Here is a 57,671-nt window from a genome sequence, read left to right as displayed (position 1 = left end):
TTGGTGCCCGCGGTCTTGTACGTTCTCCCGGGCAAGAAAGGGGTCGGGCCTTGAAACGCCGAAATGTGACGCTTGGAATCCTGGCTCTGCTGCCGGTGATACCGCTTCTCGCAGGCTGCTGGAGTCAGCGGGAGATTGACGACCTTAGTCTTGTGGCCGGAATCGCGTTGGATAAAGCTCAAGAAACGAAGGTGGAGACGGCTCTGAACAAAAATGGGGCTGCGCGCAAAAAAGACGATTTGATCTCGATTACGTATCAGGTTTTCACTTCCAGCTCCGGCGGTGGGCAAGGCCGCGGGGGCGGCGGTTCGTCCGAGCAAAAGAGATACCAGAACTTTACGGAAACCGGCGATTTGTTGTTGGAATCGACCCGGGAAATTTCGCTCCGGACGGAACGGCCGATTTTTGCCCAGCACTTCAAGACGCTGGTGGTCGGCGACGAACTGCTTCGTACGACACCGTTCCGGAATTTCATGGATTTGATGTACCGCGAGTCGGAATTCAGGCCGAGCGCATTGGTGTTCGTCGCCCGCGGATTGGCGAGGGAAACGTTCGAGCAGAAAGGAGCGAAGGAAATCCCGGCATTTCGCATATTGAAAATGGTTGACAATCAATACAAGTCGACCCGGATCCTTCCTTCGGTAACTTTGACCAAGCTGCTGACGTACCTGCAAAGCAAGTCGAGTTTTTTATTGCAGGCGATCGTCAAAGGAGGGGAGGAAATTAAATTTGCCGGGGCAGGAATCGTCCAGGGACAGAGCGGAAAGCTGGTCGGCTTTCTCGATGAAGACGAGCTGAGCAGCGTCACGCTGATTACGGGGAAAGTTCGGGGAGGCACCGTGAAATTTACCGACGAAGAAACCGGACAAAAAAACCTGTATGAAATCTTATCATATAAAAGCGACATTGTGCCGCGCGTAGAAGGGGACAACCTGTCGTTCGAGGTCCGGATCGAATCCCGGGGCCGGCTGAGCGAAAGCTGGGTGATGGGCGAGAAAAGCTTCAACGACCGTTTCCTGAAGCGTCAGGGAGAGTATGTAGCGAAGCAAATGGAACGGAGCATCCGTCAGACGCTCGAAAAAATTCAGAAGCAGTACAAAGCCGATGTGCTCGGCTTCGGCAAAGAACTTCGCATTCACGAGCCCAAAGTATGGGACAAAGTCAAGTCCCAGTGGGACCAAAGGTTCAGTCAAGCCGAGGTTCGCGTGCAGGCCAAAACGATCGTGGCCGAGTTCGGAGCGAGCGGTTCGAAAATCGTTGAGCATCAAAATCCGCCCGAGCCGTAAAAGGAAGCCAAAATTGGAAAAACATAAAAAAACATAAGCGGATCTAAAAAAAACAAAAGACTTTTATAAACGAATGTTATAGATTGTAAATAGATAAATAAAATTCCATTAGATGAAGGTTGTTCATTCCGTGGACCGGCGCAGAACCTGTAAGCTTGTTTCAGGTTCTTTTTGCTCATGCTTCTCCGCTGGAGCACGGGTGAACGATCATACTAAGCGGAAAGGAGGACATGCTTTACCGTAGAACATCGCATCCTACCCGAAAAAAGGAGGAAATGAGAATGTACGCAACCCAGGTTCGATCGATCCGAAATAAGGTGAAGGCGGCTTCTTTGGTTCTGCTTTCCGCTGCGCTGCTCCTGGCGCCCGGTTCGTTTCAGCCGAAGGCGCAAGCCGCCGGCGAAATGAAACCGTTTCCGCAGCAGTTGAGCTACCCCGGCATTCTCAAGCCGAATCACGTTTCGCAAGCCTCGATGAATGCGTCCGTCGCTGCTTACTACGACTACTGGAAGGGGGCGCATCTGAAGAACAACTTGACTTCCTTGCCCGGGGGCTATTACGTCAAAGGGAACGTTGCGGGCAACCAGGACGGCTTCAAGGCGCTGGGCTCTTCGGAGGGACAAGGCTACGGCATGGTGATTACGGCGCTGATGGCCGGTCATGACCCGGAGGCGAGAACGATTTTTGACGGGCTGTTCAAAACGGCAAGAGCTTATAAAAGCTCCGAAAATTCGAATCTGATGGGCTGGATCGTCGCGGACGACAAGAGAGCTCAAGGGCATTTCTCCTCGGCCACCGACGGAGACCTTGATATCGCCTATGCGCTCATTTTGGCCGATCGTCAATGGGGGTCCGGCGGTTCGATCAACTACTTGGCGGAAGCGAAAAAAATGATTACGAACGGCATCAAGGCCAGCAACGTGACGACCGGCAACCGGCTGAATCAGGGAGATTGGGATTCCAAAAGCACCTGGGAGACGCGTCCGTCGGATTGGATGCTCAGCCATTTGCGGGCATTCTACGAAGTGACGGGGGACCAAACCTGGCTTGACGTCATCAACAATCTGTACAACGTCTACGGCCAGTTCAGCAGCAAATACACGCCGGTTACCGGTCTGATCTCCGACTTCGTCATCGACAATCCGCCGAAGCCGGCTCCGCGCGATCACATGGAAGGGGAAGAATTCCCTGACGAATACAATTACAACGCCAGCCGCGTTCCGCTGCGCATTGTGATGGACTACGCGTTCTACGGGGATGCGAGAGGCAAAGCAATCGCCGACAAAATGGCGACATGGATCAAAGGAAAGACCGGCGGCAACCCGAACAATATCAAAGACGGCTACAAGCTTGACGGCAGCGTAAACGAAAACGCAAGCTATGCGACGGCCGTGTTCGTCTCGCCGTTCATCGCCGCGTCCACGACGAACAGCAGCCATCAGGCCTGGATCAATGCGGGCTGGGATTGGATGAAGAACAAGAAAGAAGGCTATTATAGCGATTCCTTTAATCTATTATCGATGCTTTTCATCTCCGGCAACTGGTGGATTCCGACGGCTGGCAGCGGCACGCCGGATACACAGGCGCCTTCGGCTCCGGCGAACTTGACCGCAACGGCCGTATCGAGCAGCCAAGTGAATTTGAACTGGACGGCTTCCACCGATAACGTCGGGGTCAAAGAGTACAAAATTTACCGCGGAGGCACGGAGGTCGGCACGGCGGCAGGCACTTCGTACAGCGATACGGGCTTGAATCCGTCGACGACGTACAGCTACACGGTCAAGGCTTATGACGCGGCAGGCAATGCGTCGGCGAACAGCAACACCGCCAGCGCCACGACGACCGACGGTCCTTCTACGGACACCAATATTGCGAAAGGGAAAGCGTCCAAGGCCAGCTCGCTGGAAGGAAGCGGCTATGAAGCGTCCAAAGCGTTCGACGGCAATGCCTCCACCCGCTGGGCGAGCAAGGAGGGAAGCGATCCGCAATGGATTTATGTCGATCTTGGGAAAACGTACAGCGTCCATAAAGTGAAGCTGAACTGGGAGGCCGCCTACGGCAAAAACTACAAAATTCAAGTGTCGAACGATAGCGGCTCGCCCGCGAATTGGACGGACGTGTATACGAAGACAAACGGGAAGGGCGGAGTCGAAGAGATCACGTTTGCCGCGCAGGATGCCCGGTATGTCCGGATGTACGGCACGGCAAGAGGCACGTCCTACGGATATTCGCTCTACGAATTCGAAGTGTACGGCTCAAGCAATTAGGAAGAACTACAGCGAAAAGCCTGACAGGGAGTCCTGTCGGGCTTTTCGGTTCTGTTGGGCTGATGCGGGGTTATCCGCCGATGCGCGCGTTTTTCGGTAACCTGTTGAAGAGCTTCGCGAGCATCCCTTATAATGAGCTTTAATGATAATAATAATCGTTATCAATAGCGAAATTGGAGCGAAAAAACGGATGCGCGATCTTTATCAAATGAAGAATATCGAGCGGCTGTCGGCGGGGAATGACGCGCACAGACGTTTGATCGATTCCTATACCTTTATTGCGGCTGCGGAGGGGAGAGGCGAGCTCAGCATCGACGGGGTGCGAATGCTGGTGGATTCCGGCACCGTACTGTTCTGCAACCCCGGGAGGATGATCGAATACCGCGCTGCACCCGGGAGCGGGCTGCTGCTGGACTTGATTTCGTTCCGCATGTTCGCTTCGCCCGGTCAAGAGGCGCAGCCCGCGGGACAAGCGGCGTATGAAGAAAGGCGGAGCCCGTGGCTTCCCGACGGCAAGTTATGCCCCGAGTCCCCTTACCGGAGCGGGATGCTCGTCAAGGAGCTGAGAGCGATCCGCAGCAGCGACGCCGGGGCTGAGCCGTTCCGGCAGGAGATGCTGCTGTACGAGCTGCTTCACCTGCTGGCGTCGGGCCGCCGTCCGGACTCGGAGACGGACATCCGTCCGTCGCGCAAAGGGATCGAGCTCGCCATCGACTATATGCATAAGCATTACCGCGAAGAAATCAGCCGGGACCTGCTGGCGCAGATGACCGGCTTTCATCCGCGCTTTTTTTCCATGCTGTTCAAGCGGGAGACCGGCTACAGCTTCTCCGACTATTTGGCCCGCATCCGGATCGACCGGGCGAAGGAGCAGCTGCTGCTGACAGGCGGAAGCCTGAACGACATTGCCCGCAATGTCGGCTATGCGGACGGATTTTATCTGAGCCGCAAATTCAAGCAGGTCGTGGGCGTGTCACCGACGGGCTATGTGCGCGAGCCGAAAAAAATCGTCGTCTACGACCTGGTCGGACACTTGCTCGCTCTGGGCATCAAGCCGCTCGGCGCTTCGTATAATCAAGGGCTGCGCAGCCTGGCGCTGCTGAGGGAGGAGCTGGCGGGTACGCCCGATGTCGGCTACACTTCCGTGGAGCCGATGCTTCAGCTCAAGCCGGAGCTGATCATCGCGACGGACTGGCTGGACCGCGGCATGATCGAGCAGCTGCACAAGATCGCGCCGACGCTTGTGTTTCATAGCGGTGACCCGTTCGAGAGATTCAAGTCGCTGGCGGACATCCTGAACCGGAGACGGGAAGCGGAAGCGTTCATTGCCCGGTACGAGGAGAAGGGGGAGCGGGCGCGGGCGGAGCTGAACGGCCTTATCGGGCCGGATGAGACGGCGGCCGTCTATGAGATTTGGGCCGATTGCCTCTGGGTTATGTGCGAATCGTACGGAAGGGGCGTCTACAATTTATACAAGACGCTCGGGTTCACCCCTCCGGCGAAGGTGAAGCGGGACGTGCTGGACATCGGCCGGCCGAAAAAAATTACGCTTGAGGAGCTGCCGGACTACGCGGCCGATCACATGTTCATCAGCGTATACCCGGCGAACGGCGGGGCCGAAAGCGCGGGAAAGGTGATGGAAAGCGCCATATGGAAGCAGCTCCCTGCCGTGCGGCGCAATCGGGTATATGCGATAGAGCTGGACATGATCCATTCCGTTGACGTGCTGTCGTTGGAAAAGCAGCTCGAAATTCAGACACAATTGTTGAAGTCCGCGCTTCGGTGACCTTTTGTCCATAAAAATGATGATCTTTGGATATGGTCATTCCGCCTTGGACTGATACAATACGAGATGGGATTTAAAATGATAATGATTATCATTGACATCGGAGGGGGACTATGCGTCGCATCAGTATCAGACAGATGGTAGGACTAGGGCTGCTTTTATTCGTGATGGCGGCCGTTATCGCCGCTTGCAGCGGCAAGGCGGAGGACCATTCGCGTGCGGAAGGAGAACGGGCGGTCTCCGGGGGCAAGCCGGGGACGAAAATATTCGAGGCGGAAAACGGGGAGATCGAGATTCCGACGAACCCTCAGCGGATCGTCGCCATTCAGTTTGCAGGGGACCTGCTGGCGCTTGGCGTCAAGCCGGTCGGCGTAGGGTCGCTCGTGTTGAAGAACTCCGAGCAGTTGAAGGACGAGCTGGCCGGCGTGGCGGACGTCGGAGACGTTTCCGTCGAGAAGGTGCTGGAGCTGGCGCCGGATTTAATTATTGTGCCGAGCTATTTGCCGGCCGAAGTGGTCGAGAAGCTTGGCAAAATCGCGCCTACGGTCGCTTTCCCGTGGGGAGGCTTCGCCGGATCGGACCCGCTCGAAGAGGTGCGCACGTTCGGCCGCATGCTCGGCAAGGAGAAGGAAGCGGAAGCCTGGATCGCGCGCTATAAGGAAAAGGCCGCGCAGGCGAAGCAGAAGCTGGCCGGGGTCATTGGTCCGGGGGAAACAGCGGCATCGTATGAAATCTGGGCCAAAAATTTATGGGTCTGGGACAAAAATCAGCGGGCCGGGTACAATCTGTTTGCCATGCTCGGGTTAACGCCGCCGGACAAAGTGAAGAAGGACGTGTTCGAGCCGGGCAAGAGCCGGGATATCTCGCAAGAGGTGCTTCCGGAATATGCCGCGGACCATATGTTTGTTACGGTGTATCAGGAGGACGGCGGAGGGGAACGGGCCAAGGAGTTAATGGACAACTCGCTGTGGAAAAACCTTCCTGCGGTTAAAGGCAATCGGGTGTATTTGCTTAATCTGAAGCAATTCTGGTTTTCGGACGGACTGTCGCTGGAGAAGCAGCTGGACATTTTGACGGAAACGATTTTGTCCGTGAACCAAAAGTAAGTGTTGGTTCGTTTACAATTTATTTAATTGCGCTTGATGCTCCGATAACAAACCGCAGTACAATTAAGAAGTGTAAAGACAGCCGAATAAGCAGGGTACGAGACGAGGAGAAAACCCTTTTATGCAGCAAACGGAGGCGCCGGTTCGGCGCGCCCCCTCTGTTTGATGGATAGAAGGGTTTTTTGTCATTTTCCCAAGAAGGGGGTTGTGCATACCGAACCGGATGTTGCCTGGAGTCGGTCCGAAGCAGAAGCGGGACCGTAATAACCTACCAAGACGATAGGAAAGGACAGAATCCACAATGATACGTCATGCCAAATCGTTCTACGTATTTCTTATTATCGCATTGCTTAGCGGGACGATTCCGGTCGGTCTTGTTCCGGGGCAAGCCGAAGCCGCCGACGCGGGACGGAAATCCATGATCGCCAAAAAGACCAAGAATGCTCCCGTCATTGACGGGCAGCTCGACGATTCCGTCTGGAGCATCGACCAGCCATTGAGCGTCCGCACAGGGGACGGCGTCTTTAAGGAGTCCACATTCGGTCTCCTATGGGATAATCAATATCTCTATATCGGCGTGAAGGCTGACGACGATACGCTGGTCTCTAATGGAGCGGGCTATTGGTTCGAGCAGGATAACATCAATTTGTTTTTCGATCCGACGAATCACCGCTCGGCTCCGTTCGCAAGCGAGGATATGCAGGTCGGATTTGTCTACCAGCCGGGCTCGACGACCCCGGAATTTCATTTCGGCGCGGCGCTGAATAATCATAGCGGCAAGGACGAGAAAAAAATACTGCGCGCCATCCGCACGACCGGCAGCGGCTGGACGCTTGAAGCGGCCGTGCCGTGGGATATGCTCCAGCTTGACCCGAGGCGGAACAAGCAGTTCGGCTTAGAGGTCGGAACGACCGACCGGTACGATGCCGCCGACCCTGCAAAGCAAAGGTCGAGCTATTGGAGCGCTTATAACACCACATCGTTCTGGAACGACACGTCCGGGTACGGCACCGTAACGCTGGACGACGGCCATCCGGTGACCGGAGCGGTGAATCCGGTGCTTTTGCACGAGACGTTTGACGGAGATCCGTCAGGCCAGCTCCCAGTCGGCTGGATCTCCGACGTGAATGCGGGAAGCCCTCCGTTTACGGTCGAGCAGGATACCTATGGCAACGGAAGGATGGTATTCGACGGAAGCGCGTCAGGCAAGCAAGGCCGGGCAATCGCGCCGGTGCAGTGGGACAACTACGTCATTGAAGCGGACGTCCGGTTCGAGAAGGTGCTGGATGCGGGACGCTGGGCATCCCTCATGTTCCGTGGAGCGGCCAGCGGCAAAGCTCCTTACAACCAGATGGCGATCAGGCAAAACGGCACCTACGAAATCGCCTACCGGAAGCCGGATAACGGTTGGTTCAATCCAACGCCGGCCAGCGGGATGTGGAAGCCGCTCGCCTTGAATAACGATTACACGATGAAGGTCCGGGTTTTTGACAACAATGTCAAGGAATATATCAAGGCGAAGAGCGATTCGGACTTTACGCTGCTGACCGACAAGACCCTGAGTCCGAATGTGCTGCTGGAACGCGGCAAAATCGGCCTGCAGGCCGACCAGAGCAAAGTGTCGTTCGATAACGTGAAGGTCACTCGGATCACGGCCGACCGGCTCGATCTGGCGATCCCGCCGACGATGGAAGCGCTGACCGGACCGCTGAGCGTGACCGGCAGCGTCTACTTCTCGGACGGCGTCACGGAAGCGGTCTATAGCGATCGGCTCAAGCTGTATTCGTCGGACGAGAGCACGATTAGAATCTTGGATGGCAAGCTGTACCCGGTCAAAGCGGGTAAAGCGACGATTCATTCGATTTACGCCAATGCCGAAGCTGCGCAGGAGGTTACGGTTACACCGTCGGCCGTGGGGGCAAAGGTGGTTTCGCTCAAGCATAGCGAAGGCTATGTGCTGGGAACGACAGGCGAAACGATCGGTTTAGAATCCATCGTATTTCAATCGGAGCTTAGCGATTTTACCTCCGGCACGCTAACCGGCGACCGTTTGACTTGGAGCTCCGGCAGCGGCGGGATTGAGGTAGAGAACGGCAAGATCCATGTCAAGCAAAAAGGCGTCCACAAGCTGACCGCTTCCATCGACAGCGCTACGGTTTCGTTCCTCGTTGTAGCCAAAGAAGCGGGCGATGCAGAGTACGTGCTGTACGAGGAAAACTTCGACGCTTTGCCGGACGGTGCGCTGCCGCCAGGCTGGACGAGAATCGAAGGCACGACGCCCGGTGCGGCCGTCGTGAAAGCCGGCGCCTTCGAGTTGAATGCGGGCGCCGCCCCGGACAACCCGTCGCGCGTGCTGCTTCCGGACCATCTGAAGCTGTTCGGCAACTACAAAATCGAAGCGGATGTCACCCATCTGTCGGCCAACGATGCGGCGAGATGGCATTCGATCATGTTCCGTATCCAAAATGACGATTACCCTTATTACCAAATGGCGGTCCGCAAAGACGCGACGGCTTCCAACGGCGTCGAATTCGCCGAGCGTACCCCGGCGAACGCCTGGAACGTCACGGATCGCGGCTCGAACAGCGAGGCGATCGATCCGGCCAAAATGTACCGTTACACGGTCAAAGCCTACGGCAACCGGGTGCAGGAGCTGATCGACAAGCGCGTGATCGTCGATACCGACGCGGCTTCCGCTTATGCCAAGGGCGGAATCGGGTTGCAGGCGAACGGCAGCAGGATGAAAGTGGACAACCTCCGGATTACGCTGCAGCAGGAGACGCTGCCGCCGATGCCGACGGACCGCTTCGTGAACGTAACCGAGCCGGAGACGAAAATTTCGCTTGCGCCGTCCGTTGTCAAGGAGGTCCGCAGCGCAGCGGATTTGGCAAGCTTGAACGGGCCCACCCTGCCTGCGACGGTGATTCTGCATGTGAATCGAGAGTTGAAGGTGACCGACCCGGCGGGCGCGAGCGAGCTCGGCAGCTTGGATGAGGCGATGGCTTCGCTCGGCAACCGGATGATTCCGGCGTTTTATGTGAAGGACGAGCAAGCCGCCGATAAGCTGACCGACTATGTGCAGCGGACCGAGCTGGAGGACGCTTTCGTCGTCTCGGACCGCGGCGAGCTGGTCAAACGGGTAAGAACGGCGTACCCGATGATCCGGGGCATCGTGGATTACAGCGGAATAGATAACCTGACACCGGAAAGCCTGCTCGATATTCGCAGAAACACAACGGTCCATCAGGCGAAAATCGCGATCCTGCCCCAGCGCGCGGCTTCGATCGGCAATGTCGCTTATTTGCAGCAGCGGCTGATCGGGGTGTGGGCTAAGGAAACGGCAGGCGCAGCGGACAAAAACGTGTCCATCCACCGGCTGATCACGGCCGGAACGAACGGCATCGTGACCGATTCCCCGGCGGCGGCCTTCGATGCGCTGAAAGTGTATTCGAACCAGACGACGCTGGTCCGCAAGCCGTATGTGATCGGCCACCGCGGCATTCCGTCGGAGGCTCCCGAGAATACGCTCGAGAGCAACGAGCTTGCCGTCGATTACGGGTCCGACTTTATCGAGAACGACATGTACGTGACGACGGACGATCATCTGGTCATTATTCACGACGCCGTTCTTCAGAATACGACGAGCGGGTTCGGCAAGGTTGAGGAGCATACGCTGGAGCAGATCAAGGCGCTTAACGCGAGCAAGCCGAAGCCGGGCTATCGGGAAACGAAAGTGCCGACACTGGACGAGCAGATCGAGCTGGCCAAAAGACGCGGCATTATGATTTACGCTGAAATTAAAACTAGCAATCCCCGCGCCGTCGACGTACTAGTAAAGCTGATCAAGGAGAAGAACGCGGAGCACCTGCTCAACGTGATGTCATTCGATCCGAATCAGTTGAAGCGGTTCGCCGAGCAAATGCCGGGAATGCCGCTAGGGCTGCTGCACAGCGGCTTCGATACCTCGAATGTCAACAAGTCGCTGCGCGAAACGTTGAAGATCGTTCAGAAGCAGAACGTCACGTATAACGTAGGGTATACCGGACTGAAGAAGGACTATATGGAAGCGGCCAAGCACCGGGGCATTTTTATCTCCCCGTGGACGATCAATAGCGAGAAAGACTACAAGAGCATGTTTGCGATGGGCGCTTACGGCTTGACCACCGACTATGCAAGCTACTCGAAAAACTGGGCAGCCTCGCTTCTTCCGGAGAAGGAAAACTATGTCCTGGCTCAAAATGAAAGTGCAGCCGTCACGGCGCAAGTATATTCCTACGCCCGCGAGAAAACGGACGTCACTCCTGAGATTATCCTGCTGGACGGACAAGATGTCGTGGACGTGAACGGAGGCAAGGTAACGGCCAAAAAAACAGGAACGGCGCACGCTTTGTTAAGATATACGGCGTCGATGGATGCAAGCAGCAAGTACGATCTGTATACGCAGCCCGTTACGTTTGAAGTGAAGGGCGGCGGGAACAACGGCGGTGGGAACGGCGGCGGTGGCAACAACGGCGGCGGGAACAACGGCGGAGGGAACAACGGCGGAGGGAACAACGGCGGAGGCGACAACGGCGGCGGGAACAACGGCGGAGGGAACAACGGCGGCGGGAACGACGGCGGAGGTGACAACGGCGGAGGCGACAACGGCGGAGGCAGCGACAGCGATGACGATAGCAGCAGCACCGACAGCACCGGCGGGAAGCCGGCGGAAGGTTCAGGCAAGCACGATGTTTCTGCGGCCAAGCCGGGTTCGGTCGTTGAAGCAAGCGGCGGTAAAGTAGCCGCTGACGCGCTGAAGGAAGCGTTCCGTAACAACGCCGGCGTTGAAGTGAAATTTACCGGCGATCAGTTGGAGCTGCCAGCGGCAGGCCTGTCCGATGCGATCCGCAAAAACGGCGCGACGCTCGCAGTCATTGGAGACAGCGGCCGGTATACGCTTCCTTTGGATGCACTGAAGCTGGAAGCTTTGGCTCAGCAGCTTGGCTCGGCGGTAAGCGACCTCTCCATCCGTTTTACAATCAAAAAATTAAGCGCCGGCGAACGCGATGAAGTCAAGCTGGCCGCGAACGGCGCAACTGTTGCGGACGGCATCCATCTCTCGGTTGAGGCGGTAAACAAAGGAGGCCGTACTGTGCCGGTATCGTTCGGGCCCGCACCGGCAGCTTATCAGCTGCTCCTTGGCAAAGCCGTGGACCGGTCCAAAGCGACCGGAGTGCTCTATGACCCGGTCACGAAACGGGTCCGGTTCGTCCCGACTCTGTTCGAAACGAGAAACGGACAAACAGCAGCGACCTTGAAGCGGAGCGGGAACGGTACGTACGCCATTATCGAAATGAACAAAAGCTTTGCGGATATGGCTAATCACTGGGCGCAAGCGGACGTTGAACTGCTCGCCAATAAGCTTGTAGTTGAAGGGATTAGCGACAACCGTTTCGAAGGCGATCGCCCGATTACCCGGTCGGAATTCGCAGCGCTGCTTGTCCGCGCATTGGGCCTCGGTCCAGTGACGGCGCAAGGCGGGTTCAGCGATGTGGCTGCCGGGGCCTGGTATGCGGAGGATGTAGCGGCCGCAGCGGCGGCGGGCCTCATCAGCGGATATGAGGACGGTTCGTTCCGTCCGGACCGACAAATTAAGCGTGAAGAGCAAGCGGCTATGCTGATCCGCGCCATGTCTTATGCAGGATTGGAGATACAGGTATCGCAGGAGAAGCAGAGCGAGGTGTTGGCTCCGTTTAAGGACGCCGGCAGCTTGGGCTGGGCGAAGGCCGAAGTAGCGGCTGCGATTCATGCCGGTCTGATGAACGGAATGACGGTGGAGACGCTCGAAGCGGACGGACTCGCAACGCGGGCTCAATCTGCGGTGATGCTGAAGCGTTTCTTAATCAAAGCAAGCTTTATCAATTAGCACAAGATCACAAGACCGTGTTCACAAAGAGTATGCCCGGGCCACCAAGCCCGGGCATATTTTTTCCATTGGCTTGATAGCCTTGATGCTTTGCCGAACGGCTCAATATCTGGGCGCCCGATCTTTCCTCGCTACTTCATTCGGATAACAGAAATTATCTTTGCAGATCCTATCCGTTCGGATCGAAACATGCTATGATGGGTCACGTAAATTGATAACCATTATCAATTGAATCGCAATTTTCCGGTATTCGATGCGTTCGGTCGGGAATGCAGAAGAGTGGAATAGAGGAACGATACTATGGAAACAAGCGAAACAGCCGTTTCAACGATTCCAAACCGTCGCCGGGAGACTGCGAATTTCGGTATCCTGTGGGGCGGGCATTTTTTATCCGTATTCAGTTCAATGGTCATTGCGCCGCTGCTGCCGTTTTACATGGAGCGGTTAGGGGCGGAGGACGAAGCCTCGGTGTTGCTGTGGAGCGGGCTCAGCTTGGCTGCGTCCCCCATTTCCGCAGCGTTGACGGCGCCGCTTTGGGGCCGTCTGGGCGATCTCACCAGCCGCAAAATCATGGTCGTTCGGGCGTTGCTGGGTTCTGCCGTTGTATTAACGACGATGGGCTTCGCCGATACCCCGTTTCAGCTGTTCGTGCTTCGCTTGTTTCAAGGCGCACTGGGAGGCGTCGTGGACGCCGTGTCCGCCTACGCGGCTTCGGAGGCGAAGCCGCAGGAGCAAGGCCGTGTGCGAGGCAAGCTGGAAGGTGCGATCGCGGCCGGCTCGATGCTCGGACCGTTGGTCGGCGGATTGCTGCTGAGCGTCATCGGATATCAGCCTTTGTTTACGCTGCTTGGCGTTTCGTTGGGACTGTGGACGGCGGTTAGCTTCTTCGGGCTGAGAGAAACGCGGCGGGAACGGGCGTCTGGGTCTGCCGTGTCCTCCTTTGGCATGGGCAGGCAGTGGATTCTGCTGCTCGGCGACCGCAAGGTACGTTTATTTTTGCTCGCCGGAATTATGGCGAACTTCGGAATTTATGGCTTGCTGACGGTGCTGCCTGTGTATGTGAAGCAGCTTGTCGAAGAGCCTTCCCACACGGCTGTATGGGTTGGGGTGCTGCAGGCGGTGAACTGGGCATCCGTATGGATCGCATCGTCCTGGTGGGGTAAGCGTAACGATAGGCATCCGATCCGTCTCAATTATGCGGCGGCATCCATCCTGTGCGGGCTGGCGATCCTGATGCAGACGATGGCTCCAAGCATCGCCTGGCTGATCCCGCTTCGCATCCTGCAGGGCCTCGCCTCCAGCGCGCTGCTGCAATCCGTGTTCCTGACCGTAACACGCTCTTCTTCCGTTGATCAGCTGGGCTTTCGGATGGGGTTATCCCGCAGTATCTTATTTACCGGCCAAATTATGGGGCCGATGGCAAGCGGCACGCTCAGCAGTCTCGTAGGAGCTTCCAAGCTGTTTGCACTGCACGGATTGGCGATTATCTTGAGCGGTGTATTGGTCTGGGTGTTCGGCAAACCGAAAGAAGCGCCGAAGTGGCTCCGGCAGGAATCTGGTCTTTGAACGCCCCATCACCATCCTAAGCAAGGCCCCGGCCGCTATCCCATGTCAACAGATCAACGATCTCGTCGATGATCCGGTTTCTTCCCGGAGGTGTCCAGCTCATGACGAGCCAGTTCGGGATGAAATGTGTCCTCAACCCTTTACGGATCGGGTCCCGCCGATGCCATTGCTGCAAATGCCCCAATAACGCTTCGACTTCCGGCTGGCTGCCGTTTTTGATAACAAGCAGATGCCCGGAATCCAGCTTCGGAAGCTCCTCCGGCAGCCATTCGTCTCTCATTTTGTTCCTCGGCACCGCATTTCCCGGCTTGAGCCCAAGCTCCTCGTACAACAGCTCGTTCAACGGATGGTTAACGGTTCCCTGCAGGCGTACCCGTTTAGCCAGCACCTGCATGACGGTCACGCTTGCTCGCTCCATTGTCCGCCTCAAACGGCCTCGGGCGTCCGCGGTTCGTTCCTCCAATTGTTTAAATGTTTGAACGGCTTCTTGCTCCCGTCCGACCAGCTTGGCGATCTCCAGATGAGTTGCGCGCCAGTCCAGATGATGCTTAACGACGAGAGTTGGAGCGATCTGTTTCAACGATTCATACACGGATTGGTGATAAAAATCCGCAATAATCAGGTCAGGCTTAACGAGCCGTAATTGTTCGAGCTGGGATAACAGCCGCTGACCGTACTCCGTATCGTCCATCCCCGGCAGTCGGTAGCAGTCGATCGCGGCTGCCGCCTCCAAGCCGATCGACGACAGGTTGTCCTGAAATCCTAGACGCGAGGCCGTTGCCACGTTCAATCGCTCTCTTTTGATGAAGAGAGTAGGGGAGAGGCCGACGGTCTCCTTGAATATGCGGCTAAAATAATATTCGCTGCCGTAGCCGACGCTTACCGCTACCTCCTTCACTGAAACGCCCGGCGACAGCCGTTCTTTCGCGCGTTCGATCCGAATCCGGTTCAAGTATTCAGTCTGAGACATGCCCGTTGCCCGTTTGAAGCTCCGGCAGAAGGCGTTCGGCGTAAGCTTGGCGATATCCGCTAACGCTTCGCGAGTGATTTTCTCATGAAAGTGCTCGCGCATGTAGGCGATGCACAGGTCGATACCGCCGCTTGCAGCCGTTTCGGCTTGGGATTGCGGCAGCCCCTGAAGTATCCGGTCAAGGAACGACTGCAATAGCAAATCCGGGTCCGGACAACGCATGCCGGCTTCGTTTTTGGATGCGGCATAAAGCTCTTCGATTCGGCGAAGCACCTGCCCGGCATTCCCGATATGAACGTGGCCCGGAGCCAGCGGCAGAACCGATGCGGACGGAGCGTCCACAAACGTCCAGCAGCCTCCGCGTCTTGCGGCGGTTACGGTACGCACGAGGATCACGAAATAAACCAGTTCGCTCGATTGGGCCGCAGCTTCGATAGTCGTCCCGGGCGCAAGGTACAGCAACTGATGCGCTTCCGCGTGATGGACGATATCGTTCAGGCGCAGAAGCGCCTTGCCTTTAGCTACAAAGCAGAGCACCGGTACGGATACCTTCCTCGGGCCGGTCAAGAATGAATTAGGGCGGTTGAATTTGCGTACGGACGAGAGCAGATACAAGGTCCGGTTCGTCCGCGCGAACGGGGGGAAATCCATCGTGCCGGCTCCTTTCCATCGGATAGTATGGGATAACAAAACGGATATTTCAGAGCATGGACGTTTATCAGGGCATACGATACACTCTTAAATGATAACAAGAATCATTATCAATGAACAAGAGGAGAGAAAAGGTTCATGATCAGGCAGAAAAACATGGCTCCTGTGCTGTCGTTGCTAATCTTGCTGATGCTGGGATTAACGGCTTGCGGTATGGCACCTGCTGCAACGCCAGCAGCTTCCGGGACGCCGAAGCAGGCAGAAGCTGCGGAGGGAGGGACAAGCAAGCCCCCGGAAGCAAGCGCGGACTACGCGGTTAAGCACGCCATGGGCGAAACTACGGTGAAGGGGACGCCGAAAAGAGTCGTCGTCCTCGTCAATGATGCCGTCGAAGCGGCGCTGTCGCTCGGGGTCAAGCCCGTCGGGATGGTTAGAGCGTGGGGCGTTGATCCTTATTACGAGCACTTGAAAGGGCAGCTGGAGGGCGTTGCGATTGTAGGCGACGAGAATCAGCCGAACCTGGAAGCCATTGTGGCGCTGAAGCCGGACTTGATTATCGGAAGCAAGCTTCGTCAAGAGAAGATCTATTCCCAGCTGTCCAGCATTGCGCCTACGGTATTTTCCGAGCGGACCAACTCCGATGTGCTGATCAATTATAAAGTATACGCGGAAGCGCTGGGCAAGAAGGAAGAGGGTGAGAAAAAGCTCGCCGAGTTCGAGAAGCGGGTGCAGGACCTCAAAGAACAGCTGGGCGATAAAATCAATACAAAGGTGTCGTTGGTCCGGTTTTACCTTGGAGACAAGGTCCGCCTCTATTATAACGATACGTTTGCCGGCGGCATTCTTAAAAAAGTCGGGCTGAAACGTCCGGCTGTCCAAGATAAAGACGCCTTCGCCGACATTATCGGCAAAGAACGAATTCCGGACGCGGACGGCGATGTTTTATTCTATTTTACGCTTTTGGACGACAAAGGCGAAACGACGAAGACCGAAAAAGCTTGGCAAGAGGACCCGCTATGGAAAAACCTCGACGTCGTTAAAAAAGGGAAAGTCTACAAGGTGAACGACGGCATCTGGAATTCATCGGGCGGGCTCATCTCGGCCAATTTGCTGCTTGACGATCTGGCGAGGTTTTTGCTCAACCCATAAATAAGACCGTTTGTTTAGCGTCCCCGCATCTTTGAATAATCTGCAAATTCCGCGCGGGAAGCGGGAAAATAACGGTCGTGATCGGAAGCGACGGCCGCGGGAAATCGGCGCTGTTAAGCTCGTTTGCCCCGCTGCTGAAGCAAGGATACGTATGAGGTAAGAGAGGAAAAAATTTACAAATAGGAGGTGTCCGGCATGAAACCGGCACAGCGTCAAATGCATTTGAATCTGTTTGTTCTGAACACGGGACATCACGAAGCATCATGGCGTCATCCGGAGACGCACCCGGAATCGATTACCGACATTCGTTACTATACGAAGCTGGCCCAAACCGCTGAGAGCGCGAAGCTGGATTCGCTGTTTATCGCCGACGCTCTCGTCTTGACCCCGGCGGTCAAGTATAAGATTCTCGGCGGCTTAGAGCCGCTCACACTCTTGTCGGCGCTGGCCATGGGCACCGAACGAATCGGACTCATCGCCACTGTATCCACGACCTACAGCGAGCCGTTTAATGTAGCGCGAATGTTCTCCTCTCTCGATCATATCAGCGGGGGGCGCGCCGGATGGAACAGCGTGACATCGGTCGGGGATGCGACCGCCCTGAACTTCGGCCTGGAACGGCATCCCGAGCACGGCGACCGTTATGAGCGGGCCAAGGAATTCCTGGTTGTCCTGAAAGGACTGTGGGACTGCTGGCAGGACGACGCGATCGTCGCAAACAAACAAACGGGTATTTATTCCGATTACGAACACAAAATACGTGCGCTCGACCATAAAGGCAAGCATTACTCTGTTCGCGGTCCGTTGAACATTGGAAGATCGCCTCAAGGATATCCGGTGCTTGTCCAAGCCGGTTCCTCGGATGCCGGGAAGGAGCTGGCCGCCGAAACGGCGGAGGTCGTCTTTACCGCGCAAGACACGCTGGAGCATGGCAGAAGCTTTTATGCCGATGTGAAGCAGCGCATGTCCAAGTACGGGAGGAGCCCAGACGAGTTGAAAATATTGCCCGGCTTCTGCCCGATTGTCGGCATTACTGAAACGGAAGCGCGGGAGAAGGAAGCGCTGCTGAATGAATTAACGCTGCCCGCCTTCGGCCTCATCCGCTTGTCGAATGCGCTGGAGATGGATCTGTCCCAATATCCGCTTGACGGTCCGTTCCCGCTGGAAGACTTGCCCTCCGTCGACCAGGTGAAGGGGCAGAAGGCGCGGTTTCAAATGTACGTCGAGATGGTGCGCAAAGAGAACTTGACCATCCGGCAGCTGATGCTTCGGACGGCCAGCGCCCGCGGGCATTATACGCTAGCCGGGACTCCCAAGCAAATCGCCGATGAGATGGAAGCGTGGTTCACCCAAGAAGCGGCGGACGGCTTCAATGTGATGCCTCCGTATTTTCCAGGCGGGTTCGAGGACTTCGTCAACCTCGTCGTACCTGAGCTTCAGCGACGCGGACTTTTCCGGACCGAATATACCGGGCGGACGCTTCGCGAGCATTTGGGCTTAAAACGGCCCGCCGCTAAAAATCCTCAACCGATCCGATAGGAAATCTCTGCATTCAACCAATTACTGTTCACCGAGCCGACGGAAGGGCATTGCTTTGAACAAAAGTTTCGCTGCCGCCTCAGCGGAAGTGCCCGCTTTTTGAGTCGACTCGCGGAGCAAGTAAGCCGTGTACTGCGACAGCTCGCTCGGGTGACCGGGTTCGGCAAAGGAGCGCTGCGGGACACTTTGTCGTACGGTTTGGCATACGAAGGAGAAGGAGGTGTCAACGGCTACAAAATAGAGAAAGCGCCGCAGGGCGAATCAAGCTGCTCGAGACAGCGAATCCAGGGGAGGATGAATGATGTCCGTTACAAAATTGAAGCTTACCGTTGATTCTCATGTCCAAAGCGAAGGGGAGCTGGAGAAGCTGGCTCACCTGCACAGCCTGATCGTAAGAGAGGTGTCGGTGATGGACATTACCGAGCGGGTGAAAGTGACGCTGGAGTGCGACCGCTCGGGCGCGCGTCCGTGGGACGACTCGGAGAGCCGTTTATCGGGCTCTGTGCCGTCGCCGGAAGGCGCACAGGGACCTGCAAACGGCGCGTTTCTGAAGTTAAGCGAACGTCAGCGGCAGATTGCCGTCATGCTATGCAATTATTATTCGATCAAGAGAATTGCGAACGTCATCTTTGTCTCCGAGAATACCGTGAAGAAGCATGTGCAAAACATTAAGAAGGCGCTTGACATCGAATGCTCCGGCGCGGATTTTATTTACACCCTCAAGCAGCTGCTTACCGCCAATCCATTTGACGAAACGATTCCCCACTAGATCCGGTGTTTGCGCGTACCATACTCCGATTGAATAACTAGGATCGTCCAATTGAAGCATTTACGCTGTCTTCCGGCGTGTGTTACGATTTTTCTTGCAGGTAATTGATAATGATTATCATTATCTGTAAGAATCGAAGCACAGGGAGGAACGATCATGTCCTATCTTCTGCAAGCGGACCCGTCCATCGCGTCCGTGAAACGCTCCGTTGCCGAGTGCGTCGGACAAACCCCGCTCGTATACCTGAGCAGGCTGTTCCCGCAAAAGCATGTGGAGGTCATTGCCAAGCTGGAATTTATGAATCCGGGCGGCAGCATGAAGGATCGTCCGGCCCGGTACATTATCGAGGAGGGATTTCGCAGCGGCGCGCTCGATTCCCGCTCCCACATCATCGAAAGCACGTCCGGCAATCTGGGCGTCGCGCTGGCGATGATGTCGCGGATCTACGGATTGGCCGTCACCTGCGTGGTCGATCCGAAGATCGCTAAAACCAACTTGAATATTTTACGGCAGATGGGCGCGCATATCGAAATGGTCGAAGAGCGCGACGATCAGGGAGGCTATCTGAAAACCCGCATCCGTAAAGTGAACGAACTGCTGAAGACCGTACCTCACGGATTCTGGATTAACCAATACGCCAATGTCAACAACTGGAAGGCGCACTACGAAGGAACAGGCGCTGAAATCGCGGAAGCGCTCGACCATGCGGACGTGCTCGTTGCCGGCGTCAGCACGTCGGGCAGCATCATGGGGACGAGCCGGAAAATGCGCGAGAAATTCCCGGACCTGCGGGTTGTGGCCGTGGATGCGGTCGGCTCGATTCTGTTCGGCGGCCAGCCCGGCAAACGGGAGCTGCCCGGCATTGGAGCAAGCCGGATTCCGGAAATTTTGAACCGGGATGAAATCGACAGCGTCATCCACGTGAGCGATAAGGAATCGGCCGAAGGCTGCCGGGACCTGCTGCTGCAGGAAGGCATTTTCGCCGGCGGCTCGTCGGGTTCGATCGTCGCGGCGCTCCGGAAGCTCCTTCCCACGCTTGATGCGGCGGATCGTCCGCTTCGAGTGGTCACGCTGCTTCCCGACCGCGGGGACCGTTATTTGGACCTGGTGTATGACGACCAATGGGTTGCCCAATTACCCTAATTCAGGAAGGAGATTCGCATGACGATCAAGCAAGCTATGCCGCAGGAGCAAACCAGAGCTTCTGCAGAACCCAAAACATCCTTAAGCTCCCGCGGGCCCGAACTGCTGTATTTGAATCGGGAGGCGATCGCATCTCTTGGCGGAGGCTCCTCCAAGCTGTATGCGGAAGCGTTGGAAGAAGCGCTGACGCTTCACGCCCGGGGCGATTATGTACAGCCGCTTAAGCCATATTTGCGGACGTCCGGCAAGGAAGGCCATATCGCGGACCGGATCATCGCTATGCCTGCGCATGTCGGAGGCGAGCTGCCGTTGTCCGGTATCAAATGGATCGGCAGCAAGTACGACAATCCGCAAAGCCGGGGGTTGGAGCGGGCCAGCGGGGTCATCGTGCTGAACGATGCGGAGAGTCACTATCCCGTGGCTGTTTTGGAAGCCGGATTGATCAGCAGTATGCGAACCGCGGCGGTCACGGTCGTTGCGGCCCGTTACTTGGCTCGCGAGAAGTTCCAAACCATCGCCTGCGTTGGTTGCGGGCTGATTGCCAAGGCTCAGCTCACTTCGCTGTTGGAGCATTATGCGCAGGTCGGGCATATCCACTTGTTCGATCAGTCGCAGGCGGCCGCGGAAAAGCTCTCGGAGATCGTGCGCATTCACTTCCCGCATGTGCGGGTGACCGTGGCTGACAGCGCCGAGCAGGCGGTGCGCGAAGGCGAGGTCGTGGTGACCTGCACGGTGGCTGATACGCCTTATATTCCGTTCGAATGGTTACGCAAAGGCGCTTTTGTAAGCAATATTTCGATCATGGATGTGCACAAGGAGGCATATCTTCGGGCGGACAAAGTCGTCGTGGATGATTGGGAGCAGTCGAACCGGGAGAAGAAAGTGCTGAACCAGCTTGTGCTGGAAGGCCGTTTTTCGAAAGAACGGCTCCACGCCGAACTGGGTGAGATCGTGATCGGTGCGAAGCCCGGCCGGGAAAGCGAAGAAGAAATCATCATCTTAAACCCGATGGGCATGGCGATCGAGGATATTTCTTGCGCGCGCCGCATCTATACCCAGGCGCTCAGGGAAGGCGCAGGCGTGCGGCTGCCGTTATATTAAAGCGTGCGCGTCTCTAGCGAACAACGAAAGGGGAGCGGAAATGCTGTATAAACAGGAGCTGGCCGCAGAGGCGGCGGGGGATTGCCGGAGGCTGGCCGAGCATGCCGCGCTTCGCGCCTTGCTGAACAGCTACTTGCGGGAAACGGGAATATTCGACCCCAGGCTTTCGGCGGGGAAAATCGGGCAGGGAACGACGGCCGGGACCAAGGGACCGGGCGGTGCAGGGCTGCATAAGATTTTGGGGGACGATCAGACAGGCGGGGAAGCTTTTATCGTCCTGCTGCCTGCCACCGGAACCCGGATTGCCGGATTAATCGAATATTATTCGAGGTCAGGTCAGCATAATTACGGAACCCGCTTTTATCTTGCTTCGGGGGATGATTTTGCGGAGGACTCCTTTGCCCCGGCTGAGACCGGCCGGCTTATTGCAGCGCTGCTCGCCGAGTTAAGCTTCCGGGAACCGGGTACGGGAAGCGGGAGCCGCTGCCGCGAAATGCATGAACAGGTCGAGAACAGCATCCGGCGGTCGACGCTGTATCTGGAACGGGCGTTAGCCAGGGAAGCGGCAGCGGGACCGCAGCCGCTGAATTATATCCGGTCCGAGCAGTCGCTGCTCTTCGGGCACCCGTTTCACCCGACCCCCAAAAGCTCGCACGGCTTCGAGGATCGGGAGCTGGAACGGTATGCCCCGGAATTGGGAGCATCCTTCTCCCTGCATTACATGGCCGTAGCGGATGAGCTTCTTCGCGAGGAATGGATCGGGGAGAAGTGCAATGCGGGTGCCGACGTTCTGAAGACGGCAAGCCGAATATTGGGAAACAAGCTGAGCGGCTACAAGCTGCTTCCGCTTCATCCGTGGCAGAAGGGCTACCTGGCCGGACAGTCCGTTGTTCGCCGGCTCCTCCGGCAGGGCCAACTCGTCGACTTGGGAGCGATCGGGCCGGTTGTGTATCCGACCTCTTCCGTCAGGACCGTGTGGGACCCGAAGGCGGGCATGTTTTACAAGCTGCCGCTTCACGTCCGCATTACGAATTTCATCCGCGAAAATACGGCTGAACAGCTTCGACGCACGATGGATGCGGCTTTGCTGCTTCGCCGGGCGATGGAGGAGCGGCCGGGCGGGACGGACGCCGGAGACGGAATGCGTATCCTGGCGGAAACCGGGTATCGGACGGTGGATGTTGGCGTCACGGATGCGGCGCAGCGTGAGCGTCTGGCCGCCAGCTTTGCCGTCGTATACCGGCAGGCGGATGCGTTGACGGGAGCGGAGCAGGCGGGCTGCTTTGTCGTCGCGGGACTGCTGGAGACGCCTCCGGGCCATGAAGAGCCGCTATTGTTCGCAGCGGTTCGGCAAACCGGCGGCGGACGTTTACCGGATTGGAACGAATGGCTCGCGAGGTATTTGGCCTTGTCCTTGCTGCCGCTGCTGCGGTTGTATGCGGAGACGGGAATCAGCCTGGAAGCGCACGTGCAAAATTCGCTGTTGTCGCTGGAGCAGGGATGGCCGGCCCGTTATTACGTACGCGACTTGGAAGGCGTCAGCGTGAACCGGGACAAGGCGGCCGCCCGCGGCTGGACGCCCCGGATCGTCCCTGTGGACAGCCCGGTGCTTTATGAAGACGCGGAAGCGTGGCTGCGGCTCCAATACTATTTTGTCGTGAATCATTTGGGAGCCTTGATTCATGCGATCGGCCGTTTTACTGAAACGGATGAAGCGGTATATTGGTCTGCGGCCCGAAAGGTGCTGCAGGAAGAAAGGGCGCGCTGCGATAACGACGGCCGGCCTGCGGATGGGCTGCGCCGTTATGTGGACGATCTGCTGACCGGCCCGGAGCTTCCGGCCAAGGCCAATTTCATCAGCCGTTTTCATCAGCGGGGCGAATCGCCGGATTATGTCCGGATACCGAATCCGATATACGAATGCGGGGGAAGCCGATGAACGGACAGCAAAAGAAAGAAAGTCCAAGCGACGCTCGGATGCAAGAGCGGTGCGGATGGAAAAGCGCCGGACGGGCACAAGGAGGACGGGGCAGCGATTGGGCAACTGCACTGCAGTCTCCCGAATATCAACGTGTGGAACGGCGAATCCTCCGGCAGTTGATCGAATCGCTGCTCTACGAGCGCATCGTGAATTTCCAAAGCGAACCGGCTGCGGTGTCAGCTCCGGTCTTGTTCAAAGAGGAGCGCGTCGTACTGACGGGCGTCTCGCCTGACGGCCGCCCGGTTTCTTATCTATGCGAAGCGAAGAAAAAGCGGAGTTTCGGGCGAATCCGGGCAAGCCGCACGGCGATCATTCGGCGCATCGGGCCGGACGGGGAGACGACGGAAGCGCGTCTCGGCGATTTCGTCCAGGAAGTACTCGGACCGCTAGTCCGGCCGGACCGTCTGGACATCTTTATGGAAGAGCTCCGGCAAACGCTGCTGAAAGACACTCAGGCACAACATGCGAATCCGTTCCGCCAACTGGCCGGGACGGAGCGCAGCTACGACGAGCTGGAAAGCAATATTATGGACGGGCATCCTTATCATCCCTGCTACAAGTCGAGGATCGGGTTCAACCTGGAGGATAACGCCGCCTTCGGCCCGGAGTTCAAGCCGGGGCTGTATCCGCTATGGCTGGCCGTGCCCGTAGAAGAGAGCGTATACGCGCACTCAAAATCGCTGGAATATCGCGAGTTTTTGGCTGTGGAGCTTGGAGCCGAGGTATGGGAGCGGTTCGTCTCACAATTGGAAGCGGCCGGGAAGAACCCTGAAGGCTACCGGTTCGTTCCCGTACACCCGTGGCAGTGGAGGGAAACGGCGGTTCGGCTGCTGCACCGTCAGCTTGCGGAGGGCGCGGTTCTCGTTCTGGGCGAAGGAGTGGACGAATACCGGCCGCAGCAATCGATTCGCACGCTGGCTAACGTATCGCATAAAGAGAAGGCGTACCTGAAGCTGCCGATGAATCTGACGAATACGTCAACGGGCCGGATGCTCGCGAAGCATACGGTGCTCAATGCCCCGCTTATCTCAGATTGGCTAAGCGAACTGGTAGCTTGGGATGACGAGGCCCGGCGTCTTGACTTTGTGCTGCTTCGGGAAGTGGCCGGGGTCGCTTACGATCACGAGACCGCCTCGCTTCCGGCATTCGTCAGACCCCAAATTTACGGCGCGTTGGGGGCAATTTGGCGGGAAAGTCTCCACCTTTACTTGAGGGAAGGGGAAGAGGCGGCTCCGTTCAATGCGCTGAGTCATATCGAACGCTTCGGTCGCCCGTTCATCGATCCATGGGTCCGGGCCCAAGGGGTAGAGGCATGGACGCGGCAGCTGCTGAAAGTATCGGTGGTGCCTTTGATTCACATGCTGTTCGCTCACGGCGTTGCGCTGGAGTCGCACGCGCAGAACATGGTGCTTATTCACCGTGACGGCGTTCCGGTGCGCGTAGCCTTCAAAGATTTTCATGACGGCATCCGGTTTTCCCGGCTTCATCTGGCAAATCCGGCAGCGTGTCCATCGCTCCATGCTTTATCCGATCATCACGCGCGGATTAATCCGAATTCGTTTATTGAGACAGACCGGGCGGACGTTGTCCGGGATTTTGTCCACGATGCTTTTTTCTTTATCAATCTGACGGAGCTGTGCTTCCTTCTGGAAGAGCGATACGGCTTGCCGGAGGCAAGCTTCTGGAGCATGGTTGCGCAGATCGTCCACGATTATCAGCGTGAGCATCCGCAGCATGAAGAGCGATTCCGGTCGTTCGATCTATTCGCCGAGACAATCCAAGTGGAACAACTGACCGCCAGACGGCTATTCGGGGATGCGGAGGTTCGTCTGCAGGATGCGCCGAACCCGCTTTACCCGTTCCGGTGACCGGTATGCTGGGAGCGAATCGGTTGAAGCGCAAATTAGGCGGAGGAGAGCCGGTATTCGGTTTGCTGGCGTCGATCCCTTCGCCGGTCGTCGTGGAAATGGTCGGCTGCGCCGACTATGACTTTATCATTATCGACACGGAGCACGTGCTGATCAATCCGGAAACGCTGGAGAACATGATCCGCGCAGCGGAGGCGGTCGGGCTGACGGCGCTTGTGCGCGTGTCCGAGCCTCACCCGAAGGAAATATTGCGGGCGCTCGATGCGGGCGCGCTCGGGATTGTCGTCCCTCATGTGGAATCGCGCGAACAGGCGGAGCAGATCGTGCGGGCGTGCAAATACGGTCCGGAAGGGAGCCGCAGCTTGAACAGCGGCAGAGCGGGAACGTTCGGGAAGCACGATCTGGCAGCGTACATCCGCCGGGCCAACGAAGAGATCATGGTGGTCCCGATGATCGAGAGCAGAGCGGGAGTGGAGCAGGCTTCGGCGATCTTGTCGGTTCCCGGCATCGATATGGTGCTGGAAGGGGCGGCGGATTTGTCGCAATCTTATGGGATGCCGTGGCAAACGCGCGCTCCCGCAATAAAAGCGGGGCTGAGGCAAATTTTTGAAGCTTCTAAACGAGAGGGCGTGCCCTATTGCGCCATACCGCGGGCTGCGGAGGACTATGACGAGTGGCGCAAGCTTGGAGTTCGCGCATTCGTGCTGGGGGACGAACGCGGCGTGTCGTTCCGCGCTTTGCGTGCACATCTGCAGGCGTTTGCTCAGGAAGCGCAGACGTAGGCAAAGCGTATAAGCCGCTGCCGAACAAACTCGAAGGAAGGTGTGGTGAGGGCCGATGAATCCAACCGTGTTGGATCGCAAAGTCGTTAGGCTTATTAAACGTTGGAAGGAAGAACGGTCGGAGCCGGTATGTGCATTTTTATACGATAAGAAGACGCTGCGCGAGCGGGCGCAGGCATGCGTCGGCAGTTTGCCTGGCGGCTGCCGGCTGTTTTACGCGATGAAGGCGAATCCGTCCAAGGAATTTTTGGATTGTTTGGCGCCGGTTGTTCATGGCTTTGAGGCGGCATCCATCGGGGAAATCCGGAAGGTTCGCGAGATTTCGGAGGACAAGCCGGTTATTTTCGGCGGTCCCGGCAAAAAAGATGCGGAAATCGCGGAAGCGCTGCAGAGGCGCGTGACGCTCATTCACGCGGAGAGCATGCACGAGCTGCGCCGTATTTCCCTCATTGCCGGCGGCCTTGGAACGGTTGCTCCGGTGCTGCTTCGTATCAACCTGCGCGCATCGTTCCCTGAGGCCACGCTCGTGATGGCGGGACGCCCCACGCAGTTCGGTATCGACGAAGAGGACGTTCCGGAAGCGATCGGGCTCGCGCAGTCGCTGCCACATCTAAGCTTGGAGGGCTTCCACCTGCATTCGATTTCCAATAATTTAGATGCAAGCCTGCACGCCAGACTCATCTCGGTCTATTGGGACAGGGTGACGGAATGGAAGGATCGGTTCGATTTGACGCTCCGGTATTTGAATGCGGGCGGCGGCTTCGGCATTTCGTATACCGATCCGGACCGCAGCTTCGAATGGCCTTTGTTCATAACCGAGTTGGGCAAGGTGCTGGAGGAGCGGCAGCTCCCCGGCGTCGAGCTGCTGTTCGAGCCCGGGCGCTATTTGGCTGCTGCCTGCGGCTATTATGCCGCCGAGGTCGTCGATCTGAAATGCAATCACGGCAAGCACTATGCCGTTCTGCGGGGCGGTTCTCACCACTTCCGACTGCCCGGGGCGTGGCAGCACAGCCACCCGTTCGAAGTCGTTCCGCTGGAGCACTGGGATTATCCGTTCGCGAGGCCCGAGGTGTTGGATGTGGAAATTACCGTGGCCGGCGAACTGTGCACGCCGAAGGACGTACTCGCCCGGGACGTTCGAGTAGCCCGTCTCCGCGTCGGCGATGTCCTGCTGTTTCACTTGGCCGGGGCGTACGGATGGACGATTTCCGCTCACGATTTTCTCAGCCACGCGCACCCGGAGCATATTTATTTCGACGATACGCAGGGGGAGCTAATATGAACGGAGCGGTTACGGGGCAATCCGCCCCGATCTTGAGCGGGAATAGCCGCTCGGCGGACTTGAGTCGCAGCGGAAGGCACGCTGGCGATTCGGCCCGCGAAGCGCGCGTCGGCGAAGCGGAGGAACGCATTGTCGCCGATTTGGTCAACGCGCTGTTGGCCGAAGGATTCATGAGCGACGAGGGGATTCGGGGCGATGTGCTTGAGTTTACCGCCGATCAGCAGGAGGCCTTTATCGCGTCGCTATGGCCGGGGCGATCGGGTCCGCAGAGAGTTGTTGATCCGAAGTCGGAACGAACGGAGACTGCGGCAGACCGTTGGTTAAGCTTGACGGAAGCGGGAGCGGGAAGCGGAGAGAACGCCGGTGCCGAGAAAAGAGCGAAAATGTACAGATGGTGGGTGGAGCGGGCGTCCAATCATTACCTCGTCTTTCCCGTTGTGCCGTCGTTCGTACAAGCTTACCGCTATGTGGACGGCGGCGGGGTGTACGAGGTGAACGACAGCCGGCCAGGGGAGGAACCTGTACGGCTTGGCGCAATGGAGCTGCTCCGGCGCGTAACGGATACGCTCTGCGGTCCCGGTCAGGATCCCGGCCGAAGCTGTGCCGTTTCCCGGGACGGTGTGGCCCGTCTGACGGAGCTGCTCCGGCTGTCGCTCGAGCAGGCGCGTTGGTCGGCAGTGGCTGCCGACGCGGTTTCCGCACAAGGGAGCCCGGTGCCTGCGTTGGCTCCTTGGCATCTTGTGCAGCTGGAGCGCCGGGCGGCTTGGCGCGACCGTCCGTTCCATCCCGTCGCCAAAGCCAAAGGCGGCTGGACGGAAGCGGACTACCGCGCCTACAGCGCGGAGTCGGGGCGGCCGATCACGCTGCAATGGCTGGCTGTCAAGCGCCAGTATCTGATTCAAGGCAGTGCCAGGGAGGAAGGCCGCCAAGCGTTAAGCCCGGCAGAGCTGTTGCTCGCGTCGGACGAACGCGCTGCCGTGGAAGAAGCGATGAAGCGGCGCGGGCTGTCATCAGAGGAGTATACGGCGCTTCCCGCGCACCCATGGCAGCTGGCGGCCGTGCTTCCGAACCAGTTGCGGCAGGAGCTGGCTTCCGGCTTGTGCGTCCCGCTCGATGTGGAGGCCGGCGTATTCTATGCGACCTCCTCGGCCCGTTCCCTGGCTCCCCAAAACGGCGGCGCTCATCACGTCAAGCTGCCGCTCGGCATCGTCTCGCTCGGCGCGGTGCGGTATTTGCCGGCCGTGCACATGATGAACGGCGAACGCGGGCAGCGGCTGCTGGAGCAGGCGCGGGAGCGCGACCCCGTTCTAAGGGAACGCCTGAGCTTATGCGATGAACGGAACTGGTGGGCGTACTTGCCGGAGGACCGCGACTACTTTGCCGATCCGCCGAGACATTTATCTGCGCTTGTTCGAAAGTATCCGCCCGATCTGACCGGAACGGAGGGAATTCATCTGGTTCCTATGTCGGCGCTTGCCGTTCAGCCGCCGGACGGTACGAAGCATATGTTTGACATGTGGATGCGGCTTCGGGACATGCCGGTATCGGCAGATTCGGCCGCCCGGCTGTTCGGGGACGTATGCGTCCACTTCTGCCATATCGTCCTGCGGCTGTTCCGTCTGGGCGTGCTTCCGGAAATCCACGGGCAAAATGCCGTGCTTGTGCTTCGTCAAGGCGTGCTCTCGGGCCTGCTGCTGCGCGACCACGATTCGATCCGGCTGCATCTTCCGTGGATGCGGGAGCACGGACTTGACGATCCCTGCTATAAGATGAAGCCGGGTTACCCGAATTCGTTGTATAACGAGACGCCCCAGAAGCTCCTCTTCTACATGCAGACACTCGGCATCCAAGTGAATCTGTATTCGATTCTGGAGACGATAGCCTTGCGGTATAAGCTCGCGGAACGTAAACTGTGGCTAGTGTTGAAGGAAAGCTTGCTTCAGGCAATCGAGCTGGCCGGGCTACCGCCTGCTGTCCGTGAACTGACGGAGGACTCGCTGTTCCGCCAGCCGAACTGGCCGTGGAAAAACTTGATCAAACCGCTATTGGAGCAGGAGGGAGCCCCTTCAGGCAGCATGCCTTCCGGCGTAGGACGAACGGTCAATCCGTTTGCGAGGCTGACTTGATTCCGGGTATTTATGCCCCGGGTAAAAAGCGCTTCTGGAGCAGTTGGGCAGCGATATTGTGCAAAAAGCCCATTAATCCGGCAATGGCCTGAAACTTTCCAATCCTAAGGAAGGAGCAGGCCATTGTTGTTTTATCGTATAATCGATTTAGGAACGAAAACAATGAACCCGGCTGGCCGGGACGGAGGTTGGAACATGAAGGTTAGACGAATCGTTGCCAATATTGACACCCGGAAGATCGAGGAGGCCAAAAGCTTTTATCACGACGTGCTCGGCCTCGATCTTTTGATGGACCATGGCTGGATCGCCACTTATGGCTCGAACGAGGAGATGAGCGTGCAAGTCAGCTTCGCCTCGGAAGGAGGCTCCGGCACGCCCACACCCGATCTGTCGATTGAAGTGGACGATGTCGAGGCAGCGCTCGAACGCGTGAAGAGAGCCGGATTTTCGGTCGAATACGGCCCGGTGAACGAGCCATGGGGCGTTCGTCGATTTTTTGTCCGGGATCCGTTCGGCAAGCTCATCAACATTCTTGCTCATGGGCAAGCCGACTAAATCGTTATAACGATTTTCTCCTGTCCATTCCGGGAACTTATCCTCCGCCAAGATCGTATAGGGTATGTACGATATGACTGGAAATTAGAGGGAGGACCCGGAACGTGATTGTAGAACTGAATGCAAACGAATATTCGAAAGTAACGCCTCTGTTATCGGAGGAGGACAAGACGAATGTCGCGCTGATGAGCATTGTAGCAGGCAACAACAAGGGCAAAATTTTCGTCGACGATCCCGACCGTCCAAGAACGGCGATGATCTGGGCGATCGCGAGCATCGCTTTTTTCGTAGGGGATTGCCGCAATTCGGAATTTATACCCCATCTGAATTCGTACATAGACCGGAAAATAAATCAGGATTCCATGGAGATCATCGGCGGCACCTGGTTTACCATCGCGGTTGCGGACGAAGCCTGGGATGAGGCGTTAAATGAAGCGTTAACGGATTACGAATTGCACGAAGGCGAAGATTTGGTATTTGAATTTGCGGCGGACCGTTATTCGAAGCTCAGACAGGCGCAGACCGAAACCCGCTTTCAGATTACGCCGCTTAATGCCGCTCTTTTAAACGATCCGGCAAACGACTTCGTTCTTGAAGACTTGAGCGAATTCTGGAATTCGACCGGGGACTTTATGGACAAAGGGTTCGGATATTGCGTGCTGAAGGACGGAACCGTGCAGAGCGTCTGCTTCTCCGGTTACGTCTACGGGAACGGACACGATCTTGTCGTTCGCACCTATGAGGAAGCGGAGCGGCAGAAGGGGCTCGGAGCGGCGGTTACTTGCGCTTACCTCGATCATTGCGTGCGCAACGGCTTGGTGCCTCATTGGACGACGGACGAGGAGAATGAAGCGTCCATGGCGCTGGCCAACAAGTGCGGTTTCGTGCTGAAGGAGAAATCGAAGGTGTACGAGCTCGAATTTTAGCTTATCTGTGAGGGGGCATAAGGGGAAGCATTCGGTAGAATCGGGAGCCTCCCTTTTTTTCATGTCTTCAATCGACAGAAGGCCGGGTTTTTCAGCCTGCAAAAATTTGCGGGGGCCATACATTGGAAAAAGGAAAAGCGCGAAAGATGTCGAATTCACAAAACATGCATGACTTAACGACTAAAAACAAGCCGAACTGTCGATCGTGACATACAAATTATTGACACAATGATGAATTATAGTATAATAGGAAAAAAATTCAAATTTTCTTTTTATAGCTCTGTTTAGCTTATAGTGTATAGAAGAGGGCTTGGCGTGAAGGAGAAATGTCCGGACATGCTAAGTTTTTTATTTTTTAGAACGTCGGCGAAACGGAAGGATGATTGCGGCGGACGGTCCTGATAGACGACTGTTCTAACAAAAAAATGTAAGCGTTTACTAGAAAATAACATTATTGGGAATGGGGTATCGTTATATGGCTATTGTAATCGAGGAAAAGGACAACCGGCTCAAGCGTTCCATGAAAAGCAGGCATATGTTTATGATTTCGCTGGGCGGGGCCATCGGTACCGGGTTGTTTGTCAGCACGGGGTACTTGATTAATCAAGCCGGGCCGGGCGGTGTCGTCTTGGCCTATTTGGCCGGCGGGCTTCTGATGTATCTGGTTATGCTGTGCTTGGCCGAGCTGGCGGTAGTGATGCCGGTAACCGGTTCATTTCAGGCGTATACGACCAAGTTTATAGGTCCGGCTACCGGGTTTACGATCGGCTGGTTGTATTGGATCAACTGGATTGTCGCGGTCGGCTCCGAATGGGTCGGCGCCGGAATTCTGATGACGCGCTGGTTTCCCGACGTGCCCTCGTGGGTGTGGATCGCGCTGTTCATTGTGCTGATGTTCCTGTTAAACGCCTTTTCCGCGAGTCTTTTTGCGGAATCCGAGTTCTGGTTCTCCAGCATTAAAGTCATGACCATCGCGCTGTTCATCTTGTTAGGGCTTGCCGCTATCGTGGGACTCATGCCTTTCGAGGGCTTGAACTCGGCTCCGATCCGCTCGGGCTTCGTGCATGACGGAGGGTTGTTTCCCAATGGGTTTATTCCCGTATTCATGACAATGGTCGCCGTCAATTTCAGTTACCAGGGAACGGAGCTTATCGGTATTGCCGCAGGCGAGAGTGAAAACCCCGAAGAATCGGTTCCGAGAGCGACACGGAATACGATTTGGAGAATTTTATTTTTGTTCGTCGCCTCCGTCTTCGTCCTCGGCTCGTTGATTCCGTGGAAGGAAGCGGGTCTGACGGACAGTCCGTTTGTGCTTGTTTTCGATAAAATGGGTATTCCTTTTGCCGCCGATATTATGAACTTTGTTATTTTGACGGCTCTGCTCTCGGCGAGCAACTCCGGACTTTATGCATCCTCGCGTATGCTGTGGGCGCTTTCCAAGAGCAATATGGCGAGTCCCTACCTAAGCAAGCTGACCCCTCAAGGCGTGCCTTTCCGGGCATTGATCGTCAGTGCCGTTATTGCGTCGTTAGCCTTGATTTCAAGCGTCGTGGCACCGGATACCGTATTTTTGTGGTTGACCGGGATATCCGGATTTGCCGGAATTATGGTATGGATGGGGGTCGCCATATCCCAATACTTGTTCCGCCGCCGTTTTATTGCGGAAGGGAACAGCGTTCACGATTTGAAATACAGGGTCAAGCTGTTTCCGTTCGTTCCTATTCTCGCGGTAATCCTGTGCCTCGTGGCGCTGGTTGGGCTGGCGTTCGATCAAGAGCAGAAAATCGCTCTTTACTACGGAATCCCGTTTACGATCATTTGCTATTTGGTTCACTATCTGTTTTACCGGCATAAGCACCCGAAGCAAGAGCAGACGGGGAGAAGCTTATAAAAAGGGCTCGGCTGGAGCCCCCAAAGGCCTATGGAAGAATGTCTTCCATGGGCCTTTCGTTTTGTCACGACTTAAGCCTGTCCTGGTCTCTTGCTTTACACGAGGGTAGCGGTTTGTTAGAATAGGATTAATTGTTAACCTATAATAAATATTTTAGGTTAACAATTAAAAACGATAGAGGCGGTGAACGGTCATGGAAACGGTCACAACCTGCGAGGAGCTTGCGGCTTGGAATAAGGCGTACTTATGGCATCCGTTTACACAGATGAAGGACTATGTTAAAGGCGAACCGCTCATTATCGAACGGGGCGAAGGCATCATGCTTTACGATGTTCGGGGACGCGCTTACTATGACGGGTTTTCGTCGGTCTGGCTCAACGTGCACGGGCACAACGTTCCCGAGCTGAACGAAGCGGTTGCGTCCCAACTGGCGAAAGTCGCTCACTCGACCCTGCTCGGCATGGCCAATGTGCCGGCGATCGAGCTGGCCGCGAATCTGGTACGCATCGCTCCGGAACGGCTGACGAAGGTGTTCTATTCCGATGCAGGCGCGACCGGCGTAGAGATTGCGCTCAAAATGGCGTTCCAGTATTGGCACAACCGGGGCATCGGCCGCAAAACGAAGTTTATTACGATGAACCAGGCTTACCATGGGGATACGCTCGGCGCCGTCAGTGTCGGTGCGATCCCGCTCTACCATAATGTCTTCCGGCCGCTGCTGTTTTCCCCCTGCGTCATTCCGTATCCTTACGCTTACCGCACCGAAGGCGGGGCTTCCGCAGCGATGGAAGCGACGCTGTGCGCGCTGCGGGAGCTGCTGGAGTCGCGGGCGGACGAGATGGCGGCTCTCCTGGTGGAGCCTGTCGTGCAAGGAGCCGGCGGCATCATCGTCATGCCGCAAGGCTGCTTGCGCGAGATTGCCGCGCTGTGCCGCAAGCACGACGTGCTGCTGATCGCCGACGAGGTGGCGACGGGCTTCGGCCGCACCGGAGCGATGTTCGCCTGCGATCTGGAGGGCGTCTCGCCCGACTTGATGGTCGTGGGCAAAGGCCTGACCGGCGGATATCTGCCTCTCGCGGCGACACTGGCTACCGACGAGATCTACGCTGCGTTTTACGCCGACTACTCGGAGCAAAAAACGTTTTTTCACGGTCACTCGTACACGGGCAATCCGCTTGGATGCGCCGTCGCGTTGGCCAGCCTCCGGCTTCTTGAGGAAAGGAATACGATACATACGGTTAATGCAAAGGCCGCCTTTGCGGCGAAGAAACTGGCTCTGCTTGCCGATTGGCCGCATGTCGGCGATATCCGGCAGCAAGGTTTGATGATCGGAATCGAGCTCGTCCGGGATAAAAAGTCCCGCGAGCCTTATGCTTGGACGGACCGTGTCGGCGTCCGCGTCTGCATGCGTGCGAGAGAGCTCGGCATGCTGACCCGCCCGCTCGGCAACGTGATCGTTTTGATCCCGCCTCTCGCCAGTACGGAAGCGGAGCTCGATGCGATGGCGGATATTTTGGCCGGGGCCATCTACGACGTCACCGAAGAAGGCTGGGGAGCGTAATGGGGACGCACACATCGTCCGCGCACGGTGGCGAGGAGCTGTGCGACCGCAAAGCGTCGGGCCGAAAGCGGTGGCGCGGAGCATTCGTCACGGGGACGGATACCGGCGTCGGCAAGACGGTGATTACGGCGGCCATCGCCGCCGCGCTGCGCGGCGAAGGGCGGAACGTCGGCGTCTGGAAGCCGGTACAGAGCGGCGCGCTGCTGGGCAGGGGGATCACCGACGCCGAACGGCTGCTCCGCGGAACGGGTCTCGCCGAACGGCCGGAGCAAATCGCGCCGTTTACGTTCGCGCCGCCGCTGGCTCCGGCGCTTGCCGCCGAACAAGCCGGTGCAGCCTTGACGATGGCCGGGCTGTTGGCGGCCGGCGAACCGTTGTCCGAACGGTACGACGCGCTGCTCATCGAAGGAGCGGGGGGCGCTGCCGTCCCGTTAACCTCCGACGCCCTCGTGGCGGACCTCATCGCCGAGCTTGGCGTTCCGGCGCTGATTGTCGCCCGCTGCGGTCTGGGCACGATCAACCATACACTTTTAACCGCGGCGCTGCTGCGGCAGCGGGGGATTCCGGTCGCAGGCGTCGTGATGAACGAAGCCGACCCCGCGACATCGCGCAACGACCCGAGCACGGCCGCGAATGCGGAGCTGATCGAGCGCTACGGCGGTCTCCGCGTGCTCGGACGGTTCCCTTGGCTCAGCGGCGAAGTCACGAGGGAGAGACTCGTGCGTGCCGTGGAGCAGCATATCGACATTTCGCCGGTCCGACAGATGCTGGACAACGCAAGAAGTCAATAGGAGGAGAGGGAGATGAGGATGAAGGCAACCGGATTGCCGGAAACGGCCGCGAACTGGGAGGCGTTGGCTCAAAAAGCGCTGAATGGCGAACGTTTGTCCGTCGAAGAAGGACTCGCCGTGCTGGAGGCCGATAACGACGAAGTTCTGCCGCTGCTGCAGGCTGTTTTTCGGGTACGCAAACATTTTTACGGCAAGAAAGTCAAGCTGAATATGATTATTAACGCCAAAAGCGGCCTGTGTCCCGAGGACTGTGGCTATTGCGCCCAATCCGTCGTATCTGCGGCGCCGATCGCCAAGTACCCGCTGCTGGAAAAGTCGACGCTGCTGGCCGGGGCGCGCGAAGCGATGGCCCGTCAAGCGGGGACCTACTGCATCGTCGCGTCCGGCAAAGGTCCGACGGACAAAGAATTGGATCAGGTCGTCGAAGCGGTCAAGGAAATCCGCGCGACGATGCCGCTCAAAATTTGCGCGTGCCTTGGCCTTCTGAAGGACCATCAGGCCGAACGGCTCGCGGAAGCGGGCGTTCACCGCTACAATCATAACTTGAACACAAGCAGAGCCAACTATCCTTCCATCACGACAACCCATACTTACGATCAACGGGTCGAAAGCGTGGAAAAAGTGAAGCGCTGCGGCCTGTCCCCTTGCTCCGGCGTGATTATCGGCATGGGCGAAACGAACCGCGAAATCGTCGAAATGGCTTACGCGCTCCGGGAGCTCGATGCCGACTCGATTCCGGTCAACTTCCTGAACGCCATTCCGGGGACTCCTCTGGAAAAAGCGGGCCGCACTCCCGCGATAAAGGCGCTCAAGGTGCTGGCGTTATTCCGCTTGATATGCCCGTCCAAGGAAATCCGCATAGCGGGCGGCCGCGAGATCAATCTCCGGACGCTGCAGCCGCTTGGCTTGTACGCCGCCAATTCGTTGTTTGTAGGCGATTATTTGACGACGAAAGGGCAAGAGGCGGCGGTGGACTATCAAATGATCGAGGATTTGGGCTTCGAGATCGAAGCCTGCGCCCTGTAAGGCGGTGGCAGCATGAAATGGATCGAAGACGAGCTTCGGAAGCTGGAGGAACAGTCGCTAACCCGCTCGTTGCAGACCAATGCTCCGGCCCCCGGCCGTCAAGGGTATGTCCAGCGCGGACAACAAACGCTGCTGGATCTGTCCTCGAACGATTACCTCGGTTTGGCGCGCCATCCCGCTATTGCTGCCGCCATGAACCGCGCGCTTTTCGCCGAGGGAGCCGGTTCCGGCGCCTCGCGTCTGGTCGCCGGCAACCGGCCTCCCTATGGCCGTCTGGAGGAAGCTCTCGCCGTTTGGCAGCAGAGCGAGGCCGCGCTGGTTTTCGCCAACGGCTATATGGCGAATCTCGGCGTCATCCAAGCGCTCGCGGGCCGGGGAGATGCCGTGCTCAGCGACCGGCTGAATCACGCCAGCATCGTGGACGGCATCGGGTTAAGCCGCGCCGCGCACGCCCGGTACCGCCACAATGACATGGAGCATTTGCGGCAGTTATTGCATAAGCACCGCGATGCCAGACGCAGGCTGATCGTCACGGACGCGGTCTTCTCGATGGACGGCGACCAAGCGCCGCTGGCCGAGCTTGTTGCGCTGAAGCAGGAGTACGGAGCCATCCTCATGGTCGACGAAGCCCATAGCGGCGGCGTCTATGGAGCGCGCGGCGAAGGACTGTGTCATGCGCTGGGGCTGCAGAGCGGCGTGGACGTGCATGTGGGAACGTTCAGCAAAGCGTTCGGCGTCTACGGCGCCTATGTTTGCGGCAGCCGTACGCTCATCCGCTGGCTGATCCAGAAGGCGAGGCCGCTCATCTACTCGACGGCGCTGCCTCCGTCTGTTATAGCCGGAATTGCGGAGGCTTTGAACCTGGTGCAAACGGAACGCTGGCGCCGCGAACGGCTTGCCGCGTCGAGCCGGCAGTTCCGCTTGTCGCTTCACAGGGCAGGCCTTCAGGTGGGGCCAGGAGATTCGCCGATCGTCCCGGTTGTCGTCGGAGACAACGCGACTGCCCTGCGCTTCCGCTCCGCGCTGGAAGCGGAAGGGATTGCCGCCGCTGCCGTTCGTCCCCCGACGGTCCCGGACGGAACGGCGCGCATCCGCTTTTCTTTATCGGCTGCGCATACTCCGGAAGACTTGGCCGATGCCGCCCGCCGCATCGAACGGGCTGCCCTTCGGCTGGGGGTGCCGGCGCGATGACGGACCCGATCCGCAATTTCGCGAAGGCAGAGCCGCGCAATGCCGTTATCTTATGGCTGACCGGATGGAGTATGCCGGAAACGGCATTCGCGGAGCTGCAATTGCAGCTGCCGGAGTTCGATCATGTCCCGGTACGGTTGGGCTGCGCCGAAACGCCGGAACAGATGGTGGCTCAGGCTGAAGCGGCAGCCGTCGCTTGTTTACCCGAAGCGGCCGGCACCCACCCGGGGCTTGCGGCGACCTCTCGCAGCAGCAGAAAGCTCCTGATCGCCGGCTGGTCGCTCGGCGGCTTGCTTGCGCTGCGTCTTGCCGCACGAGGATTCCCGGACGGTCTGGTGCTTTTGGGCGCAACCGCCCGATTCGTCCGCTGCACGGAACAGGCGGACCGCGGCTGGCCGGACGCGGTTCTCCGGCAAATGACGGCGGCGCTCGCCAAGGACAGGCCGGCGGTAGAAGCCCGATTCCGCGGGCGGCTGCTGTCGGATGGGGAAAAGAAAGCGGGCCTTCTCCCGCGGCTTCCCCGGGAAGGAAGCTGGGCGACCGCGGCGCTGCTCGCCGGCATTGGGCTTCTGCGGACCGCGAATCATTTGCCGGTGCTGCCGGAGATCGCTTGTCCGACGCTTGTCGTCCACGGTAAAGAGGACAAGGTGTGCCCGTACGGTGCGGCGGAGGAGCTGTACGAGAGGCTGCCGCGGGCGGAGATCCTGCCGCTCGAAGGAAGCGGGCATGTGCCGTTTCTTGGGCGGGAAGCGGATGTCGCCGAAGCGATAAGGAGGTGGTGGCATGGAGCCCGGACTGCATTCGATTCGCCGCCGCTTTAACCGCTGCGCCAAGGAATCCTACGATGCGCACGCGCGCGTTCAACGCGTCATGGCCGAGGGGCTCGGCAGGTCGCTCGCCGATGTGAAGCAGGGAGAACGCAAAACCCGGCTGGATCTGCTCGAAATCGGCTGCGGCACCGGCCTGCTGACCGAAATACTGCGGCGCGATTGGCCCGGTGCGGCCATCACCGCACTGGATATCGCCCCGGCCATGCTGGAAGCGGCGGAGCAGCGCGTCCGGTCCAAGGCGCCATCGGCCTCCGCGCACCGGCGGCTCCCTGTGAGCTTCCGCCTGGCGGATATCGAAACATGGGCTGCCGAAGCGGAGTCCTCCTCCTTCGATCTCATTGTCTCAAGCGCTTGCTTTCAATGGCTGAGCCGTCCGCAGGAAACGCTCCGGCATTTGCTGCGATTGCTGCGTCCCGGCGGTTCATTGGCGTTCACGACCTTCGGTCCGGAGACGTTCCGGGAGCTGCACGAATCGTTTGCCACCGTTTACCGCTCCTGCGGGCTGGAGCCGAAGCGGCACGGCCTTTCGTTTCTCTCCGGGAGCGAGTGGCGGACCCTGCTTCAACATGCGGGCTTCGCGGAGGTCCGGGAAGAGAGTGCCATCCGGACGGAAGGCTACGCCTCCGTCAGCGAATTTCTGCACTCGGTCAAAGCGACGGGAGCCAGCGCATCGGCGGCGGATGCTTCGCGGGGTCTTGGCTGGCGTTCCTTATTCACTTGTATGTTTCGGGAGTACGAAAGACGTTTCCCGGCTCCGGAAGGAGTCGCTGCCACGTATGAGCTTCTTCGGCTTCAAGCGGAAGTCCCTCATGACAAAGTTGCCCGGAAACGGTAAAATGGAGAGGAAAGGATGGAGGATTGCCAATGTGCCGCTACGGAATGTATGGACCTTATAAAGATATTTACGCTTGCTTTTCATGCCGGAAGGTCTTCAAGCAGACGTCCAACCATGAGCTGACCCATATCGAAAGAGCGAACAGACAATACAAATGTCCGCAATGCGGCGAGGTCATGAACAATATGGGGCACGACTTTCAAGCGCCAAAGCAGAAGGATATCAGGCAGTGGAAAAAAGTCGAGATCCTGTACGCTCACGGCTTCAGCTATCATTCCTGCGGTTGCGGCGGGCCGGGGTACCGGCCGGCGGAACTGAGCGAAGTCGAGTCGTTTTTGGAGGCGAATCAAGCGTTCAAGACCGAAGGAGAAATTCTGCTGGAGAAGCTGTCGGTCAAGGCGTAGGACTGGAAATGGGATAAACGATAAAAAAAGGCCGGGGATGCTTTCCCACAGGCCTTTTTTTGATGGCTGGACGTACCTTTCGGACATTCGAGCCACTAGGATTTAGTGTACCGTATTTTGGAAGTTTGCGGCAAGAGAACATTCGTTCGTTTCCATCGGCCGAGTGAATACATTTTACCAAATTTGAGCAATGTATCAGTAGAACCAGAGCCACTTACAAAATGCAGGTGACGGAGGATGCGTTTCTTCAAATCAACCAGAGCCGGAGGGGCCGGGCGCAGCGCCGCGGGAAAGCGGGAGGCCAACCGGGCCGGCTCGCCTCTGCAGGAAGCCGAGCCGTTAAGCCCGGACATGGAGCTTAATTTAGCGAAGATTCGGGCGACGACCGGAAACAGCCCGGATCTGATCATACGGACGATTCGCATCGGCGCTTCAGGCACGACGAAGGCGGCGGTCCTTCATACCGACGGGCTGACCGACAAAGAAATCATCACCCGGTTCTTGGAATCGTTCATGCTGCATGCCCGCGATCCGGCGCTATTCCGGGAATTAAACGGGGCGGAGAGCCCATGGTCTCCGCTGCAAATGCTTGAAGATTTTACCTTAACGCTCAGTTCGGTAACGGAAATCGACAATTTCCAGGCATTGTACGACAACCTGCTGTCCGGCAACATGATTATTTTGATCGACGGGTTCGGCAAAGGACTGTCCGCAGATACGAAGGGCTGGGAGGACCGGGGTGTTCAGGAGGCTTCCGTACAATCCGTTGTGCGCGGGCCACGGGAATCGTTCTCCGAAAATCTCGCGACCAATATTGCCTTAATCCGGCGCAGAATCAAGGACCCGAAGCTGTGGATCGAATCCAGAGCGATCGGCCGGGTGACCCGGACAAAGGTCACTTTGATGTACATCAAAGGCATCGTGAACGAGAATACGGTGGCGGAAGTGCGGAGCAGGCTCGACCGTATCGAAATCGACGGCATTTTCGAGAGCGGCAATATCGAAGAGCTGATTCAGGAGAAAACGTTCACTCCGTTTCCAACCATTTATAACACGGAACGGCCCGATTCGGTCGCAGCGAATCTAATGGAAGGCCGCGTGGCGATTCTTGTAGACGGGACACCAGTTGTTCTGATCGTGCCGGTCGTGTTCGCCCAATTTTTTCAGTCACCCGAAGACTACTACCACCGTTCGGATTACGGGGTCATTCGCATTCTTCGCTATATTTCCTTGGTGATTACGCTGCTTGCCCCAGCCTTGTTTATTTCCATTACGACGTTTCATCAAGAGATGCTGCCGACCACTCTCATGACCAGCATTGCGATGCAGCGGGAGAAGGTGCCGTTTCCCGCCGCCATCGAAGCGTTCCTGATGGAATTTACGTTCGAGCTGCTCCGCGAGGCGGGTATCCGGATGCCCAGGGCCATCGGGCCCGCCATCTCGATTGTCGGGGCGCTTGTACTGGGGGAAGCGTCGGTCAGGGCCGGTTTGGTATCGCCGGCTATGGTCATCGTCGTTTCGATTACGGCCATCGCCAGCTTTGTGTTTCCCTCGTTCGCCATGTCCATTCCGATCCGGATTTTGCGCTTCGCGCTGATGGGATTGTCCGCTTTCTTCGGCCTGTTCGGCGTGTTTATCGGCCTGATCGCGCTTAATTTGCATTTGTGCAGCTTGCGTTCGTTCGGAGTTCCCTACATGGCTCCGTTTGCGCCGAATATTCCAAGCGACCGCAAAGACGCGATTTTCCGGTTTCCGCTGACCGCCATGCGGACAAGGCCGGTCTTCATCCAAAGCCCGAATCCGGTTCGGCAAAATACCCATTCCGATCCGGATTCGGACCATCGGAGGGAGGGGCGGGAGAGTTAACGATGAGACGTAAGCTGTCGAGGATGTGCATGATCGCGCTGGTGTTGGCTTTCGTCACCGGTTGTTGGAGCCGCCGCGAACTGAACGAACTGGCGATTGTCACGGGCATCGGCATCGATAAAGTCGGGAACGAATACCTGCTTTCGATGCAGGTTCTCAATATGGGACAAGCGGGCAGCGAAGGGTCGGGAGGAGGAAGCGGGGGCGGCTCGGGCTTGCCGGTGACAACCCAATATATGAAGGCCGGCTCGGTCTTCGAAGGCATTCGCCGCTTGACAACCGTGCTCCCCCGCAAGCTGTATTTTGCTCATATCCGGGCTTTGGTGTTCAGCGAAGAGCTTGCCCGGGAAGGGCTTCGGGACATCCTGGACTTGTTTGTGCGCGACCATGAGATCCGCCCGGACTTTTTTCTTATCGTGACCAAAGGAGTCGAGGCTCGTCAAGTGATGAGTCTGGTGCTGCCAATCGAGCAATCTCCCGCGACCAGCATGCTCAAAAGTCTGGAAATCTCGGAAAAAAACTGGGACCCCAGCGTGGCCATTACCTTGGACGAATACATTACGGATCTGATGAAGGAAGGGAAAGAGGGGGTCATCACAGGGCTGGAGATTAACGGAACTCCCGAACAAGGACAAACGGAAGACAATTTGAAAAGCGTGACCCCTTCCGCCTTTTTCCGGTTTTCCAGCATTGGGATATTCAAGAACGACAAGCTGGTCGGCTGGCTGAATGAGGAAGAAAGCAGAGGCTTTAGTTACATTACGGACCGGGTCGATGCCACGGTTTCCGAGGTCCCGTGCGCTTCCGGAGGAAAGGCGACGGTCGAAATTCTTCGGAGCAAATCGAGCTTGAAAGGAAGCGCGCACCGCGGCAAACCGCTGATTACCATCGAAATCGAGGCCGAGGGAAATATCGGAGAAATTTCGTGCCGGGAAGACGTGTCCAAGCCGGAAACGATCTATGCGTTCGAGCGCAGGACGGAGCAGAAAATCGACGGTTACATCAAGCAAGCGGTCCGCAAAGCCCGGCAAAGCGGCCGCTCCGACATCTTCGGATTCGGCGAGGCGATTCACCGGTACGATCCCCGGAACTGGAAACGGCTGAAGGACGATTGGGACCGGCATTTCATGAGTGCGAAAGTGGAGACTCGGATCGACGTCAAGCTGCGCAGAACGGGCAAGGTGGGACAATCGTTCATCGACAAAATGAAATAAGGAGGAGCGTTCGGCATGAATGTGATGCTCGTCTTATTGGCCACGGCTGCGATCGTGGCGATCGAATGGCGTTCCTTAATGAAGAGGAGGCAAAAGAGGGAGCTGTTGACATTCTTTCTGCTGTGTCTCCTCGGGACAAGTCTCGGCATTGCGGAAGCGCTGCAGCTCGGCATCCCCAATCCGCTGGACTGGATCACCGCGCTGTATAAGCCGCTGAGCAACCTGATATACGGCAGCTCGGCTTAAGCTCAAATTGTCTGTCGAGGAAATGGCAGGTGGAACCGTATGTTCGATAACGAAAAGATCGATGCCTACCAATTTACGCTGCTTGTCATTTTGTTTGTTGTTGGAGACGCGCTGTTGTATGTACCATCCTGGCTGGCGTCCTCCGCGAAACAGGATGCCTGGCTGGCAGCCGGGTTCGGATGCGTCGAGGGCTTGGCGATCGCCTGGCTGTACACTGCGCTTGCCAAGCGTTACTTTCCGTCCACGTTGATCGAGATATGCCGGTCGGTCTTCGGGCGGTGGGCGGGGACGGCGGCGGCTTGCTTGTTCGTCAGCTTTATTCTGGTGGACATTTCCATCATGCTGCATGAAATCGGCGATTTCATCACGACGCAGATGATACCGGAGACACCGATCGAGGTCGTCATTCTTCTGTTCACCGGCGTCATCGTACTGGGTGTGCGGCTGGGCGCCGTTACGCTGGTTCGCTCGTCCGAACTGGCGTTTCCTTCGTTTATGCTGCTTTACTTGCTCCTGATTTTGTTTATTTCGCCGCAGATCAAGCTGGAGCATGCCCAGCCCGTGTTGAGCGAGGGTCTGAAGCCGGTGATCGAGGGGAATTTAAGATTTTTCGGGAATTTGGAGGAAAGCGTGATCCTGCTCATGCTGTTTCCTTTCGCCCGCAGCGCGGTCCGGGGGGCGAAAGCTTATGCGACGGGGCTGACGATCGGCACGATCCTTCTAACGCTGTTTTCCACCGTCTCCATCCTGGTGATGGGCAGCGATATCACCGCTTTATTGGCCTATCCGAGCTATGTGCTGGCGCAGAAGGTATCGGTCGGTAAATTTTTCGAGCGGATCGAAGCGATTATGGCGTTTCTTTGGTTCATTACCGTTTTTGTGAAAATCTCCGTGTGCTACTATGCTGCCTCCTACGGGATCGCGCAGATCGCGAAGCTGCCCAAGTATCATACGGTAACGCTGCCGCTCGCCATGATTTCGATTGTGCTGGCTTTGGTATTCGTTCCGAACCGGCCGTATTTCGACCATTTTGCGACGAAGTTCTGGACCCCTTATACGCTCACCTTCGGATTGTTTCTCCCTTTGCTCATGCTCGGAGCGGCCTGGCTGCGTCAATCCCTCGGGAAGAGATGAGGTGAAGGAATGAACGAACGACGGCAAATTTCGGTATATCAGGTTACGGTCCTGACGATCTTGTTCTCGCTCGGTTCCACGCTGCTCGTCATTGCTTCGGGACTAGCCCAAGAGCTGAAGCAGGATGCTTGGCTTGGCGCGGCTTTCGGCACCTTGGGAGGGCTGGCGCTCGTCGCCATGTATAATGCCTTGGCGGTACGGTTCCCGGATATGACCTTGACGGAGCTCAGCTCGTATTTGCTCGGAAGAACGACGGCCCGCATCTTTATGCTGGGGTACCTCTTTTTCAACTTTTACTCTGCGGCTGCTTTAATCTGGTATGTCGGCAACTTCCTGTCGACCAATCTGTTCAGCGAAACTCCGATGCAAGTCCTGATGATCCTGTATACCGTCGTCGTGCTTTACGGGACGCATCTGGGCCTTGGAGCGATGACGCGGTCCGCGGAGACGTCGTTCCCGTTTTTTATGCTCATGCTTGCCATCGTCATCTTGTCGCTGCTGCCGGAAGCCCGGGCCGCAAACCTGATGCCGTTTATGGACTCGGAACCCGTACCGCTCGCGCGGGCTTCGTTCACGTTCACAAGCTTCGCCTACTTCCCCTGGATTTCGCTGCTGATGATTTATCCGAAGCATGTGCAGCATCCTAAAGTGTGCGGCAAGGCCCTCTATGCCGCCGTACTGGGCTCCGGATCGATTTTGACGGCAGTCACCGCGTTAACGGTTATGGTGCTCGGTCCCGACCGGACCGCGATCGAGCTGTATCCTACCTACAGCTTGACGATGAAAATCAGCATCGGTCATTTTTTTGAACGGATTGAAGCGCTGCTTATCTTGTTATGGCTGCTGGCCATATTTTATCAAGCGGTGCTCATTTACTACGCTGCGGTAACGGGTTTGGCCCAGATGATTCATGTGGATGAATACCGCTCGCTCAATTTGCCGATGGGCCTCTGTCTTGTGCCTTTTGCGCTGCTCATTTATCCGAATGTGGGCTACCAGCAGGCCTGGGATTTTAAGGTGTGGCCGGTATATTCGATGACGTTTGCCTTATGGCCGGCGGTTCTGCTGCTGGTTGCGGCTGTACGGGGGAGGAAGACGAAGCGTTGATGCAAAAGACGGCAGGTAAAGCGAAGGCTATGATTTCTTGATTTTGGCAAGCGGCCGGTCGACGTGCTTGACGATATTGTCGGTTTTGATGCGCCGGTTTTTTTTCTCCCGCATCAGCCGCTTTTCCGATACTTTCCAGGTGTGGGACTGTCGGTCGGCTCTCCGGAAAGCCGCAAAATTATATCTTGAGGTGCTGTACATCTTATATCCTTTTCTCAGGCATGCGCCAATGAAACGGACATCCGTGCCTTGAGGCACTTTTACGAATTTGACGCGCTTGAATACCCTCTTGCGGAACATAATGGTCGCTCCCGCAATCCGTCGGCACCTGCGAAACGGACGATTGTTCGTTCTGCGAAGCAATAATAATTTTCGGTGGGGAAAGAAGAAGAAATACGACTGTTTGCCGACGAGATCGGCCTTCGACTTTCTGAACATATACATGGCTTCCGCAATATAATGGGGCCCGTAGTAGTCGTCGTCGTCAAATTTGGCGATATAATGATATTTCGCCTTCGATACACCGAAATTCAAGCATTCGCCTAAGGAATTTCGCTCCGAGAGCTGAAACACCTTCACATTCGGGTACTCTTTGGCCCGTTCCTCGTAATCGGCAATATTCATGTCCCCTTTGCTCAAGATGACGATGAGCTCCTTGCGCTCCCATTTTTGCCGGGCGTAGTTCTTGAATACTTCGTCTATAAATTGCGGACGCATTGTAGCGGTAACGATCGTGACGCCTTTCTTCACGCTTTTGTCCATGCGTTGTCCTTCCTTCTTGGGGATTAGTCCGGTAACGGCTCATGCTTCAATTTATGTAACGGCCGCAGGGAAAGCACGGCGGATGACCCCCCGGCAAATCTGGACAAACAACCCCCGGCATCGGACGTGTGCAATTATACTTGAAACTAATATTTTATAGAAGGAGTAGAAATGATGACATAGAAAGGGAGTACGGCATCATGAAGAAGGACGAGCGCACAGACAAGTTCGGATATGGGAAGATAGGAATCATCGGCCTCGGATTTGTCGGATTGCCGTTGGCGTTGGCCTTCATACGCCAGGGGTTTGATGTGATCGGCATCGATCTGGACGGGGCAAAAATCAGCACGCTGAACGAAGGGCGAAGCTACTTGCCCGATATAGAAGACGAAGAGATTCGCAGGGCGGTTTCCTCCGGAAAGCTCGCCGTTTCAGAGCAATACGACGATATGGCTTCAGCCGAAAGCATCGTGATATGCGTACCTACGCCGTTATCTCCGCAGCAGACGCCCGATTTAAGCTATTTAACCGATACCTGCAGCCGGCTCGTTCCGCTGCTCAGGAGCAATCAGCTGATCGTACTGGAAAGCTCGACCTTTCCGGGAACGACCAAGGAAGTCGTGCAGCCTTTGCTTGAGCGAAGCGGTCTCGCGGTCGGCGAAGATATTTTTCTGGCTTATTCGCCGGAACGGATCGACCCGGGCAACAAGCAGCTGACCATCGACAAAATTCCGAAAGTGGTCAGCGGGATTACCGAACGATGCCTGGATAGAGTATATAAGCTGTACAGTCAAGTGTTCGAACAAGTCGTACCCGTTTCCACGACCGAGACGGCGGAAGCTGCCAAGCTTCTGGAAAATTCTTTCCGCCTGGTGAACATCTCGTTCATGAACGAATTCGCCAAAATCTGTGAAAAAATGAACGTGAACGTCTGGGAGGTCATCGAAGCGGCCCGTACGAAGCCGTATGGCTTCATGGCCTTTTATCCGGGTCCGGGAGTCGGAGGGCATTGTATTCCCGTCGATCCGCTGTATCTGCAGTGGAAAGCCAGACAGCTCGGGACAGAGAGCCGCTTCATTGAATTGTCCCACCTCGTAAACGAAAGCATGCCGGTTTATATTGTCGAAGAGCTCAAACGGCTGCTGGCCCCATCCAAGAGCATCTCCGAAAGCCGGGTTTTGGTTTATGGAATTACTTACAAAAAAGATACGCCCGATTTGCGCGAATCTACGGCGATCCCGATGATGCAGTTATTGATCCATGAAGGCGCTTCGGTACAGTACCATGATCCGTTCATTCCGTCCGTCACCTTAAATGACCTCACCCTGAACAGCGTAAGCTTAACGGAAGCGGCGCTTCGAAGCACGGATGTCGTGCTGATTCACACGGATCATACGGCGATTCCGATCGATTCGATCGTGAGCTATGCGCCGCTTGTCTATGATACCCGCAACGCGACGAAACGCCGGAGCGGCCGTTCCAAGGTAGCCAAGCTGGGTGGGGGCTCGGCTTTATCTGGCTAGTCGGCGGGTGCCTTTGCCGAAATCGATCGCGACTTTGCCGGTCGATTTCGCGATGCGGGGCGCCAAAATAACGGCATTGACTCCGCATGAGATCAACGCGACATCAAAACGGTTCTTCATCGCTCTTGCTTTCCTTACGGCGCGTCTCATGTGCCGATAATGAGAGAAAGCGATCGTCCCGCGGATCTTCAGTCGGTAAGGACGCCGTCTCAGGATCCGTTTTAATTTCTTGGGGTGCTTGTTAATAATCAAGACGCGGTATTTTCTCAGCATGCGCCAGAAAGAGCGTCTTCGCGCCAAAAACCGGTTCACGCAGGCATGGCAGGTCAGTTTCGGCTTTAATTTGTAATAGTTGAACACTTTTTTGGTCAGCTTTCTCTTCAAATACCGGGGGGCGCGTATGTTCCGGTCGTTTTTGGGGAGAATTCCGACGACGGTTGCACGTCGAATCGAGCGGACCATTTCATTACGGAGCTTCAGATTCGGGAGCGTTACCCCTTTCTTTCCTCTTCTCGCCTTTCTTGCCCATTTTTGCTTCATCACTTTTCTTATTGACCAAACGGACTTTTGGGCCAAAACGATATTTTCGCCGTCACCGATTCGGACCAAAGAGAAGGGCTTCTTACGACGGAGCGCATGCCGAATCCGCTTATGGACGCCGCGGAGCAGTAAATGTTTGGACACCGCATTCCCTCGTTTCGAATGGATTTGGATCGGGTGCGATCCTTTCATAGTATATGATCATGCGGCGCGGCAGGCTGGGCCCGCATCCATACGGAGCAAAATATAATCGCATAGACTTCCTTAAATTGGACATATTAAACATTCAGGATCGTCCAACCGGAGGCTTCGCGGATGAAAAAGTACGCTTTTAACGAAATTACGATTTGGCAATATATTTTCCTTATTTTCACCTCGGAAATTGGCATCGGCGTCCTCCCGTTTCCTGCGAATGCGACCCGGTATGCGGGGACGGACAACTGGATATCGGTCATCTTGGGCTGGGTCCTGATTACGGCCGCAAGCTTGATCATCATCCAAGCCATGAAGCGTTACCCGAACGGGACACTGCTTGATCTGCTGAAGAATTATTGGGGCAAATGGGCGGGGATTGCCGGCGCGATCGTCGTCGCTCTTTATTTTGCTTATTTCTCGTACGTCGTTTTCTCCCGGACGGTGATCTACGTCAAAGCATGGCTGCTGCCGCAAACGCCGGAGCTTATGCTCGTCGCCGTGCTGATCATTCCATTCTGGATCATTGCCCGCAGCGGAGTCCGGGTCCATGGCAGATTTGCGGAGTTCGTCGTTTTGATGTGCTGCTGGATGCCTGTTATTTTTATCGACGTGCTCCGCGAAGCCGAATGGCTCCATTTGCTTCCCGTGCTTAAAGAAGGGTGGGGACCGGTGCTGGCGGCTACGCCGGAGATGGTGTTCACTTTTTTGGGCTTTGAAATGACGTTTGTGCTGTATCCGTTTCTGCAAAAGAAAGACCGGGCGGCCATTGGGGTCATTACCGCCAATACGCTGGCCTTGCTTGTCTACTTGCTGCTGGACTTTACTTGCCTGGTGTTCTACAGCCCGGACGAGATCACGCAGTACAACGAACCGGTGATCAGCCTGCTGAAAGTGGTCGAATTTCCCTTCATCGAACGCTTTGAAATCGTGTTCCTCGCCTTTTATCTTTTATTAATCTCTCTGACGTGGATTCCTTTTACGTTCTGCAGCGTGTACTCCACGAGCTGGATGCTGGGCAGGCCGGACCATCGGCCGCATCTGTTCGTGTTTTTGCTGCTGCTCGCGGTGTCGTATTTCTTTTACCAGCCGACGTTACGCGACAACGATAAAATGATCGCCTGGATGGGCAACCTCGGAGCAGGCTTTGCCGTGGTATTTCCGCTTTTGTTATGGATGCTTGTTACGGCTGCCGACCGATACCGGAAGACGTCGGTTCATTGACAATGATAATCTTTATCAATATTATAAAATGGTAAGTTTATCTTGGGGAGTGATTCGATGTTTATTGAAATGAAAACGATTATCGTTAAAGAAGGAACCTCGGATCTGGTCGTTCAGCGCTTCAGCGGAGAGGGTGCCATTGAAAAATCCGAAGGCTTTATCGATTTAAGCGTACTTGTCAAGAAGGCGAGAAAAGGCGATGAAGAGGTCATTGTGATGATTCGCTGGGAGTCCGAGGAAGCATGGAAGAAATGGGAGACCAGCGAGGTGCATCTCGAAGGTCACAGGCAGGCAAGGGGCAAGCCCAAGCCGGAGCATATTCTCAGCTCGAGTCACGGAAACTATGAAGTGAAAACGGTCAAAGGACCGTATCGGCAGCAAGCGCAAGCGTGACGGGTCCGCTCGCGTCCGTTCGAGGGGTGCGGAAACGAAGCCTTCGGGTTAAGCTCTGTATGGGGCGGACCGGAGGCTTTTTTGCTGCCCAATGCTGGAAGGAATCCTTCTGGACAATCGGCGCAGGCTCCATTACAGTAGAGAGGAAATGACTTGACAAAAGGGGTACGGGAAATGAAAAGCAAGCTCAAAAAAGTATTACTGCCCGCCATGGCGCTAAGTCTGATGTTCATGGCTCCGGCTACGGCGGAAGGGCCTTCACGGGCGTCGGGACAACCGCAGCCGCTGCCTGAGGAAATCGCCTTCCAAATTCCGGCGAATAATTATTGCAGCGCGGAGCAGTCTCTGGATTTTTCGTTCCAATTATCCAATGCCGGCAGCACGCCTGCAGATATTACGGTGTCCTTTTACCAGCAGGACGGCACCAAGCTTACGACGGAAGGCACGTCCTACCAGGAGATCGGCTCCACGATCATCCCAGGCAAGCCTTTTACGTTGAAGGGCTATGCCACGGGGCTGTACCATATCAACTTCGGGAATCATCTCAAATGCAATGAGCGCGTGTACCTGGGGAGAATCTTCGTCAACTCGGGCAAAGCCTCGCTGCTTGCGAGAGGCTGGGTAACTACGAACGGAGCGGTTCAGAACGTCGAAGTGAACGGCAATCAGACGTTCGAGCTGGCTGCTGCGCCGACGGCTGCCGAAGCGGCCGCGGCCAAAGCGGAATAGGCCAACCAAGTAAGCCATAGAGGAGCGTCGGTTCGTGCTGGAGCCGGACTCCTCTTTTTATATTCTTTTTTCCTCTTCGAAAAGAGGAAATGTATGGTAAAGTAGATAGAAAGGTGAATTATTGGGGGGACGTTGTGCGAGTCGGTTGGGACGATGAGAGCATTGCGAGGGAAGCATTAAAACAATTTCCGGTTCAAGGGGAGCGGCTTGTTTATTTGGGGAAAAGCGACAATGTGACCTTTCGGGTGAAGACGAAGCAGGAAAGCTTGAACTATCTGATGAAGCTGCATTATGCTGCAAAGGGAAGCCATTCCAAAAAGACTGTCGAATCGGAGCTGCTTTGGCTCGAAGCGTTAGCCGCGGATACGGACTTGACGGTACCTTCTCCGGTAAGAAGCCGGGATAACGGGCTGACGACGGAGGTGGCCGTCCATGCTTCCGGGGAAACCGTTGTCGTCACGCTGCATCGGTGGGTGGAGGGCGAGCTTCTGGACAGGGAACCGACACCCGGGGAAGCTCGAAGCCTGGCGCAGCTCATGGCCGCGCTGCATCGGCATGCGATGGAATGGAACGCTCCCGCAGGGTTCACCCGGCCGGTGTATGATAGGGACAACGTGTTGTCGCTGCCCGGTCCGTTAAAGCGGCTGCCGGAGCTGAACGTCATTTCGGGGGAAGCGTACGCTTGCCTTGAACGGACCGCGCATCGCATTGCCGCCGGGCTGCAGCGCCAACCGGTGGCGAGCCATACCTGGGGGCTGATTCATTCGGACCTGCACGAAAGCAATTACGTTGTCGATCGGGGCCGTCCGAGGCCCATCGACTTTTCCGCGTGCGGCTACGGCTTTTACCTGTTTGACGTGGCTGAATCGTTTTTACATCTTTCGCCGGAGAACCGGCGCGAATTTTGGTCCGCCTACCGGGAGGAACGGCAGCTGCGGGAGACCGATGCGAAGAGCCTGGACCTGTTTTTCGTTTGGGCGATTCTCCGAAACTTCGCTTTTCTCGCCAACAACCCTGCGGAGCACGCGTCGCTATCCGAGCTTATTCCCAAAGTGGCGAAAAGCTATTTTGAAAACTATCTTAAAGACGAACCGGTTCTGGGAATCGGGAACAGTTAGAAAAGAACAAGGATGAAAGAGGTGCACAGCTATGAAAGCTCTGCTTCATTATGGGGCCACCGGCACGAACGGTCTGAGGCTTGAGGAAGTCGAAGACAAGCATCCGGGACCCGGCGAAGTCAAGGTGCGGATCAAAGCGGCAGGGCTCAATCACCGCGACCTGTTCGTGCTCGCCCGAAGAACGGGAAGCGAACCGCCGTTCATCCCCGGCTCGGACGGAGCGGGACTCGTGGAAGCGGTCGGAAGCGGCGTCGATCACGTCCGCATCGGCGACGAGGTGATTATTAATCCGACCCTCGGCTGGCATGCTGCCAGCGAAGTTCCGGAGGTTCCGGACATTCTGGGAAGCCCGACGGACGGCACCTTTGCGCAGAGCACCATTGTTCCGGCCGTCAATGTGGAGCCGAAGCCGGCTTATCTTACCTGGGAGGAAGCGGGAGTGCTTCCTTTGGCCGCGTTAACCGCGTACCGGGCGCTGTTCACCCGCGGGCAGGTGCAGCAGGGCGAGCATGTGCTGCTTCCCGGGATCGGGAGCGGCGTAGCCACGTACGCCTTGGCGATGGCGAAGGCGGCAGGGGCAGAGGTCACCGTCACTTCCCGCGACGCGGGCAAACGCAGAAAGGCGCTGGAGCTTGGAGCGGATGCGGCTATAGACAGCCACGGGGACTGGGACGAAGCGCTTGAGGGCCGGAAAGTCGATCTCATCGTGGAGAGCATCGGCCCCGCCACATTTCCCCAGTATTTTAAGGTGCTTCGCCCGGGAGGACGAATTGTCAGCTTAGGCGCTACTTCGGGAGACACCGTCGAAATTCCGCTGCGGCCGTTTCTTTTTCCGCAATTCAGCTTTCTGGGCACCTCGATGGGAAGTACCGAAGAATTCAAGAAAATGCTGCAGTTAGTGGACAAGCACCGCATACGTCCGGTGGTAGACGCAACGTTTCCTTTAGCCGAAGCCGTCCGGGCTTTTCAAAGAATGCAGGAAGGCAGGCAGTTCGGAAAAATAGGCCTGATTCCAGAAGAAGAGGGATAACATGCTGTTGTTTGAAGCGATCAAAAACCGGTCGATGGAGGCGCTCGAAGCCGCAGCGTCAGCCGGTGATGTGAACGGGCAGGACAAGTTCGGCCGCACTCCGCTGCATTATATCATTACGCAAAAAGCGCCGATGGAGATGTTTGCGTTTCTGCTTGCCAAGGGAGCCGATCCGGGGCGGGAAGACAAGCTCGGCTTAACGGTGCTGGAAAAAGCGATCAAATTCGGAAATAAGCAGGCGGTGGAGCTGCTGATCGCTCATGGTATCGAACTGGACCACCCGAAGGGCATCACGCATACGCCTTGGTTCCAAGCGAGACATCATCCCGAAATTGCCGATCTTCTGCTTGGCGCGAAAGGGGCCTTTCGGCTAACGCTGACGGAGGCGGAACGCGAGCTTGTCGATTCTCTGCTCTATGCAGAGGATGAGGAGCGCATGGCCCGGCTGCATCTGTTGAATACGCCGGAGCTTCTGCATGCGTTCGTGCTTGGATTTAGCTGGGATGACGATTTGGAGCCGATCGAGGCGATTGTGCGGCATCCGGAGTGCCGGGAAGCGACGGCTTACGAAATATACGACCTTGCGGACGGAGATTACTGGCTGGAGCGCGAGAGGGTCGAGTATGATGACGAGCGGCAGTACATCGCGTTAATCCGTTATACGCTGGAGAGATTTCCGCAATTGAAGGATACCTAAAGGAGAAGGCAGAAGCATGAGAGAGAAAGTAAAAGCATGGATCGGGCGCTGGGACACGCTGCTGCAGCGTCTTGCCGCGCAGGGCGCAACGGTGCGCGAATGGGTCGTCGAGCCGGAAGCGGACGGGGAACGCGTGAGGGAAACGGAGGCGCGCCTTGGAATCGGACTGCCGCCGACCGTACGGCGGATCCTTGCCGAGGGAGCGGGGAAAGTCACGATCTACTGGTATTTCGACAAGGAGACGCTGGCCCCCTTTGCCTCGTCCGGAGAGCTGGCGTGGAGTCTCGATGCGTTCGAATGGCCGTATTTCGGCGGCGACGAGCTGGAGGAGGAGAAACGTTATCTTGCTTTTCATGTGGCCGGCAACGGGGATTATGTGCTGCTCGATCTTGAAGGTCATCCGGACGATCCGCCGGTCGTCAGCTGGGGGCACGAGACGGGCGAGTTTCTGCTGCTGGCTCCTTCGTTCACCGAATTTGTGGAGCGGGTAACGGAGCTGGCTTTCGTCGGCGCCGAGGACAGCGCGTACGAGCCGTTTTGCGGTCCGGACGGCTTGGATGTCGACGGGTCGAACGCGAAGGCATGGAAAGCTTGGCTTGACCAGTATTTGACGCTTACGCTGGAAGAGGCGGCGAAGGAGCTGCCGCTGCTCATCGACTATATCACGTTCCATGAAGCGGAGGATCCGGGGGTGCGCGAAGCGCTGGAGCGCTATGAGCCTGACGCTGTGCTGGCCGCGTGGCTGGCCAGACTTGAGCGCGAGACGTACTGGGTTTATCGGGATCATCTGCTCGGATACATAGGGGAGACCGTCGGCGAAGCGGCGGCGGATTGGGTGCGTTCGCTGTGGTCGGATCAGCCTCCGGTTGAAGTGTCGAACCATAGCAGAGCGTATTTGTCGGCATGCTGCCTCCCGGGGCGCGAGGGGCTGGAGCGGGTAGTGGCCCGGCTGGAGCAGGAGGCGCAGAACAGCAAAATCGACGGCTACAGCGCCAACGGCTTGCTGCGGCACTTCCACAGCCGGGACGTCATCCGGTGGATGGAGTCCCGCGTCGCGTTTCCGTTCGGAGGCTGGGACGACTTGTTTGCAGCCTCCGCGCCGCACTGGGAGGACGTTTGCCGCTGGCTGGACGGGCATGAGGCCATGCGGCAGTCGGCGCTGTCCGCGCTGGGGAAGCTGTTCGCGAAAGGGGAATGTCCGAAGGGCGAGCCGGATCGCGGTGAAATACTCCGCCTGCTGGATAAGGCCGAACAGGAAGCCGTGCTGAAGAAGGAAAAGGAAGCGGTTCGGCGGGTAACGGCGCATTTGGCCGATTGGCGGTAAGGATGCAGGACGAATGTACCGTCCCCTTTGTTCGCGCTGCGCGGCTTGATTCGGCTGTGAACAGACACGTATGCGATCAGACCCGTTGACATTTGGGTGAAACTGGTGTACAACTGTAGTAATTCAATTCCCTGTTAAATTCATTGACGAGAATGAGTAAGCTAATCCCTTGTTCCCCAGAGAGTTGGCCCCGTGCTGAAAGCCAACGTTCAAGAATTAGCCGAACATCCTCTCCGAGAAGGAATGCTGAAGCTTTAGTAAGCAGCCCCGGGATCCCGCCGTTACAAGGGACGCGTATGATGGTACGTCGTAGAGGTGCCGCGGGATCATGTTTCAAGATGATCGCTGCGGAACAAGGGTGGTAGCGCGAGAACAATCTCGTCCCTTACGGGGCGGGATTTTTTTGTTTTTTCAAGAAGAAAGGATGAGATCTGTGAGAAAAGTCGACGTGAAAGAAAAAGCGAGAGTCCGCGAGCTTCGCGTGCTGGAGCAGTGGAGACGGGACGAAACGCACCGCAAATCGATCGAGAACCGGGCCGGCCGCCCGAATTTCGTGTTCTATGAAGGGCCCCCGACAGCCAACGGCTCGCCTCATATCGGGCATGTGCTCGGGCGCGTCGTGAAAGATTTTATCTGCCGCTACAAGACGATGTCCGGCTATCGCGTCGTCCGCAAAGCCGGTTGGGACACGCACGGCCTTCCGGTCGAGCTGGGCGTCGAGAAGCAGCTCGGCATCTCGGGCAAGCAGGAGATCGAGAAGTACGGCGTGGCCGAATTTGTGGAAAAGTGCAAAAGCAGCGTATTCGAATACGAGAAGCAGTGGCGGGAGCTGACCGAGGCGATTGCGTATTGGACGGATATGGATAATCCGTATGTGACGCTGACCAACGAATATATCGAGAGCGTCTGGCACCTTTTGTCCGTAATCCATGGCAAAGGGCTGCTGTATAAAGGCCACCGGGTCAGCCCGTACTGTCCGGACTGTCAAACGACGCTCAGCTCTCATGAAGTAGCGCAAGGGTATGAGGATGTCAAGGACTTGAGCGCAACCGTAAAATTCAAAAGCAAGCGCGGGGACGAAATCTTCCTTGCCTGGACGACCACTCCGTGGACGCTGCCGGCCAACGTGGCGCTTGCCGTGAATAAAGACCTCGACTATGTCAAGGTGAAATACAACGGCGAGCTGTACGTCGTCGCGGAAAAGCTCGCCGGGAACGTGTTCAAGGCGGACTACGAAATTGTGTCCGTGCATAAAGGATCGGAATTCGTCGGCACCCCTTACGAGCCGCCTTTCGCGTATATCCGCCCGGGCAAAGGGCATATCGTCGTCGAGGCGGACTACGTGAGCGATACGAGCGGGACCGGGATCGTTCATACGGCCCCTGCGCACGGGGAGGAAGACTACCGCACAACCCGCAAGCATGAGCTGGATTTCGTCAACGTCGTGAACCTGGCCGGCCGCTATACCGAGCAGGTGACGGAATTCGCGGGACGCTTCGTCAAGGATTGCGACGTCGACATCGTGAAAAGCTTGTCCGAGCGCGGCCTGCTGTTTTCCAAAGAGCGGTACGAGCACAGCTACCCGTTCTGCTGGCGCTGCAAATCGCCGCTGCTCTACTACGCAATGGAAAGCTGGTTCATCCGGACGACGGCGGTCAAGGACCAATTGATCGAGAACAACCGCGGCATCAATTGGTATCCTTCCCACCTCCGCGAAGGGCGCTTCGGCAAGTTTCTCGAAGAGCTCGTCGATTGGAACATCAGCCGCAACCGCTACTGGGGGACGCCGCTGAACGTCTGGGTGTGCGGGGATTGCGGGGAAGAGCATGCGCCCGGAAGCCGGCAAGAGCTGCGGGAGCGGGCGATTCAGCCGATTGACGAGAGCTTGGAGCTGCACAAGCCGTACGTCGACGAAGTGAAGCTGCGCTGCGCCTGCGGCGGCACGATGGAGCGAACCCCGGAGGTGATCGACGTCTGGTTCGACAGCGGCTCGATGCCGTTCGCGCAGTACCATCATCCGTTCGGCGACGAGCGGCAGTTTCAGGAGCAGTACCCGGCGGATATGATCTGCGAAGGGATCGATCAGACGCGGGGCTGGTTCTTCAGCCTGCTGGCCGTCTCGACGCTGTACAACGGGCAGTCGCCTTACAAAGCCGTCATTTCGACCGGACACGTGCTGGACGAGAACGGACAGAAGATGTCCAAGAGCAAGGGCAACGGCATCGATCCTTGGGAAATCATCGAGGAGTTCGGCACCGATGCGTTCCGTTGGGCGCTGCTGGCCGACAGCGCGCCGTGGAACAGCAAGCGGTTCTCCAAGCAAATCGTCGCCGAAGCGAAATCGAAGGTAATCGATACGCTCCATAACGCGCATGCGTTTTATGCGCTGTATGCGGCGATCGATGGCTATAAGCCGGAGGAGCACCCGCTGCGGACCTCCGCGAACGAACTGGACCGCTGGATTCTATCAAGGCTGAACAGCACTCTGCGTCTGGTCGTGAAGGGGCTGGACGACAACGATTTCTTGAACCCCGCGAAGCAGATCGAGGCGCTCGTCGACGAGCTGAGCAACTGGTATATCCGCCGCTCCCGGGACCGTTTCTGGGCCAGCGGCATGACCGAGGATAAAGTGTCCGCGTACCGGACGCTCCGCGAAGCGCTCTTGACGCTTGCGGCCATGATCGCGCCGTATGCGCCGCTTATCGCCGAAGACATCTACGGCAATCTTGGCGGCGAGGGGAGCGTTCATCTCGCGGACTATCCGAAGGCGAACGATTCCGCGGTGGACCCGACGCTTGAGCGGGACATGGAAACCGCGCGGCAAATCGTCGAGCTGGCGCGCAGCGTCCGGAACGAGACCGGGATCAAAACCCGCCAGCCGCTAGCGGAGCTGATCGTTTCGCTGGACCGGGAATTCGATCTGAGCCGGTACGCGGATATCGTCAAAGAGGAGATCAACGTCAAAGACATCCGCATCGAGCAGAGCGACAGCGGGTTCGTGGACTTCAGCTTGAAGCTGAACCTGAAAGCGGCGGGCAAAAAGTACGGCAAATTCGTCGGGCCGGTGCAAAGCCGCCTGAAGCAGCTGTCCGCCGCGGAAGCGAAGCAAGCTGTCACAGCGGGCTTCCTGGAGATGGCGGTCGACGGAGAAACGCTTCATCTTACGCTCGACGAGCTGCTCGTGGACAAACAAGCCAAAGCCGGCTTCGCCTCCGCATCCGGCTACGGGATCACCGTTGCTTTGAATACGGCGATCACCGAGGAGCTGGAGCAGGAGGGGCTTGT

The 57,671-nt window shown here is 57.0% G+C and carries 44 protein-coding genes, 1 pseudogene and 1 other annotated feature (1 of these 46 running past the window's edge); of the genes and pseudogenes, 42 read left to right on the top strand and 3 right to left on the bottom strand.

The window, feature by feature from the left end:
- The 8 genes and pseudogenes from PEH01S_RS20860 to PEH01S_RS20830 all read left to right on the top strand — a co-directional run.
- Window positions 1-54, top strand: the final stretch of a protein-coding gene (locus PEH01S_RS20860) for a spore germination protein (protein WP_127487839.1). Its footprint begins 1,005 nt before the window's first position; the window shows 54 of its 1,059 coding nt (coding positions 1,006-1,059); the start codon falls outside the window, past its left edge; it ends in the stop codon at window positions 52-54.
- Complete coding sequence (locus PEH01S_RS20855; RefSeq protein ID WP_164827963.1) at window positions 51-1,286, top strand: Ger(x)C family spore germination protein; 1,236 nt, start codon at window positions 51-53, stop codon at window positions 1,284-1,286. The genes PEH01S_RS20860 and PEH01S_RS20855 overlap by 4 nt, the downstream gene beginning before the upstream one ends.
- A gap of 275 nt (window positions 1,287-1,561) precedes the next feature.
- Window positions 1,562-3,097 (top strand): annotated as a pseudogene (locus PEH01S_RS35520) (glycosyl hydrolase family 8); the annotation flags it as partial.
- Window positions 3,098-3,154: 57 nt separating this feature from the next.
- The gene (locus PEH01S_RS36190; protein ID WP_407669458.1) at window positions 3,155-3,553 is read left to right on the top strand and encodes a discoidin domain-containing protein; all 399 of its coding nucleotides are present in this window, start codon (window positions 3,155-3,157) and stop codon (window positions 3,551-3,553) included.
- 190 nt (window positions 3,554-3,743) lie between these two features.
- The gene (locus PEH01S_RS20845) at window positions 3,744-5,339 is read left to right on the top strand and encodes a helix-turn-helix domain-containing protein (protein ID WP_164827961.1); all 1,596 of its coding nucleotides are present in this window, start codon (window positions 3,744-3,746) and stop codon (window positions 5,337-5,339) included.
- Between the two features lie 113 nt (window positions 5,340-5,452).
- On the top strand, window positions 5,453-6,445 hold the full coding sequence (locus PEH01S_RS20840) for an iron-hydroxamate ABC transporter substrate-binding protein (RefSeq protein ID WP_025850556.1): 993 nt from the start codon (window positions 5,453-5,455) through the stop codon (window positions 6,443-6,445).
- A gap of 301 nt (window positions 6,446-6,746) precedes the next feature.
- The gene (locus PEH01S_RS20835; protein WP_127487825.1) at window positions 6,747-12,350 is read left to right on the top strand and encodes a glycerophosphodiester phosphodiesterase family protein; all 5,604 of its coding nucleotides are present in this window, start codon (window positions 6,747-6,749) and stop codon (window positions 12,348-12,350) included.
- A gap of 300 nt (window positions 12,351-12,650) precedes the next feature.
- On the top strand, window positions 12,651-13,916 hold the full coding sequence (locus PEH01S_RS20830) for an MFS transporter (protein ID WP_025850554.1): 1,266 nt from the start codon (window positions 12,651-12,653) through the stop codon (window positions 13,914-13,916).
- A gap of 16 nt (window positions 13,917-13,932) precedes the next feature.
- Here the strand turns inward: PEH01S_RS20830 and PEH01S_RS20825 are convergent, their stop codons facing one another.
- Complete coding sequence (locus tag PEH01S_RS20825; protein WP_127487823.1) at window positions 13,933-15,537, bottom strand: AraC family transcriptional regulator; 1,605 nt, start codon at window positions 15,535-15,537, stop codon at window positions 13,933-13,935.
- A 138-nt stretch (window positions 15,538-15,675) separates the two neighbouring features.
- Here PEH01S_RS20825 and PEH01S_RS20820 point away from each other — a divergent pair, with 138 nt between their 5' ends.
- The 25 genes from PEH01S_RS20820 (at window position 15,676) to PEH01S_RS20700 (ending at window position 44,854) form a co-directional block, all read left to right on the top strand.
- Complete coding sequence (locus PEH01S_RS20820) at window positions 15,676-16,686, top strand: ABC transporter substrate-binding protein (protein WP_025850552.1); 1,011 nt, start codon at window positions 15,676-15,678, stop codon at window positions 16,684-16,686.
- Window positions 16,687-16,881: 195 nt separating this feature from the next.
- Entirely contained in the window at window positions 16,882-18,225 is a 1,344-nt protein-coding gene (locus tag PEH01S_RS20815) for an LLM class flavin-dependent oxidoreductase (protein ID WP_127487821.1), read from the top strand.
- Between the two features lie 301 nt (window positions 18,226-18,526).
- Window positions 18,527-18,994 (top strand): helix-turn-helix transcriptional regulator, encoded by a 468-nt coding sequence (locus PEH01S_RS20810; protein ID WP_025850550.1) that lies wholly within the window; start codon window positions 18,527-18,529, stop codon window positions 18,992-18,994.
- A 156-nt stretch (window positions 18,995-19,150) separates the two neighbouring features.
- Entirely contained in the window at window positions 19,151-20,137 is a 987-nt protein-coding gene (sbnA, locus tag PEH01S_RS20805) for a 2,3-diaminopropionate biosynthesis protein SbnA (RefSeq protein WP_051570482.1), read from the top strand.
- A gap of 18 nt (window positions 20,138-20,155) precedes the next feature.
- Window positions 20,156-21,238, top strand: coding sequence for a 2,3-diaminopropionate biosynthesis protein SbnB (gene sbnB, locus PEH01S_RS20800; protein ID WP_246063018.1), 1,083 nt, complete (start codon window positions 20,156-20,158; stop codon window positions 21,236-21,238).
- Window positions 21,239-21,278: 40 nt separating this feature from the next.
- A complete protein-coding gene (locus tag PEH01S_RS20795; RefSeq protein WP_127487819.1) occupies window positions 21,279-23,177 on the top strand; it encodes an IucA/IucC family protein in 1,899 nt (632 codons plus the stop codon).
- The gene (locus PEH01S_RS20790) at window positions 23,174-25,087 is read left to right on the top strand and encodes an IucA/IucC family protein (RefSeq protein WP_246063017.1); all 1,914 of its coding nucleotides are present in this window, start codon (window positions 23,174-23,176) and stop codon (window positions 25,085-25,087) included. The genes PEH01S_RS20795 and PEH01S_RS20790 overlap by 4 nt, the downstream gene beginning before the upstream one ends.
- Window positions 25,088-25,110: 23 nt before the next feature.
- Complete coding sequence (locus PEH01S_RS20785; RefSeq protein WP_246063016.1) at window positions 25,111-25,869, top strand: HpcH/HpaI aldolase family protein; 759 nt, start codon at window positions 25,111-25,113, stop codon at window positions 25,867-25,869.
- Between the two features lie 55 nt (window positions 25,870-25,924).
- Window positions 25,925-27,151 carry a type III PLP-dependent enzyme gene (locus PEH01S_RS20780; protein WP_127487816.1) on the top strand — a complete coding sequence of 409 codons (1,227 nt, stop codon included), beginning with the start codon at window positions 25,925-25,927 and terminating at the stop codon, window positions 27,149-27,151.
- On the top strand, window positions 27,148-29,277 hold the full coding sequence (locus PEH01S_RS20775; protein ID WP_164827959.1) for an IucA/IucC family protein: 2,130 nt from the start codon (window positions 27,148-27,150) through the stop codon (window positions 29,275-29,277). The genes PEH01S_RS20780 and PEH01S_RS20775 overlap by 4 nt, the downstream gene beginning before the upstream one ends.
- A 195-nt stretch (window positions 29,278-29,472) precedes the next feature.
- Entirely contained in the window at window positions 29,473-29,832 is a 360-nt protein-coding gene (locus tag PEH01S_RS20770) for a VOC family protein (RefSeq protein WP_025850544.1), read from the top strand.
- A gap of 104 nt (window positions 29,833-29,936) precedes the next feature.
- Window positions 29,937-30,758, top strand: a complete 822-nt coding sequence (locus PEH01S_RS20765) for a GNAT family N-acetyltransferase (protein ID WP_025850543.1) — start codon at window positions 29,937-29,939, stop codon at window positions 30,756-30,758.
- Between the two features lie 475 nt (window positions 30,759-31,233).
- Complete coding sequence (locus PEH01S_RS20760) at window positions 31,234-32,649, top strand: amino acid permease (RefSeq protein ID WP_127487812.1); 1,416 nt, start codon at window positions 31,234-31,236, stop codon at window positions 32,647-32,649.
- 193 nt (window positions 32,650-32,842) lie between these two features.
- On the top strand, window positions 32,843-34,210 hold the full coding sequence (bioA, locus tag PEH01S_RS20755; RefSeq protein WP_025850541.1) for an adenosylmethionine--8-amino-7-oxononanoate transaminase: 1,368 nt from the start codon (window positions 32,843-32,845) through the stop codon (window positions 34,208-34,210).
- A complete protein-coding gene (gene bioD / locus PEH01S_RS20750) occupies window positions 34,210-35,001 on the top strand; it encodes a dethiobiotin synthase (RefSeq protein WP_127487811.1) in 792 nt (263 codons plus the stop codon). Before bioA ends, bioD begins: the two co-directional genes overlap by 1 nt.
- A 12-nt stretch (window positions 35,002-35,013) precedes the next feature.
- Complete coding sequence (gene bioB, locus PEH01S_RS20745) at window positions 35,014-36,027, top strand: biotin synthase BioB (RefSeq protein WP_281281504.1); 1,014 nt, start codon at window positions 35,014-35,016, stop codon at window positions 36,025-36,027.
- A 12-nt stretch (window positions 36,028-36,039) separates the two neighbouring features.
- A complete protein-coding gene (bioF, locus tag PEH01S_RS20740; RefSeq protein WP_127487809.1) occupies window positions 36,040-37,218 on the top strand; it encodes an 8-amino-7-oxononanoate synthase in 1,179 nt (392 codons plus the stop codon).
- Window positions 37,215-38,039, top strand: a complete 825-nt coding sequence (locus PEH01S_RS20735; protein ID WP_127487807.1) for an alpha/beta hydrolase — start codon at window positions 37,215-37,217, stop codon at window positions 38,037-38,039. Before bioF ends, PEH01S_RS20735 begins: the two co-directional genes overlap by 4 nt.
- On the top strand, window positions 38,002-38,883 hold the full coding sequence (gene bioC, locus PEH01S_RS20730) for a malonyl-ACP O-methyltransferase BioC (protein WP_127487805.1): 882 nt from the start codon (window positions 38,002-38,004) through the stop codon (window positions 38,881-38,883). The genes PEH01S_RS20735 and bioC overlap by 38 nt, the downstream gene beginning before the upstream one ends.
- A 29-nt stretch (window positions 38,884-38,912) precedes the next feature.
- Window positions 38,913-39,287, top strand: coding sequence for a hypothetical protein (locus PEH01S_RS20725; RefSeq protein ID WP_025850535.1), 375 nt, complete (start codon window positions 38,913-38,915; stop codon window positions 39,285-39,287).
- Between the two features lie 237 nt (window positions 39,288-39,524).
- Entirely contained in the window at window positions 39,525-41,153 is a 1,629-nt protein-coding gene (locus PEH01S_RS20720; protein WP_127487803.1) for a spore germination protein, read from the top strand.
- A 2-nt stretch (window positions 41,154-41,155) separates the two neighbouring features.
- Window positions 41,156-42,367 (top strand): Ger(x)C family spore germination protein, encoded by a 1,212-nt coding sequence (locus PEH01S_RS20715; protein ID WP_025850533.1) that lies wholly within the window; start codon window positions 41,156-41,158, stop codon window positions 42,365-42,367.
- 15 nt (window positions 42,368-42,382) lie between these two features.
- Complete coding sequence (locus PEH01S_RS20710; RefSeq protein ID WP_025850532.1) at window positions 42,383-42,613, top strand: hypothetical protein; 231 nt, start codon at window positions 42,383-42,385, stop codon at window positions 42,611-42,613.
- Between the two features lie 39 nt (window positions 42,614-42,652).
- Window positions 42,653-43,747, top strand: coding sequence for a GerAB/ArcD/ProY family transporter (locus PEH01S_RS20705; protein WP_127487801.1), 1,095 nt, complete (start codon window positions 42,653-42,655; stop codon window positions 43,745-43,747).
- Window positions 43,748-43,756: 9 nt separating this feature from the next.
- Window positions 43,757-44,854, top strand: coding sequence for a GerAB/ArcD/ProY family transporter (locus tag PEH01S_RS20700; protein WP_025850530.1), 1,098 nt, complete (start codon window positions 43,757-43,759; stop codon window positions 44,852-44,854).
- A 27-nt stretch (window positions 44,855-44,881) separates the two neighbouring features.
- Here PEH01S_RS20700 and PEH01S_RS20695 read toward each other — a convergent pair whose 3' ends face one another.
- The gene (locus tag PEH01S_RS20695; RefSeq protein WP_025850529.1) at window positions 44,882-45,616 is read right to left on the bottom strand and encodes a glycosyltransferase family 2 protein; all 735 of its coding nucleotides are present in this window, start codon (window positions 45,614-45,616) and stop codon (window positions 44,882-44,884) included.
- A 200-nt stretch (window positions 45,617-45,816) separates the two neighbouring features.
- Between PEH01S_RS20695 and PEH01S_RS20690 the strand changes: the two genes are divergently transcribed.
- Window positions 45,817-47,139 carry a nucleotide sugar dehydrogenase gene (locus PEH01S_RS20690; RefSeq protein WP_127487799.1) on the top strand — a complete coding sequence of 441 codons (1,323 nt, stop codon included), beginning with the start codon at window positions 45,817-45,819 and terminating at the stop codon, window positions 47,137-47,139.
- On the opposite strand, the gene PEH01S_RS20685 is transcribed toward PEH01S_RS20690, so the two are convergent.
- Entirely contained in the window at window positions 47,128-47,823 is a 696-nt protein-coding gene (locus tag PEH01S_RS20685; protein ID WP_025850527.1) for a GT-D fold domain-containing glycosyltransferase, read from the bottom strand. The two genes, PEH01S_RS20690 and PEH01S_RS20685, sit on opposite strands and share 12 nt — an antisense overlap.
- Window positions 47,824-47,994: 171 nt before the next feature.
- On the opposite strand from PEH01S_RS20685, the gene PEH01S_RS20680 reads away from it, so the two are divergent.
- From PEH01S_RS20680 to ileS, 8 genes are all read left to right on the top strand, one after another.
- Window positions 47,995-49,095 carry a GerAB/ArcD/ProY family transporter gene (locus PEH01S_RS20680; protein ID WP_025850526.1) on the top strand — a complete coding sequence of 367 codons (1,101 nt, stop codon included), beginning with the start codon at window positions 47,995-47,997 and terminating at the stop codon, window positions 49,093-49,095.
- A 57-nt stretch (window positions 49,096-49,152) separates the two neighbouring features.
- Window positions 49,153-49,488 carry an antibiotic biosynthesis monooxygenase family protein gene (locus tag PEH01S_RS20675; RefSeq protein WP_010497341.1) on the top strand — a complete coding sequence of 112 codons (336 nt, stop codon included), beginning with the start codon at window positions 49,153-49,155 and terminating at the stop codon, window positions 49,486-49,488.
- Window positions 49,489-49,662: 174 nt separating this feature from the next.
- A complete protein-coding gene (locus PEH01S_RS20670) occupies window positions 49,663-50,217 on the top strand; it encodes a hypothetical protein (RefSeq protein WP_025850525.1) in 555 nt (184 codons plus the stop codon).
- A 134-nt stretch (window positions 50,218-50,351) separates the two neighbouring features.
- Window positions 50,352-51,335, top strand: coding sequence for a phosphotransferase enzyme family protein (locus tag PEH01S_RS20665; protein WP_127487797.1), 984 nt, complete (start codon window positions 50,352-50,354; stop codon window positions 51,333-51,335).
- Between the two features lie 31 nt (window positions 51,336-51,366).
- Entirely contained in the window at window positions 51,367-52,365 is a 999-nt protein-coding gene (locus PEH01S_RS20660; protein WP_127487795.1) for a zinc-binding dehydrogenase, read from the top strand.
- Between the two features lies 1 nt (window position 52,366).
- A complete protein-coding gene (locus PEH01S_RS20655) occupies window positions 52,367-53,062 on the top strand; it encodes a DUF4274 domain-containing protein (RefSeq protein ID WP_127487793.1) in 696 nt (231 codons plus the stop codon).
- Between the two features lie 16 nt (window positions 53,063-53,078).
- The gene (locus tag PEH01S_RS20650; RefSeq protein ID WP_127487791.1) at window positions 53,079-54,386 is read left to right on the top strand and encodes an SMI1/KNR4 family protein; all 1,308 of its coding nucleotides are present in this window, start codon (window positions 53,079-53,081) and stop codon (window positions 54,384-54,386) included.
- 134 nt (window positions 54,387-54,520) lie between these two features.
- Window positions 54,521-54,775 (top strand) — a binding site (T-box leader).
- 44 nt (window positions 54,776-54,819) lie between these two features.
- Window positions 54,820-57,671, top strand: a 2,852-nt coding sequence (gene ileS / locus PEH01S_RS20645; RefSeq protein WP_127487789.1) for an isoleucine--tRNA ligase, incomplete at its 3' end; no start/stop codon positions are given.

This window comes from Paenibacillus ehimensis NBRC 15659, from assembly GCF_004000785.1.
In the GTDB taxonomy this organism is placed as follows: domain Bacteria; phylum Bacillota; class Bacilli; order Paenibacillales; family NBRC-103111; genus Paenibacillus_G; species Paenibacillus_G ehimensis.
Note: the sequence above shows the minus strand (reverse complement) of the source record. Positions and strands in the feature narration are given on the sequence as shown.

Bases quoted from the DNA above. Each gene is read 5' to 3' on its own strand.
- PEH01S_RS20845 (WP_164827961.1), top strand. From the start codon at position 3,744: ATGCGCGATCTTTATCAAATGAAGAATATCGAGCGGCTGTCGGCGGGG.
- PEH01S_RS20840 (WP_025850556.1), top strand. From the start codon at position 5,453: ATGCGTCGCATCAGTATCAGACAGATGGTAGGACTAGGGCTGCTTTTA.
- PEH01S_RS20835 (WP_127487825.1), top strand. From the start codon at position 6,747: ATGATACGTCATGCCAAATCGTTCTACGTATTTCTTATTATCGCATTG.
- PEH01S_RS20830 (WP_025850554.1), top strand. From the start codon at position 12,651: ATGGAAACAAGCGAAACAGCCGTTTCAACGATTCCAAACCGTCGCCGG.
- PEH01S_RS20825 (WP_127487823.1), bottom strand. From the start codon at position 15,537: ATGGATTTCCCCCCGTTCGCGCGGACGAACCGGACCTTGTATCTGCTC.
- PEH01S_RS20820 (WP_025850552.1), top strand. From the start codon at position 15,676: ATGATCAGGCAGAAAAACATGGCTCCTGTGCTGTCGTTGCTAATCTTG.
- PEH01S_RS20815 (WP_127487821.1), top strand. From the start codon at position 16,882: ATGAAACCGGCACAGCGTCAAATGCATTTGAATCTGTTTGTTCTGAAC.
- PEH01S_RS20810 (WP_025850550.1), top strand. From the start codon at position 18,527: ATGTCCGTTACAAAATTGAAGCTTACCGTTGATTCTCATGTCCAAAGC.
- sbnA (WP_051570482.1), top strand. From the start codon at position 19,151: ATGTCCTATCTTCTGCAAGCGGACCCGTCCATCGCGTCCGTGAAACGC.
- sbnB (WP_246063018.1), top strand. From the start codon at position 20,156: ATGACGATCAAGCAAGCTATGCCGCAGGAGCAAACCAGAGCTTCTGCA.
- PEH01S_RS20795 (WP_127487819.1), top strand. From the start codon at position 21,279: ATGCTGTATAAACAGGAGCTGGCCGCAGAGGCGGCGGGGGATTGCCGG.
- PEH01S_RS20790 (WP_246063017.1), top strand. From the start codon at position 23,174: ATGAACGGACAGCAAAAGAAAGAAAGTCCAAGCGACGCTCGGATGCAA.
- PEH01S_RS20780 (WP_127487816.1), top strand. From the start codon at position 25,925: ATGAATCCAACCGTGTTGGATCGCAAAGTCGTTAGGCTTATTAAACGT.
- PEH01S_RS20775 (WP_164827959.1), top strand. From the start codon at position 27,148: ATGAACGGAGCGGTTACGGGGCAATCCGCCCCGATCTTGAGCGGGAAT.
- PEH01S_RS20770 (WP_025850544.1), top strand. From the start codon at position 29,473: ATGAAGGTTAGACGAATCGTTGCCAATATTGACACCCGGAAGATCGAG.
- PEH01S_RS20760 (WP_127487812.1), top strand. From the start codon at position 31,234: ATGGCTATTGTAATCGAGGAAAAGGACAACCGGCTCAAGCGTTCCATG.
- bioA (WP_025850541.1), top strand. From the start codon at position 32,843: ATGGAAACGGTCACAACCTGCGAGGAGCTTGCGGCTTGGAATAAGGCG.
- bioD (WP_127487811.1), top strand. From the start codon at position 34,210: ATGGGGACGCACACATCGTCCGCGCACGGTGGCGAGGAGCTGTGCGAC.
- bioB (WP_281281504.1), top strand. From the start codon at position 35,014: ATGAGGATGAAGGCAACCGGATTGCCGGAAACGGCCGCGAACTGGGAG.
- bioF (WP_127487809.1), top strand. From the start codon at position 36,040: ATGAAATGGATCGAAGACGAGCTTCGGAAGCTGGAGGAACAGTCGCTA.
- PEH01S_RS20735 (WP_127487807.1), top strand. From the start codon at position 37,215: ATGACGGACCCGATCCGCAATTTCGCGAAGGCAGAGCCGCGCAATGCC.
- bioC (WP_127487805.1), top strand. From the start codon at position 38,002: ATGGAGCCCGGACTGCATTCGATTCGCCGCCGCTTTAACCGCTGCGCC.
- PEH01S_RS20725 (WP_025850535.1), top strand. From the start codon at position 38,913: ATGTGCCGCTACGGAATGTATGGACCTTATAAAGATATTTACGCTTGC.
- PEH01S_RS20720 (WP_127487803.1), top strand. From the start codon at position 39,525: ATGCGTTTCTTCAAATCAACCAGAGCCGGAGGGGCCGGGCGCAGCGCC.
- PEH01S_RS20715 (WP_025850533.1), top strand. From the start codon at position 41,156: ATGAGACGTAAGCTGTCGAGGATGTGCATGATCGCGCTGGTGTTGGCT.
- PEH01S_RS20710 (WP_025850532.1), top strand. From the start codon at position 42,383: ATGAATGTGATGCTCGTCTTATTGGCCACGGCTGCGATCGTGGCGATC.
- PEH01S_RS20705 (WP_127487801.1), top strand. From the start codon at position 42,653: ATGTTCGATAACGAAAAGATCGATGCCTACCAATTTACGCTGCTTGTC.
- PEH01S_RS20700 (WP_025850530.1), top strand. From the start codon at position 43,757: ATGAACGAACGACGGCAAATTTCGGTATATCAGGTTACGGTCCTGACG.
- PEH01S_RS20695 (WP_025850529.1), bottom strand. From the start codon at position 45,616: ATGGACAAAAGCGTGAAGAAAGGCGTCACGATCGTTACCGCTACAATG.
- PEH01S_RS20690 (WP_127487799.1), top strand. From the start codon at position 45,817: ATGAAGAAGGACGAGCGCACAGACAAGTTCGGATATGGGAAGATAGGA.
- PEH01S_RS20680 (WP_025850526.1), top strand. From the start codon at position 47,995: ATGAAAAAGTACGCTTTTAACGAAATTACGATTTGGCAATATATTTTC.
- PEH01S_RS20675 (WP_010497341.1), top strand. From the start codon at position 49,153: ATGTTTATTGAAATGAAAACGATTATCGTTAAAGAAGGAACCTCGGAT.
- PEH01S_RS20670 (WP_025850525.1), top strand. From the start codon at position 49,663: ATGAAAAGCAAGCTCAAAAAAGTATTACTGCCCGCCATGGCGCTAAGT.
- PEH01S_RS20660 (WP_127487795.1), top strand. From the start codon at position 51,367: ATGAAAGCTCTGCTTCATTATGGGGCCACCGGCACGAACGGTCTGAGG.
- PEH01S_RS20655 (WP_127487793.1), top strand. From the start codon at position 52,367: ATGCTGTTGTTTGAAGCGATCAAAAACCGGTCGATGGAGGCGCTCGAA.
- PEH01S_RS20650 (WP_127487791.1), top strand. From the start codon at position 53,079: ATGAGAGAGAAAGTAAAAGCATGGATCGGGCGCTGGGACACGCTGCTG.